Genomic DNA, 57,671 nt, shown 5'->3' on the forward strand with positions numbered 1-57,671 from the left:
GTGGTAATTGCAGACGTCATCCGGTACGGCTAGCGAGCGATAACCGGTACCTCTTTGTAGGTAGTCGTCTGTAACTATGCTATATTCCTTGTCTGGATCCACAAGCTCCCCGTTTAAGAATAGTTCTCCATCACTGATCAACACATTATGGCTGAAAGCTAAAGTTCCTAGCACATGTCCTCTAAAGCCTGGTCCTCGTCCCTCTTGACTAATATGGTTCTGATTCAATGACAAGTTATAAGCTTCAATAATGGCTGAACCCTTCAACTTATAATATGTTGGATTTAGTTTGGAAGGAAAAAGTTCAAGTAGCGATTTACGCGAGACGGGCAAGGTCAACGGCCCTTCCGCAATCCCGTGGTGCATGATGGCTAAATCACCTGGAAAAGCATCTAAAAGACAATCACAAATAAAATTTATCAAGGGACATTCTTGATAAGGGTCAAAGCTTAGATTACTCACGCACTTTAGCGGAAGAGACATCATTTCTTCGGCTTGTTGACGCTTTTTCTCTAAGTCTTCCATAAAATCTTGATCATAATTCTCCTCAAGATTTATGTGATCCATCGCAATAATCTGCCATATACCATCAACCTTATCAATTTGAATTCTACCAAGTCCCTGCCCCATAAATCCCACTTGACTGTATCGGTCTGTGATCACAAAATCATGGCTATGACCACCTAGAATCAAATCAATTTGCGGATATCTCGCTAGAAATTCTTGATCAACCTCAAGTCCACTATGTGATAAAAGAACACATACATCATAATTCCCTTCTTCTTCACGAAATAGATCTTCTAACGCACGAAAAGGATCGCCAGTCATCAAATTTCCCAACTTGAAAAAACCATTATAAGAATCCGCTCGCATTCCCTGACCATAATAAGGTGCCAGCCCGATTACTAGAAGGCGGCAGCCCTGGCGGGTAAGTACCCTCTTATTTGGCAAACCTCTTAAGGTTTGTCCAGAATTATCATGTATGTTGGCACATATCAATGGGAATTGCTGATCTAAAAGAGATTGAATCCCTTCGAATCCGAGGTCAATTTCATTATTTCCTAGTGCTAAAAGATCTAAGCCAAATTGACTAACTAGATCTAAAGTAAGATAACCTCCATCAGCAGAGACTAGAGAGTCTTTTAAATCTAATAAGTCTCCTGCATCAAAATATAAGTCATCTGCTTGACGATGTTTTTTTAAATAAGCAAATACTTTTCCCAAGTATTCAAATTCACTATGCAGATCATTGGTATGATAGAGAGTAAACATGGAAGACACTCCTTCTTTTAGTTTCAAAAAAATACAATTAGTATTTAAAATTTAGACTCAAAAATTTCGGAAAACACCAATTTTAATAATACTTATGGACCCTATAGGTCTCAAACCTATGACCTAGTGATTAAGAACCATTTGCTCTACCAACTGAGCTAACTGTCCCACCTACTCATTAAAAACGAAATTTATATTATCCCTATTCAAAGTTGAATTCAAACCTTTATTTATCACACATTTTATTAAATAATCCTTAGTAACTTCATCAAACAATACCCCCAAGTAGTCTTGAAAAACGCCTCTTAAAATAATTTTAATTATTCAAGTAACTATTTAGGGAGGAACCAATCAAAATACATATAAAGACTTTCTTTATTTGCGTAAAATAACGACTTCTTCTGCTTGATCTACGTCATTTAATTTAACGGCTACTTTTTCTTCACTCGAGGTCGGGATATTTTTACCGACAAAATCAGCGCGAATTGGTAGTTCACGGTGCCCTCTATCAACTAGGATTGCCAATTGAATTTTAGCAGGACGATCGGTAGATAAAATTGCATCCAAGCCTGCACGTATGGTTCGTCCAGTATATAGGACATCGTCTACCATAATCACTACCTTATCACGCATTGAGTGGGTAAAATGAGGAGGTTGAACAACCGGCGCTTCATTTTCAAACTTGTGTGTCAAATCATCACGGTAAAAAGAAATATCCAACTCTTCAACATCTACTTGAATTCCTTCAATTTGCTGAATCTTTTCAGCTAAACGATTGGCCAAATAGATCCCTCTTGTTTTAATACCTACTAATATCAGTTCTTTCACATCTGGATTCCGTTCAACAATTTCATGAGCAATTCTTTTAAGGGTTCTTCCAATGGCTTTTTCATCTAAAATACTATTTTCAGTCATTTATACGCCTCCTTTAATTTGATATCTGTATAATTTTTTCTGCTCTTAATAATATAACAAAAGAACGTCATTCTCAAATGAGAACAACGTTCAAATTAACTTATCTTAAAAGATTATTTTTGAGCCTTAAGACGTTCAACGTCACGTGCAATGGCGATTTCTTCGTTAGTCGGGATATTGATAACAGTTACCGTAGAATCGTCTGTTGAAACGATTGCTTCTTTACGTGTATTATTACGCTCTTCATCAATCTTAACACCCATATAACCGAAGTTTCTCATAGTAATTTCACGTGTTTCTTTAGAGTTCTCGCCAATACCAGCAGTAAAGACAATGACGTCAACACCATTCATAACAGCCACGTATTGTCCAATGTATTTAATAATACGGTTGAAGAAAATATCTAAAGCTAATTGCGCACGTTCGTTCCCTGCTTCGGCAGCTTCTTCAACATCACGCATATCTGATGAAACGCCAGAAATTCCTAATAAACCAGATTTTTTGTTGAAGATATTTACCATCTCTTCAACACTTTCAATACCTTCTTTTTGCATAATAAAAGGAATAGCTGACGCATCAATATCCCCTACACGCGTACCCATTGTTAAACCTGCTAATGGAGTGAATCCCATTGAAGTATCAACAGATTTACCACCATCTACCGCAGTAATTGAAGCACCATTCCCTAAGTGGCAAGTGATAATTTTTAAATCTTCAATTGGTTTGCCTACAATTTCAGCTGCACGGTTAGCAACAAATTGGTGACTAGTACCGTGCGCACCATATTTACGAACTGAATAGTTTTCATAGTATTCGTAAGGAATGCTATATAGGTAGTTTTCAGCTGGCATTGAAGTATGGAAAGAAGTATCAAAAACCGCAGCCATTGTAGCATGTGGTAATTTTTCTTGGAAAACACGAATTACAACTGCTTCAGCGGGGTTATGTAAAGGTGCGAAATCACCTAATTCTTCAATATTTTTGATGACTTGCTCATCAACTAATGTAGACTCCTTGAAGAGTTCTCCACCAGCTACTACACGGTGTCCAACACCTGTAATTTCTTCAAAGCTAGCAATTACCCCTAGGTCTAAAAGATTTGTTAATAATAAATCGACTGCACGACCATGGTCAGCAATATCTTCAACTAATTGGAATTTTTGGTCTTCCCCATTAGCATCTGTGTATTTAATTTCTAATTTGGAATCATTTAGCCCAATACGTTCAACCAAACCTTTTGAAACAACTGTTTCTTCAGGCATTTCGATGATTTGGAATTTCAAACTTGAAGAACCAGCATTAATCGCCATTGTTTTTGTCATTTACAATTTCCCCATTTCTTTGTTAGTTCATATGGGTTCATTATATCATGATTAAGCGAATAAGGTAAACACCGATTCGATATTTTGTGAAATTTTTAATAAAGTAAAATTTTTGATTGTTTTTTATCTACTTTAGGTAACCTTAAGTTTTCTTAGTTTCTGCATCAAAAACTATAGATATTCTAATTCTAATGACAAGTAAGAGGGGTGTCTCTTCACTTCAATTAATAAATTTTATTGATACTAGCTTGCTCTTTAAAGTATTTGAATTTAAAAAGCTCCTAGATAAATTCTAGAAGCTTTGCTATTTAATTAATTATCAGAACGTGCATAAGCATTTTTCATGCCATTAGAAGCGATATGCAGGACTTGTTTTAAAGTACTTTGCGTTTCTTTAATCATCTGGTCAACAATTTCCTGATTGGCTCGCTCACGAATCTCATTCTTTTGCTTGTCATCAGCTGAAATTAATTGCTGATCAAAATTTTTAATAATAGCTAGAGCTTGATGATCCATTTTTGCTTGATAGGATTCAATGATCGCTTGTGTTTGATAGTAATGTGCATCTGCCAAAGCGGCAATCATGCGTGCAGACCAGTAAAGACTATCGGTTGTCACCTCAGCATTGGTTTGGCTAAGATAGGCTGGAAATTGACTAACCTGAGTATAAAGAGGAATCATAGCATTAAAGACATTGGATCCAAAGGCCATCCACTGTAGACTGCGATGACTTTCCGGCATATAAGGGCGGATTTGAGTTAAACCAATAAAGTTGTTGCGATTGATTCCTATGGTTCGATAAGCACCACGCATTTTACTGTCGCCACGAGCTGCATAAGGATCATACGGCGTTCCTTGATAGTGATTGGAAAGGACTTCTTTTATTTCCTGAACAGTAATCTTATGTTCTGGTACAAAAGACCAAGGAATATCAAAAGATTGCGGCGTGTAATCCGCTTCTGCTCCCTCCCATTTATAAGTATTGGGATTAAAAAAACGTCCCATTACCCAAGCTCTAGGTGTATTGTAGACTTGGTCAGCATCTGTTCTTGAACCAAAGGCTAACCGTGGGTCAAATTGATCGTTCATTGATAAATTTAAATGATTCTCTTCAATAAATTCTCTTAAATCTTTTGAACACATGTGTTCTTTTTGAGAACCAAAGGCATCTTCTAAATCAAAGGCGTCGATACCAAACTGATTAGGCATCACCACATAAGAATCATCGGGAACACGTTTGGCGATCCAATGGTGTCCCCCAATCGTCTCTAGCCACCAAATTTCATTCACATCTTGAAAAGCAATTCCATTCATCTCTGAAGTACCATACTCTTCCAAGAGACTAGCTAAACGTTCCACACCTTCTCGTGCCGAATGAATATAAGGTAAAACCAAAGACACCATATCTTCTTCCGAAATACCGCCAGCCATTTCCTCTTGATAGTCAGCAGAGCCTTTATCGCCCTTGCTTTCTTGATAGATTACTAATGGATCAGCCGCTAATACGCGAGCATTTGAAGTAATGGTTTCGGTTGCTGTCATCGCCACATTCGCACTATTGATGCCACAGGCTCCCCAAACACCCTGACCTGCTACAGCATCCGGAGTCAAACTATAAGATAGTGGATTTTCTGGTAAATCGATATCTAAATGGGCTAAAACGGAATGATAAACGTTAGGGTGTCCTTCACTCGCTACAGCTATCAACTTTTTAGCATTATATTGACCTGAAGAAGAGTCTTCGTTTCGTGCTACCATAGTAGACCCATCATATGAAGCTTTCTTACCTACTAAAATTGTTGTACATGCCATCATTATCCCTCACTTTCTTTAATTAATATCTTATGCTTCTTATCAATAAAAAGAAAGTTAATTCATCAAATATTTTGATGAAAAAATAAAAAACCTTCCATAAGGTTAGGTCGCTGGACTAACTTCTAAGAAGGTTTTTTATTATTTATTTTAAAAGCTAAGACTTAATCTTATCGGCATAAATCTTATCAATTACAACAGCAATGGCGTTATCTCCTGAAACGTTAGCTGCTGTACCGAAAGAGTCTTGCGTTAAATAAAGTGAAATCATTAATTGTTGCATAGCATCTCCCACAATACCTACCATTGGTAAGAATGGTACAGCCGACATAATAGCTCCCCCAGGGGCTCCTGGTGCCGCTACCATTGCAATACCCAACATACAGATAAAACCAAAGATTAAACTAAAGCTATGTGGAAGATCGTACATTAATAACAAGGCTGTCGCACAAGAAGTAATAGTAATCATGGAACCTGCTAAGTGAATAGTTGCACATAAAGGTACGACGAAATTACGGATTTCTTCTGATACCCCATTATTTTCTGCACAGTCTAAGTTAACTGGAATCGTTGCAGCAGATGACTGGGTACCAACTGCAGTAAAATATCCTGGAATTTGATTCTTAATGAGTCGTAATGGATTTTTCCCAGCGTAAGTTCCTGCTCCAATGAATAATAAACTAACATAAAGTAAATGCATAATGATTACGATAACGAATACTTTCCAGAAAATGGATAGTACTGCAAAAACAGAGCCTGAATAAGACATATTTGCGAAGTTACCAAGGATATAGACAGGTAACAACGGAATAATTACTGTTTCTAAGACTTTAACAACTACTTCTTCGAACTCACAAGTAAGTTGATAAAGCACTTTGCCAGAGTTTCTTTCAACCCTTAGCCAAGAAATAACAAGTCCCATCATAAAGGCCAAAACAACTGCAGTGGTTACTTCTAAAATAGGTGTTATTGGAACCGTAAAGAATGGCGAAACGCCTTCCCCCGCTTCAGTAATTTTATTCACTAAATCACTGGTAATAAAACTTGGGAAAATATTTGTTGCCACAAAATAGGCAAAGGTTCCTCCAATAAGAGTTGAACCATAAGCTGTTAAAGCAGTAATTCCTAATAATTTCCCTGCTCCTTCTGTCAGATCGGCAATTCCTTTGGTAACTAACCCAATAATCATTAAAGGAATAAAGAAACCTAAAAAGGCTGAGAATAAGCTAGACAATGTTACTAAAACTCTAATGAACCATTCAGGAACAAACGGTAAGCGTCCAATCGCGATACCAATAGCAATCGCAATTAATAAGCGACCGACTAGACCTGTCTTAATCTTTATTTTGTCATTCTTTTCTGACATTATTTTTCCCTCCATTTGGAAATTGTTAGTAAACTCGAGTTATTACTATGTCTATATTATACACAAAAAAAAATTATATGAAAGCGTTTTTCTAGAATGTTTGTTTTTTTGTATTTTATCGTAAATATTATTACTTTTTACCGTCCCTAAAGCTAGCTGTGTTTTCATAAAAATCTAACGAATTAATGAAATTTTTGAAATTTTATTTCTCTTATTTTTTAAACTACGCTAAAAATTAAAAAAATTAACCTTATTGACACGAACGTAAGTTCGTATTAAACTGTTGGTTACAGGAGGAATTTACAGTGACTATTATTGATTATAGCCGTGAGCCTAGATCTGATATTGCTTTTATCGATATAAAATCCTTCTATGCGAGTGTAGAGTGTATTGATCGTGGCTTGCATCCTTTAAGAACAAGCCTTTGTGTCATGAGTCAAACAGACACTTCTCAAGGTCTAATTTTGGCTTCATCTCCTATTTTTAAACAAGTTTTTGGTCGTAACAATGTGGGACGAACCTATGATTTACCCTTCTATGTTCATAATCGACGATTCAATTATCGCAACGCCCGACGTGATGGTTTACGAACCGATCCGGCCTATGTTCATTACATTGAGTCTTGGGCCAAGCGTTCCTTATTTGTTCCACCAAGAATGGAACTCTATATTGAAAAAAATCTTGAAATTCTAAGACTTTTAACTCAATATGCTTCCGAAGAAGATATCCTTCCCTACTCGATTGATGAGGGCTTCATTGATTTAACCCATGTATTGAACTACTTCATTCCTGATCGTCACGTATCACGTCGTGATAAATTAGAAATGATTGCTAGCCGAATTCAACTGGATATCTGGCGTAAAACCGGTGTCGCCTCAACCATTGGCCTTTCCAATGCCAATCCTTTATTAGCTAAGCTTGCCTTGGATAATGAGGCTAAAAAGAATCCTAATATGCGAGCGAATTGGTCCTATGAAGATGTTGCAAGCAAAGTCTGGGCCATTCCAGAATTAACTGATTTTTGGGGGGTCGGTAAGCGGACAGCCAAACGACTGAATCGTTTAGGGATTCAGTCCATTTATGATCTAGCTCATGCTGACCCTGACCAATTAAAAAAGGAGTTTGGTGTAATTGGTTTACAATTATTCTTTCATGCTAATGGCGTTGATGAAAGTAAAATAAGTGAACCCTATCATCCGAAGTCTAAAGGCATTGGCAACTCGCAGATTTTACCACGTGATTACATCCAACAAGCAGACATTGAATTGGTTTTAAGTGAAATGGCAGAACAAGTTGCCATTCGTTTAAGACGAGCGGGAAAAAAAGCACGAGTAGTCTCTATTTATGTCGGTTACTCCAAAGAAGTTGATCAATCACCTCTTCGAGCCCAAGCGCACATTGATCCTAGCCAACAAACAAAAGTCTTAACAGCTACTGTGATTAAACTCTTTCGCTCTAAATATGAAAACGGTCCTGTTCGAAATATTGGTATTCGCTATTCCGGCTTGGTAGAAGAAAATATCCATTACTTTTCACTTTTTGAAGAGCCTAATCGATCATTAAAAGAAGAGAGCCTTGATAAGACTGTAGATGCTATTCGATCACGGTTTGGTTACGTATCTGTTTTAAAAGCTAGTGCCTTATTAGAAGGATCGCGTTCCATTGCCCGCAGCAAATTGATTGGTGGGCATGCAGCGGGTGGAGCAGGCGGATTGGATGGATTAGAATGAGTGTGGATCGGTCATACTTATCTTCTAAAGCTGCTCGTCAATACCAGGACCGCAAAATGGCTAAATGGATGGGATTTTTTCTATCAGAACATACTTCCGCCTTGTCGCACACCACTACTGATTCAGACCCAGCCAGATTGTCCCCTAAGGAGAAATTCCTATTACTCAGTCAAGCCTATGTTCAAAAGCTCTCCATTACACTTGTTTATCAGGCTAATCATCCCAAAAAAGCCCACCAATCAGTTACAGGCATTCTTAAAGAATTAAATCTAGAGCAATGTGCGATCGAAAACACTATTTCTAGAAACTATCAAATCTTGGATTTTGAACAAATTATCGATATTGCACTTGCTGAGGAGGTAGAATAATGAAAATCAATGACTACCACCATAATGAGACACAGTTTGATTATTTCAGCGAAAATTATCAACGATTTCAAGATGATTTCTATCGTTATTCTAAGCTAAAGGTTCCTCTTTCTTTTCTAGAGGATGAGCTATTACGAATGATGTCAGCATCGACCATTAATTATTTTCGTATTCCTAAAAGACACAGCCTTGATCACCGTGATCACACCTTTGTTTTCAAGGTGCGCACCGACAAGGCCAACCATTTAATTCGTATTTATCAATATCATTATCATTATTGTGATTAAAGTTCCACTATCAATCACATCCAATAAAGCTAGGATTGTTTATTAATAGATTTCTCTAAAAAAAACCCACTCATTTGAGTGGGCTTTTTTTAACTTAATCTTGATTAGCAAACTGACTTTGATAGAGTTCTGCATAAAAGCCATTAGCTGCTAAGAGTGAATCATGATTTCCTTTTTCGATAATCGTACCATCCTTCATCACTAAAATGATATCGGCATTACGAATGGTCGATAAGCGGTGGGCAATTACAAAGGATGTTCGTCCTTCCATTACCTTATCCATGGCTTCTTGAATTAATTTTTCAAGCAGTGTATCCACTGAAGAAGTTGCTTCATCCAATACCAAAATATCTGGATTAGAAAGCACAGCCCGAGCAATAGTCATCAATTGCTTTTGACCCAGTGAAATATTATTAGCTTCCTCATTTATTTCCATCTGATAGTCATGCGGTAAGGATTGAATAAAATGATCCACATTGGCTGTTTTGGCTGCTTGAATTACCGCTTCATCTGTAGCAGATAGGTCTCCAAAACGCAGATTTTCCATAATGGTATCAGTATACAGCCAGGCATCTTGTAAAACCATGCCAAAATGCTGTCGCAGTTCATGGCGGGAAATATCTTGAATGTCCACCCCATCGATTAAAATCGATCCTTGATCAACATCATAAAAGCGCATTAATAAGTTGATGAGAGTGGTTTTTCCAGCTCCTGTAGGACCAACAATTGCAACCGTTTCGCCCGGCTTGACAGTAAACGAAATATTTTTCATCAGCGGTTTTTCTGGATCATAGCCAAAGCCAACCTTACGAAATTCTACTTGTCCTTGAACAGGTTCAACTAATTCTTGTAAAGAAGCTCTTTCTTGGTTCTCCTCTTCATAAAGAAGTGAAAAGACCCGATCAGCTGCAGAAAATGCTGATTGAATAATCCCAGAAAGTTGCGAAATCATTTGTATCGGCTGATTAATACGGTTGATATAAGCTACAAAGGCGCTCAAGTTACCCACAGTTAATTGACCGGCAAAGACTTGAAAGAGTCCTGCAATGGTGACAATCAAATAGACCGAGTTGGATACCATCACCATAGTGGGCATCATTAAAGAGGAAATAAAGCCGGCTTTAAAACTATGATCACGTAAATCTAAATTAAGTTGCATAAATTCTTCAATGGACTCTTCTTGCATACCAAAAGCTTTAACTTCTGTAAACCCTGATAATTGCTCTTGAGTAAATCCAAATAAATGACCTAAAGATTTCGCTTGAGCATTAAAGTAAGGTTGGGAGCGTTTCAATATGATACGACCTAAAAGAACTGATAAAGGCATTAAAATAAGAATTAAGCTAGCTAATTTCCAATTGATCCAAAACATCATGGCTAATGAAAAACTAATTCCTAAAATACCGTTAGCAATTTGCACAAAGGATTGTTGCAAGGCATTTGAAATCGATTCGACATCATTTGTTATTTTAGATAGTATATCCCCTGTTTCTTGAGAATCAAAATAAGCGACAGGGAGTTTATTGAGCTTATTAGCTAAGTCAATTCTTAAATCATAAATAGAATGTTGAACGACATTGGTCATAAAAAATTGACTTAAATAACTCGACAAGTAAAAGAAAGTTCCTCGAACGAAATAAAGAATCATAATATTTCGAATATAGACTAAATCTACTTGCGCACCTGGTACCCCTTGTGCAATATCTATAGCATTTTGAGCAAGTTTGGTGATGGCTAAACCAAAAATAAAAGGCTCTATCGCTGAGGCTGCCATCATTAAAATGGTCGCCAGTAGTGATCCGATAAATTGTAACTTGTAAGGTTTTAAATAGGACCAAATATGCTTAGTCAGTTCTATACGACTAAAATTCATGGTTCAGTTCCTCCTCACTTAATTGAGATGCCGCAATATCATAGTATACTTTTGATTGTTTAAGTAAGTCTTTATGTTTACCGATAGCTGAAATTTTTCCCTTATCTAAAACAATGATCTGATCAGCATGCATAATCGTTCCCACTCTTTGAGCTACAATAATAGTCGTAGCCTCTTGAGTGGCCTCTTTCAAAGCAGCTCTTACCTTGGCATCTGTTTTATAATCGAGAGCAGAGAATGAATCATCAAAAATATAAATCTCTCGCTTATTAATAATGGACCTTGCAATCGATAACCTTTGCTTTTGCCCGCCTGACAAGTTCGAGCCCTTTTCAGAAAGCATAGCATCATAACCGCCATCTAAATCATGGATAAAGTCCTGAGCTTGAGCGATGGAAGTTGCCATTTCCATATCACGTGCATCAGCATCGTATTTTCCATAGCGCAAATTGTCAGCAATTCTACCTTTAAAAAGCAAAGCTGATTGTGGCGTATAGCCTATCTTAGACCGCAGATTTTCTAAGTCATAATCTCGCACATCCACCCCATTAACTAACACCTGCCCTTTTGTAACATCAAAAAAGCGAGGAATCAACTTAACAATCGAAGATTTTCCTGAACCAGTCGACCCAATAATGGCAGTTGTTTCGCCAGGTTTAGATTTAAAGGAAATGTTTTCAAGAACCGCTTTATCGGAATCAGGATAAGTAAAACTGACATTATCAAATTCAACCGTTCCTCTGGCGCATTTTTCATGGACAGGATGTTGGGGATTCTCAACCGTTATCGGTGAAAGGTCAACTTCTTCTAGACGTGAAGCAGACACTATCGCCCTTGGATACATCATAAAAATATTAGAAAAAATCATTAAGGAGAAGAGACCGTGGAAAATATATTCAATAAATGCAGTCAAAGTTCCTACTTGTAAAGTACCTTCTTGAATCATTTGAGCACCTAAATAGACCAAGAAAACAATGGCAACGTTTAAAATAAATGAAAAAATAGAAGGCGAAGCAGCCATTAATTTGAATAGGCTTGAAGATGTTTGTCGATAGCCTTTGTTTACTTTGGTGAAACGATTACTTTGAAACTCCTGGCGATTGAAGGCACGGATAACCCGCAAGCCGGTAATAGATTCTCGCAAAATACGGTTTAGCCGGTCCAATAATTTTTGCTGCTTTTCTGATAAGGGACGGGAAAACTTAGCAATAAAATAGACCACTATACCAATAAAGAAAACAGCGGGTAATATTTTAACGCCTAAGCTAGGCGCTGTTCTCAATATCATGGTCCATGAAAAAATTAGCATGAAAGGTCCCATCATCCCTTGCTTTAATAACATTTCGGTAAATTGTAAAATAATAAAGGCATCATTAGTGATTCGATTGGTTAAAGAAGGGACACCAAACTCTTGAAACTCATGATGTGAAAGCTTTAGCATTTTTGTATAAACATCATTACGAATATCCATCGTCATACCTGTCACAATACGACTAACCATATAGCCTCTGAATGCCCTGGATAAAAATCCTAAAATAGTGAATCCAAGCATTCCCCAAGCATAAGGCCATGCTTGATCCATTTTTTGAACTAAAATCGCTTTATCAATCATCGCTGCCAGCATGGTCGGCATTCCTAAAATGGATGCTGAAGTGGCAATGGCTGAAATGACTATGATAAACCACTCTTTAGGATAATGCTTTAAATATCTAAATATATAGCGCATCTCTTATTCTCCTTTAAACTTTTCTATTAATATATACTAGCGAAGACCTGCTTATGTCGCAAGATAAAAACTCGATTAAAGAAAGTTTTCTCCTTCAATCGAGCTAGTTAAATCAGTAAATTATTATTTTTACTGGTATTTATTTTTATGTGGACTTTCATAGGAGAAGAAGGTAAAACCTTCACCAATCACTTGTTGTACGTCTGAAATAGTAACAAATGCTTTGGGGTCGATTTGTGTCACTAATCGTTGTAATTGAACCACCTGATTACGATTCACTATTGCTAATAAGACTTCCCTTTCTTGCTTGGAATAATAGCCATAAGCTCTAAATACAGTAATACCGCGTACCATCTCTTTAATCACTTTATCCGCAATTTCTTCTTTCTTAGAGGAGAATATCATCACGGACTTTCTGCGATTAACCCCATCGGTTACGAAATTGACAGTCTGACTAGCAATAAACATCATCATGATGGTCACAATCGTCATATCCACTCCAATTATAAAACTTGAAGCTAAAATGACTAGCATATCACACATTAACAAGCCGGCAGAAAAACTGATGCCTAGGTATTGTTGCATAATCATTGCTACAATATCAGTCCCTGCAGTTGTTCCATTCCCTCTAAGCACTAAACCAATACCTGCTCCTAAAAGTACCCCCCCAGCTGCAGCTGGAATAATGATATTGGTTGCCACATAAGGTTCTGGTTGAATAACATTTAAACAAAAACTTAAACAAGTTGAAGCATAAATTGTATAAAGTAAGGTTCGCTTACTTAAGTACTTCCAGCCAACTACTAATAGTATGGCATTAACAATAAAATTGGTTGTACCGGTTGGTATTTTCATTAAATAATAGGCTAACATAGAAACCCCCGTCACACCACCGTTACCAAAATGGTTGGGAATTAGGAAATAATTGACCCCATAGGCATAAACAATACAGCCTAGAGTCATAATTAAAACAGAATAAAAAATTCCTTTCGGTGTTATTTCAAAATAGTCCATTACTTTTTTTACCATTACCAACACTCCTTTACTATCGAGGATATTATACCCCCTTTTTTAGAAGAATGTAATCCCTTTCAGATAGGTTTTTAAATTCTTAGTAAATTATCATTAATCGTTAAGCTATTTATTATTCTTCTCTTGCATACAAATAATCTTATATGGTTATAGCCCTATTTGATTGTTTTTAAGTTGAGATAGAAGCATAATTTAGCGCAAGTTAACATAATGAAAAGACGAGTAAAAGCTTACCTTTTACTCGTCTTAATTTAATAAATTTATTGTATTTGTTGGAAAAGTCCGCTGACATCGTTAACATCAATGGTAAAGAGGATACCCTTACCAGGTTGGTCAATGTCCATGGCTTTAGAAACTTTTTCAATAATTTCAGGCACTTTTTGCGTTTCGACAATCATTAAGACAAGTTCCTTCTCAGGTTCAATTTGGACATTAAATATCTTAGGAGCTTTCTTCGAACCTAATCCACGACCGTGAAGAATGGTCGCTCCCCCTGCTCCTTCCGCACGAGCCGTTTCCACTACTTCATCTCCTGAATCACGATCAACAATTGTAGCTACTAATTGATATTTACTCATTTCTTGATCTCCCTCATTAAATTCATGCATTAACTGGTGACTGCCATACACACTGCTTGTATTGATTGAAAAGAGAATGCCCTTTCCTTTTTTAGGCAGTTCACACTTTTCGGTTAAAACTTGGTGAATTTTTTCTTCATTTGAATGATCGACCAACATCAATAAAGCTTCCCGCTTGGAATCATTCAAACCTAATAAATCTAAGAAGGGATTGGCCACGGTTCCCTCTGCTCGAAAAATAGTTCCACCGGTTGCACCAGCCTTGCGTGCTTGTTCAAGAAAATAGGAGGCTGTGCCCTTCTTAACGATTGCAAAAAATAATACTGTCTGCATAAATTCCCTCCTAATCCATTTCTTGTTGTTTTAATTTCCACTTATAGATGATTCCGAGTAATAATATCATGACGATTGGCGCCATTGCAACTGTCGCTATAACACCAAAGCCATCCGTTACCACATCGGCGGTTGGAATCCTATCGGCTGCCCCTTGAGCAAAGGACAGGATAAAAGTTGCAGTCATCGGTCCGGAGGCTACTCCCCCCGCATCAAAAGCAATTCCACCAAATAGATCATCTACAAAGAATGATAAACAGATGGCTAAAAGAAAGCCAGGTAATAAATAATACCAGATTTGAATACTAGGAACTAAAATACGAATCAGTGACCCACTAACAGCTAGACCTACTCCAATGGATAGGAAGACCAGTAATAGCTTGTTCTTAATAAAACCACCGGTTACCGTTTCAACTTGGTCTCCCAATACATGAACGGCTGGCTCAGCTAAAACAATCACCAAGCCCATAATTAAACCGATTACGGGTAACCAAGCCTGATAATCACGCGCTAACATATTGCCTAAAAAACGCCCCATATCCATAAAACCTTGATTGACGCCAATTAAAAAGAAGACCAATCCAATTAAAGTATATATGACACCTTTAATAATCCGTTTGAGTTCACGCTTTTTAAGCTTGAATTGCTTCCAATTCATAAAGGAAAATAAAATAGCCAAGGGAGTTAGAGCCATTAAAGATTCAAGCAAAGTGTGTCCAATGGCTGAAAAGAATGGAGCAACAATTCCCTCTGTATAACGATAAGCTTCCGCTTGCCCTTGGAAACTCACTCCCGTAATAACGGATAATAAAATAACTGCTAAAATCGGTCCGACACTCATGGCACCTACTAAGCCAAATGAATCCTCCTCAGCCATGTGACCACCCTTACGAGCGGAAACAGCAGCTGACAACGCCAAGATAAAAGGTGTGGTTAAGGCACCTGTCGTCGCGCCTGATGCATCAAAAGCAATGGCAATAAAATCATTCGAAACTAATAAAGCCATTAAGGCGATCAAACCATAGGCTATGAAGAAAAAATACTTAATCGAGAAGGAAGATAAAATCCGCACGATACCAAAAGCAATTAGAAATCCGACACCCAGTGAGACCATTGCTACAATGACAGCAGAAGAAAGGGTCCCTCCCATAGCGTCTGATACTTGCTGCCCTAAGATGAGTAAATCGGGTTCAGCTACTGTGACAGAAAAACCAATTACAAAAGCCAGTCCTGTGATTGCCCAAATATTCGGTGCATCCGCCACACTTTTTCCCATCAAATCTCCTATCGGTCCCATACCGACATCAACGCCGAATAAAAAGATGGTTAACCCTAAAATCAATAGTACGGCCCCGATAAGAAAGCGAATCATCATATCAGCCGATACATTGACCATGGTTAAGGAGATGATAACGACCAACACTATAATAGGAAGTACAGAGGCTAATACTTCTTTTAATTTATCTACTAGTAAATCCATAACATTCCCCCTTTATAAATAATATTACTTCTTAATCATACCATAGCTTTGACTCCGTTTTGCTTAAATCCTTGTCGAATTTTAATGGTCCATTCATTTTATTTAAATTTTTCCTCAAAGACTCATTGACTAAAAAGTGTATTGCTCGTATAATACACTTAGACAATCTGTATTACGGTTGTAGTACACATGTTAAATAAGAAATCCCTTTATGGAGGTGAAATGATGAAACTTGAATCCAATTTACCCATCTATACTCAAATTATTGCTTGGGTAAAAGAGCAGATTATCACTGGAAAATATACTCCGGGTTATCAATTGCCCTCAAGGAGACAATTAGCAAAAGAATGGAAAGTTAATCCGAATACTGTTCAAAAAGCATTTAAAGAAATGGAGGACTTCGGCATGATTGTTACCCAACCGCAAAGGCCTAGCACAATAACCACAGACACTCAATTAATTACTCAACTGAAATACGAATCCATTGATCAGGCTATCGAGAATTTAGTCGATGTACTCATTCCAATGGATTTACAATTAGAAGATGTCATCCAACGCATCACCAAAACTTATCAAAACAAGAAGGAGGTTCTTGAACATGATTAAAATCCAAAACTTAAACAAGTCCTATGGTAAACGCCATGTCTTAAAAGATATTAATTTAGAAATCCAACCGGGAGAGATTACCGGCTTAATCGGTATTAATGGTACAGGTAAATCAACTCTCATCAATTGCTTGGCTAGACTATTACCCTTTCAAGGTCAAGTCTCTGTCAATGGCGAGAGCTTAGAAGATAGCAAGGCTAAAGTTTGGCATGTACCAGACCATTTGAATTTACCACCTAATATGACCGTTAAAGCTTGTAAAGAGTTTATGTATAACCTCTACCCTGCTTGGAACCCTGCAAGAGCGCAGGATATCCAAGATTTTTTCCAATTAGAAGATAATATGCGTATCAAAGAACTCTCCAAGGGTAATCAAGCAAAACTTAACTTAATGTTAGGCTTGGCTTTAGATGCCGATTATCTCTTGTTGGATGAACCTTTTGCCGGTATTGATGTGTTCAGCCGGGAACAAATACTTGAACTATTTGGCTCTTTTATTGAAAAAGACTGCGGTGTGTTAGTAACGACGCATGAGCTTTATGATGTCGAGCATTTTATTGACCGAGCCGTCTTGATCAGTGAAGGTCAGATTAAACGGTCGGTCTATCTAGAAGATATGCGGGAAAACGAAGAGCTATCTCTAGTGGAATGGCTAAGAAAGGAGTTAAGATAAATGAAAGAATTACTCGGTTTAACTTATTTTGAAATACAGCGGCAAAAATTATACTGGATGATTGTTGCCTTGATCTATTCTGTCTTATCTTTAATTAGCATTAATAGCCAAATACAAAGCAATCTTCAGCAAAAGATTATCAGCGATTCAGGTGTTTTACTCAATGCCGTAAATATTGCTTTCGTAATTGGCATACTCGCTATGGCTATAGCAGCTTTCTTAATATGGTTAAAAGATTGGTTTAGCCAAAGTAAGATGATATCTCGTTGGTTAGCTGGACCTTTTAAACGGCCGAACCTCTATCATGCTAAATTTTTAAGCCTTATTTTTTACTTTTTATTAAGTATTTTATCGGTTTATTTATGGGTATTTCTTCTAGATTTTATTTTAAATTTGACCTTACAAGAAAACTATTCCAACGAGATACCACTTTATCTGATGTTAAATTTTTCTTATTTTAAATATTTTTTTACTGAGTCGATTATTCTATCGGTAATTAATTTCTTAGCTTGGATGAGTCTGATTCCCATCACTTTTTTATTAGTTATACTAGAGCGCGCTTATACCTGGGCATGGTCTCTCTTATATTTAATTTTCTTTTTCGTATTATTATACGCGACTGGCCAAATACTGGATTGGGGTATACTAACCTATAGTCTTGAATTTGGTAGGTTCATTCCATTTGCTGCAATCTTTGTTGGAGCAATCACCTACTGGATAGGTTGCCAAAGAGTTGCTAAAGATCTACATATTTAAAGGAGGTAAAAAATGAATTATTCTAAACAGATGATTAAGTACTTTTCGGTAATTGCCATCGGGTTACTTGTACTTTTAGTTAGTCATTACGCCTTCAATCAACCAATCGTTGGTAAACTGACGGCTATCGAAGGAAAAGATACACCCGAATTTCTTCCAGATGAATACGTAAACTTAAAGGCTCAAAGTAATATTTTCAGTTTGCCAGAAAAAATGTTCCAAAATAAAAAAGGTGATTATCAACTCAGTCGATCTAAATTTAACATTTCAACCCAAGATTTTAAAGGCAACACTGAATTAGAAGAATTAGCTAAAGATGTCCCTAGTTTCTTTAAAAGAATAGCTTCCATTGATCAGGTCTTTCAAGGCGAAGACCATTACTTCTGGATTGAAAGTGACTATTATAATAATGATTTATCGCCCGTCAAAGTCCATTTTTTAGATAAGAATAACAAAAAAGAAATAATTAAAGAAGTTCCTTTAATTAAGACTTCCACTCAAAATCAAACATCAGCCTCTTTGCTAAATGTTCAGAGCCGTTTGGTTGACGGAAAGTATTATCTGATGTGTGTTTATAATATTGAATCTGGCAACGGTAATGATGCTAACTATATCGTGGAAAATAAACTTGAAATCTTTCAGTTAGATAAGGTAGATAAGGACAGCCAATATCAACTAATTAATGAGGAAAGCTATCAACCCTATGGAGAAGAAAAATTGAGTAAAGATGTATGGTTTAGTGATTCTTCTCAAAGCACTGCGGTTGCAATAGATGCGCCTTTTATTCAAACTACCTATTATATGGATGACGGCCAGGCTGGTCCCTTCTATATATTTGATTTTAAAGAGCAAGCTTGGCAGGAGTTAGAATTTAATTCTCCTGAAAAGAGTAGCTTTCAACTTTTGACCGCCGATTCTAACAAGCTCTATGTATTGGAACTGCAGGAAGATAAAAATTATTTAGGTTATTACTCTTTAAAAGATCAAAGCTATACAGACGAAATCCCATTAGAACATTTTGAATCATTGAACGATTGGATTGACATTCAAGTTATTGATCACAACAAAGAAGGAAAAACACTTTTAGCCTTAAATGACTTCACTAATAAATATTATGGTTATTATGACCTAAACACTGGTCAAACGGACTCCCTCTTTCGTATTGATTTTCCTAAAGCGTATCATAAGTTTTTAGATTTAAGTCATTGAAATTAAAGAATCCTTTTAATCTATTTTGCAATTAAAAGGCGTTTTTACTAAGATATAAGTAAAGACGCCTTTAAGGAGGTTATTTATGCAAAACTCAAAAACCGAACGCTATTTAAAGCTTTTTCGTAAAATTTATATCATTACTTTTATACTAGGCTTTATTCCTTTCTTAACAGTCATTGTTGCTAAAATAGCCTATCCCAATCCTCTTTTTACGCTTTTTTCAAAACTTACGATGATACTATTTGCTATGGGCTTGCTCTTTTTTATGTTAGCACTCGTCCTAGCGGTAATCCAAATAATTAAAAAGAAAGGATTTACTAATGAAATTGAACTTCCTCTCTTAACTGGTTTTATCATTAGAATTCTTTTCGACTATTTTCAGTCCTAGTTTCACCTTTATCTAAATCTAAATTAAAAAACAGACCTAGCTAACTGGCTAGGTCTGTTTTTTAGTTTAAGTAATGAATTCGATTAAGCCTCAACAGCTACTGGGTAAACAGAAACTTTCTTAGCTTTTTTACCTTTACGTTCGAATTTAACGATACCATCGATTTTAGCGAATAATGTATCATCGCCTCCGCGTCCAACATTTTCTCCTGGATGGATTTTTGTTCCACGTTGACGGTAGATAATAGATCCACCTGTTACTTCTTCACCGTCGCCAACTTTAGCGCCTAAACGCTTAGCAATTGAATCACGACCGTTCTGAGTAGAACCTCCACCTTTTTTAGTAGCGAATAGTTGTAAGTCTAATTTCAACATAGAGAGCACCTCCTATAGTATAGTTTGTTTAATCTGGATATATTCGGGATAAGCTTGTTCTGTAACTTCTAAAGCTAAAATTAAATGACGCAGCAAAAGTTGCACATCATGTTTTAACTTTTTTTGTTCAATCGATGGTAGTACGAGTTTTAGATAACCACCTTCAACTTCATTAACAGTGGTATCTACCGGCACTTGCAATAGTTGGTAAAGTGAGTTTTCAACTGAAATAACTTGACTAGATACTGCGGCACAGACAATATCTTGTCCATGTTCACCATAACCAGCATGTCCAGTCATTTCGATTTCTTTAACTTCTTGACCACCTTTTGAAAGGCTGATTTGTACTTGAATCATGATTAAGCCTTAATAGCGTTAACAGTTAATTTAGTGTATGGTTGACGGTGTCCTTGCTTACGGTGAGAATCTTTACGACGTAAATATTTGAAAGTAACTACTTTCTTTTCGCGTCCTTGCTTCTCAACAGTTGCTTCAACAGAAGCTCCAGCAACTAATGGTGAACCTACTTTTGTTTCACCTTCGCCACCTACTAAAACTACTTCATCAAAAGTTACTTTGTCACCTTCAGCAACGTCTAACTTCTCAACGAAGATTGTTTGTCCTTCTTCTACCTTAATTTGCTTGCCGCCTGTTTTAATAATTGCGTACATTCAAGCACCTCCTATTATTAGATTTTCGGTATAAATACCTACACTTAGACTCGCCAACTTGAGTGGCTTGCGCACTTAAACTCAAGGATGAGCGGTTGCAGTTGTGGTGCTACACAAATACAACATTAGTATGATAACAGAATTACTCTTAAGTGTCAATATTTCTTAGGAATTCTAACTAGTAAATGTTTACCAAATCTGAACACGATCTTGAGGGGCCATCCACATACCATCCCCCTCTTTAATCGCAAATGTTTCGTAAAATTCATCGAGGTTCTTAACCGCGACATTCGCACGTAATTCAGCTGGCGAATGGACATCAATTTGCAAGAGCATCATTTCATAGTCTAATCGTGCTTTCTCACACCATACACGTGCCCAGTTAATGAAGAAATCTTTATAATCTTTCTCCCCTTCATTTTTTAAAGCGGTTAAAGCTGCTGTTAAGCCACCACCGTCGGCAATATTTTCTGAAACAGTTAATTTACCATTGACTTTTCCTTCGCGAAACGGCAGGCCATCCCATTGTTGAATCATGGCTTGGGCTTTGGCATCAAAGGCTTCAAAATCTTCATCCGTCCACCAATTATTTAGATTACCATCCTCATCAATTTTAGCCCCATTGTTATCAAAAGCATGAGAAATCTCATGAGCAATCACTGCACCAATCCCTCCATAGTTTGCTGCTCTGGATTGATCCAAGCTATAGAAAGGTGACTGTAGAATGGCGGCAGGGAAACAAATGTTATTAGAGGTTGGATTATAATAGGCATTGACCTGATTGGCAGGCATCAACCATTTATTACGATCGACAGCTTGCCCGAATTGTGAAAATTGTTCCAATTGATGCACTCTCTTTAATGAAAGAAAGTTCTTAAAGTAAGTCTGATCAGCATCCACTTTTAAATCTTTATAATAAGCAGGATAGTCATCAGGGAAACCCACTAAGAAGGCAATTCGATCAAGTTTTCTAATCGCTAAATCAATAGTCTCTTGACTTAACCACTGATTATTAGACAATCTTTCTTGATAGACTTTAATCATTGCCTTAATCATACCTTCAACATCCTGGCGTGCTTTTATACCAAAAAACTTTTTACCATAGTAAACACCAAAAGCCTGTTCAAAAAGATCATTAACTAGATAAAAATTATGCTTATCTTTTTTTATTACTTGAGGTATGCCCGATAAGGCAAGTATGAATGGACTGCCAATAATACGCATTTCTTCACTCAAAACTTCAGAAAAAGTATTAACCGTTTTTACTAAAAGCCAAGCCTTTACTTGATTAAAATTATTGTCGGTCACAAGCTGTGATAGCTTTTCAAAGAATTGAGGCTGAGTCACAATTACCTGGTTGGGAACTGTGTCCAAGCACTCTTGAATAATCCTTTTCAGATCAATATTTTGACTGTAACCTTCGATTGTTTCTATCGAACGAGGGTTGTAATTTTTGGTATAATCAGCCAATTCTTCTTTTGTTTTTTGATACTTAGCCAAGGTTTGATCAAAAGCGAGACAATCCTTGACCCACTGTTGGCTTTCCTCTTCTTGATAGCCCAACTTAACAAGTAGAGCGACACTTTGTTCTTGGTATATTCTTAATAATTCTTGGCCTGTTTCATTATCAGCCTCATAGTATGGTGTGTCTGGTAAAATCATTTGAGGTACATCTAAATATAAAGCATGGTGGTTAGCATCTTTCATATCCGGTTCAACCGTTAATTGAATCAATGAGGGTAAGCTATGTTCCAACATGGCTACGATTTCTTGATTAAGTCCTTGATAGTCTTCTTGATTGAGGATTCGTTCTAATAGGGCTCTAGCTTGATCAAAACCTTCAACTTCTCGCTTTTGATAATCGGTAGCTTGCTGGAACAACTTAATATATTCCAACATTGCTGGATCGGTAACTGATAGTTCACCCGCTGCTAATTTCTTTGTTTCATCTAAGCATAAGTCTTCTACTTGATCTGCTAGCGTTGAAAACCCACCAGTAGAAGGTTGATCATCGGGTATGACTGCTTCTTTTAGCCATTCTCCATTTACCGCTTGGTATAAATCATCTTTTAATAAAGATTGATTGACTGACATAGTAATTCCTCCTTTTTTGTTTTACTATTCTCTTAATTATAGCATTTTATTTCGAACGCATAAAAAGAATCGGGAAGTTATTCCCGATTCTTTTTTAAAAGATAATATGGTCATCATAGCCTAACCACCTTACAAGAATCCGATTAGGGAAATACATAAAGAACGTTAAGGCTGTATTAAAGATTAAAGTCGGTCCTAAGCGCATTAAAACATAATCTTCAAAGATAAGTTTACTTAATCCCACTTGTTGGTAAAAAACATAAACGATGAAATCTATAATAGTTATTGAGACGATAAATAACATCATATGGATAATAGCATTGCGTGGAAAGTGACGCCTGATTGAAAGAATAAAGTATGCGATTAGAAAATAAAGAATGGCGTAAAGGCCTAGAATTGTCGAATTATAAGCATCTGCTAATAGTCCTATGAAAAAGGCATAAATCATTATTGAAGAATTCCTCAAATAAAAGGCAAAGGTCACTATAAAATAGAGTAGCAAATGTGAAACTATGATTTGTTCATTTCCTAGAAAGGCTGTAGGAAATATAGAAGGCAAGGCCGAATCAATTACTAAGGCAAAGAGTAAGACAAGTGGAACAATACCCACAATTTTTCTTTCTCTTTGATAGCCAAATTTAGTCGAAAAATTATTCATCCTGCTGAGCTCCTTCACGTAAGATCACTGTTACAAATCGAATATCAGTCATCTCTCCAGCCGGTTTCACCCTTACCGTTTGGAACAATCCTTGGGCATCCATTTCTGTTTGGGTAACTTCTCCAATAAAGAGTGAAGAAGGTATTACTCCTCCTAAGCCAGAAGTAATCACCATATCTCCCGCTTTTACTTTAGCATCTGGTAAAACTTGAGTCATTAAGAATTCTTTATCCTTGGGATCATAATCACTGATAACACCAATTGCGGACGAACCATCTTTATCTGTTTGTACCCGAGCTGATACCAAACCATCTTTGGATTGGTTGCTGGTTAATAATAGGACCTTAGAAGATGAGGGATAAACCTCAATTATACGTCCAATCAAACCATTTCCTGCCATGACAGCCATATTCTCTTCAACACCATGCTTGGACCCTAAATTGATAATAAGGGTCTCCGTCCATTGGTCAGGATTTCTTGAAATTACGGTTCCATGAATGCTGGTAAATTTGGAGAGTGTTTCCGACAAATCAAGTTCTTGACGTAGTTTCTCGTTTTCAGTCTCCAAATCAGCAATTCGAACCTGCATTTCATAAGATTTATCAATTTTTAATTTAAGTGCTTCATTTTCTTCAAAGGTATTTACTAAATCGTCCACAGAGTTTACAAACTGAACCACCATGCTTACTGGCTCAGAAAAAACTCTACCGGTCCATGAGATTGTTTCATTAACAGCCGTTTTAACCACATTATTCGTACTATTGAAAAGAGAATAGGCGATTAAACTGCTAATTACAATTCCCCCCAGAAGAATTCCAATTAACTTCTTATTATTAAGCATATTTTGCCTTCTTTCTACTAGTAAACAATTATCTTAAACTCCGCTCAATCGCTGACGATTGACGATTCAACTCATTAAACATACGACCTACCCCCATAGCCACACAATCGATTGGTAAATCAGCCCTACGAACTGGAACACCTAACTCTTTCTCAAATCGTTCCGGTAAATGTTTAAGTAAAGAACCGCCACCGGTTAAAACTATACCCGTTTCCATTATGTCTGCGGATAACTCAGGAGGTGTTAATTCTAAAACTTGTTTCATGCCTAAAACAATTTGATGAATTAACACATCTATCGCTTTTGCAACTGTCTGAGTAGATACTTTGGCTTCATTGGGAACACCAGATATGGCATCTCTACCTTTTACAATCAAATGATCATTTTCTTCTTTAGGATCATAAAGGGCTTCCCCTATCACTATTTTCAAAGTTTCTGCTGTATAACTTCCTATAATCAAATTATGTTCTTGGCGGACTTGAGATTGAATTTCTTCATTCATTTTATTGCTAGCTGCGTTAAGAGTTAATGAATCAACAATCTCCCCATAGGATAAAGTAGCGATATCGGTAGTACCCCCACCAATATCTACAATCATTTTTCCTCTTGCTTCTTCAATAGCTAGATTAGCTCCTAGAGCTGCAACAAAAGCTTCTTCAACAATCATCGCTCGGTTAATTCCTAATGATTTGATTGCATCAATCAGTGCCTTTCTTTCTACTTTAGAAATTTGACTGGGCGAACTAATGACAACTTCTGGTTTAGATAAGGAATGGCGCAAGGCTTGAGTAATAAAATGGTCCAACATCATTTTGGTCATTGAGAAGTTTGCGATAACTCCCTTACGAATGGGATAGATCATTTCATAACGTTCAGAAGTTCTACCTACCAATTTGGACGCTTCTTTTCCATAGGCAACTACTTCCCCAGAATCTTTGTCAACTGCTACTATGGAGGGTTGGCGCAAAGCGATACCCTTTCGCGCAATATAAATGATGGTTGTCGAAGTGCCTAAATCAATTCCTATTTGCTGTTTGCCAAAGATTCCCATGCATTCATCCGCCTTTCAAATAATAGCAATAGCTTTGTAAATTATAGCAAAAAAAAAGATTAAAAACTAGCGTACCCCTTCTTTATCAATGAATTTTAAATTTTAGTAAATTATGAAGGGTTCTCTGAATAAAAATCCAGTCGCGAGAACCTCTTTCAAAAATAAAAACACCGAAAGGTATTTTTTACCTTACGGTGTTTTGTGATTAAATTTTATAAATTTATCGAAAAATTAAGCTAATTTTTCAACATTAGCTGCTTGAGGTCCGCGTGCGCCTTCTTCAACTTCAAACTGAACTGCTTGTCCTTCTGCTAAAGTTTTGAAACCTTCACCTTGAATAGCTGAGAAGTGTACAAATACGTCTGAATCACCCTCACGTTCGATAAAGCCAAAACCTTTAGATTCGTTAAACCATTTTACTGTACCTTGTTCCATTTACAATTATCCTCCTCGTGCCTAAGCACCTGTATTAATTATATTCTTGCTCTTGGTACGAAGTGGAATTTCCAAACTATGATACCCCTTACAAAAACACATCTAGATTTTAACATAGTTAGTCAAACTATTTCAATAGTTTTCAGAAATTTTATTATATTTCATTAAGGAAAAAGAGGACTGCTAAATAAAACAATCACTCGCTTCACGTAAACTTAAATAACGATTATTTCCAATAATCAAATGATCTAATAGCTCAATCCCCATCATCTCACCACATGCAATCATTCGCTTGGTAAATTGTAAATCAGCTTGCGAAGGGTCTGGATTACCAGAAGGATGGTTGTGAGCAATAATTAACCTTGCAGTTGGATATTTTACCGCTTCTTTAAAAATTTCTCTTGGACAGGCTACCGAACTGTTGACCGAACCGATAAAAACTGTTTGTTTTTTAATAATTTCGTTCTTACTATTTAAAAAAAGAGCGATGAGATGTTCTTGATGAAGGTCCCCCATCTCTTTAATTAGCCATTGGCCGGCTTGAGAAGTAGAAGTTAGGACGCCCTGTTTTTGAAGCTGAGAATCTTGTACTCTGCTACCAAACTCAATCGCTGCTTTTATCTCAATTGCTTTAGTGGGACCAATCCCTTTAATGGATTGAAGTTCATTAAGTGAGGCAAGTTTTAAGGTATTAAGTGGTTCAAAATGACTAAGAAGACGAATAGCTAAGTTTAGAACATTTTCTTGTTTACTTCCTGTTCTAAGAAGGATAGCTAACAATTCATGATTGGCTAAATTTTTAGCTCCGTATTGAATGAGACGTTCACGCGGCTGGTCTTGTTGAGTCATTTCACGTATACAAGAACTAGTTGATGGCAAAAGAATTCCCCCTTACTGCTCGTATCAATAAATACAAGAAGTGAGAAGGAAAAGTGCTTGAGTTCAATCAAAAAAATAATTGCTTTAGTTAGCCAAGAGGTAAGCTCTAGCTTCTGAGACAAAGTATAAAGAGCCCGTAATTAATAAGAGAGCCTGCTTATTACTTTGATTGTTTAATCGATAATGATTCATCCAACCTTTCCAATCATCCACGTAATGAGCTTTCTGACGAATAGTAATGGTTTCTGCTTGTAATATTTCTTCAAACTCTTTTTCTTTCATCGCTTCAAAATGTTGGAAGGATGTTAAGTAAACTCTTTCAGCATGAAATTTTAATAACAATGGAATTTGCTCTGCTTGATTTTTCTTTTTTAAGCCACCATAGATGATGGTGATCTCAAAATCAGAAAAATTTTCATCAACCACACGCTTCAGTGCGGTCAGACCTTCCATATTATGCGCACCATCTAAAAAGATATAAGGATTTTCGGAAATTTTTTCTAATCGACCTATCCACTTAGTTTTTTGAAGAGCTATTCTTGCTTTAGCCCAATCAATCGTTTTATTTCGATGAGCCATCCATGAAACAAACACTTCTAAAGAAACCGCCGCATTTCTCACTTGGTGATCACCCACCATATTTATTTCAAAATTTGCTTGTGGAATCACTTGACTGTCAGTCCAAAATTGGAATTGAGTCTTAAAAGGGCTTAGCTTATTAATGTTTTTCACCCCGAATGTTTGGTCATAGGAATGGTGGTCAGCCTTGCGAGCATCTGCCCATTTGTCAATGATGCTTAAAGGACTTTTCTGAATAAGACCTGTGACAACTTCTTTTTGTGATTTGATGATGCCCGCTTTTTCAAGCGCAACGGATTCTAAGGTATCTCCTAACATGTCGGCGTGATCCATACCAATCGAAGTAATGACTGCAATCTCGCCGTCCAGAACATTGGTACTGTCTGACATCCCTCCGATTCCTGCTTCAATTAAACAAACATCGGGCTTTTTTTCTTGAAAATATAGGCACATCATGATGGTAAATAACTCAAAATAAATTAAACGACCATAAGGAGAGTTGGCTTCCATATACTCATTCAATTCAACCAATTGATTAGTTAAACGAATGAGCGCTTTATCACTAATTTGTTGGCCATCAAAAGTAATTCGTTCATTAAATCGTTCAATATGCGGCGAAGTAAAAGAACCAACTTTAAACCCCTGACTAGATAGTAAATCTCTTAAATAAGCCACCGTTGATCCTTTGCCATTTGTTCCCGTAATATGGATGATTGGTAGACCTCGGTGAGGATTTCCCACAAATTCCAGAGCTTGATAGATTTTAGTCATATCAGGTCTTGGAATAGGATTGATTTGATTTAATAACCAATGGGTAGCCTCATCAACATTTGTAAATGTCATTTTAATTCCTCATTTTCTAACTATTTAGATTAATGGTTTTAATTCTTCAATTCTTACTTGTACAGCTTTTAACTGTTGTTCATAGTCAGTTAATTTAATGCGTTCTCCTTCAACCACTTGAGCAGGTGCTTTAGCAACGAATCCTTGATTGGAAAGTTTCTTCACAAGACGTTCCACTTCTTTTTCTAACTTAGTCACTTCTTGCTCCAAACGCTTAATCTCATCCTCGATCTTAACTAATCCAGCTAATGGAATGAAAATTTGAGCAAATGAGAGTGTCTGTGTAACCATCTCACCTTCTATTTCGGGATTTGAGGCAATTTCTAAGTGATCTGTGTGACAGAAGCGATTAATGTAAGCCCGGTTGCTTTCTAAACTTTCCTCAATGCTTTGATCTTGAACCTTAATAATCATTGTTAAAGCTTTAGATAATGGTGTATTCATTTCATTTCTAATTTGACGCACTGCTGTAATCACTTCAATCAGTTCCTGCATTTGTTTTTCAGCGATGTCATTTTTGTATTCTTGCTTAACAGTTGGATAAGTTGCTGTAACGATTGATGCTTCTTGCGGGGCGATTTGTTGCCAAATTTCTTCAGTTACAAACGGCATAATTGGATGTAAGAGACGTAAGAATTGGTCCAAGACATAAATTAACACTGATTTAGTGGTTAAATGATCGTGGTCTTGGTCTTGAAGCTGTTCCTTGGTCATTTCGATATACCAGTCACAATAATCGTCCCAAATGAAATGATATAAGACTCTACCAGCTTCGCCAAATTCAAAACGTTCAAATAAACGTGTCACTTCTTCAATCGTTGTTTGTAAACGTGAAAGAATCCACTGATCGGCAAGTGTCAAATCTTCACTTATTTTCAGATTTTCAATCGTCAAGTCGCCAACATTCATCAAAACATAACGCGAAGCATTCCAAATTTTATTAATGAAGTTCCAAGCTGCTCCCATTTTTTCAGTGGAGTAACGAACATCTTGTCCTGGAGTCGATCCTGTGGCTAAGAACCAGCGAAGTGAGTCCACCCCATACTCATCAATAACATCCATCGGGTCAATTCCATTGCCTAGTGATTTTGACATTTTACGTCCTTCACTATCACGAATTAAACCATGAATAAGAACATTTTGGAAAGGACGTTTGCCCGTAAACTCTAAGGATTGGAAGATCATGCGTGATACCCAGAAGAAAATAATATCATAACCAGTTACTAAGGTGCTGGTTGGGAAATAGCGTTGATAATCATGTCCTTCTTCTGGCCAACCCATGGTAGAAAATGGCCACAAAGCAGATGAGAACCAAGTATCTAAAACATCCGGATCTCTTAACCAGTTTTCTTCATCACTTGGTGCTTGCTCACCGACATATATCTCGCCAGTTTCTTTATGGTACCAAGCTGGAATTTGATGTCCCCACCAAAGTTGACGCGAAATAACCCAATCATGCACATTTTCCATCCAACTTTGGAAAGTTTGGTTGAAACGTGGTGGATAAAATTCAACAGCTTGATCTGTTTCCTGATTGGCCAAAGCTTGCTCTGCTAAAGGCTTCATCTTGACAAACCACTGAGTAGATAGGTAAGGCTCTACGACCGCCCCAGAACGCTCAGAATGGCCCACTGAATGCTTATGCTCTTCAATCTTAACTAAATATCCTTGTTCTTTTAGATCTTTAACAATTTGCTTGCGTGCGTCAAAGCGATCCATGCCAGCATACTTTCCACCTAGCTCATTAATGCTTCCATCTTTTTCCATCACATTAATACGTGGTAAGTTATGGCGATTACCCACTTCAAAGTCATTTGGATCATGAGCCGGCGTAATTTTAACTACACCTGTCCCAAATTCTCTGTCTACATATTCATCTGCAACGACAGGGATTTCACGATTCATTAATGGTAATAAGACTTTTTTACCGATCAAATGTTGATAACGCTCATCAGCGGGATGAACCGCAATCGCTGTATCGCCTAAAAGTGTTTCAGGACGTGTTGTAGCGATTTGAACAACTTCATTACTACCAACAATTGGATAATTGACATGATAAAAAGCACCTTGAACATCTTTATGGATTACTTCAATATCAGATAAGGCTGTGCGAGCTTTAGGGTCCCAATTAATAATGTATTCCCCTCGATAAATTAAACCTTTTTCATAAAGTTTAACGAAAACTTTATTGACAGCCTTATTTAACCCTTCATCTAGCGTAAAACGTTCGCGGGAATAGTCTACTGAAACCCCCATTTTACCCCACTGCTGGCGAATAATGGTTGCATATTCTTCTTTCCAAGACCAAGTTTTTTCTAGGAATTTTTCACGACCTAAATCATAACGACTCAAGTTTTCATCTTCTGCTAAACGCGCTTCCACTTTAGCCTGAGTCGCAATTCCAGCGTGGTCCATACCAGGTAACCATAAAGTATCATAGCCTTGCATTCTTTTAGAGCGGATAATCATATCCTGCAAAGTAACATCCCAAGCATGACCTAAATGTAATTTACCCGTTACATTAGGTGGTGGAATAACAATCGAATAAGGTTCTGCCTTAGAATCTTCTGAAGGCTTAAATACACCTTGCTCTATCCATTTTTGATACTTACCTGCTTCAACCTCTTGGGGTTGGTACTTACTTGGCATTTGTTTCGTATTTTCTCCCATAGTTACACCTTCCTTAAATCATTTTCATAAAAAAAATCCTATGCATTGCATAGGACGTCATTCACGTGGTACCACCTAAATTTAATCAAGTAAAGAAGTTACTTAATCACTCATTCTTGTTAACGAAGTATACTCCGTAAGACACTATTTTTTGATTTCTCATGTCTTATGACTCCAAGCTACCTTCATTCATCGAGAAACTTTCAGCGCAAGGTTTCCTCTCTGCATAGTGATGAACTACTCTTCTCTTCTTAGTCAAATTAAAATTTAAGTTGGACTTATTTTATCATTCTTTACAGCTTTGAACAAGGTCTTATGTTTTTAGACATGATTTTCCATGAATTGTTTTACAGCTTTAAAAACATTCTCAATCTTCTCTTGAAAGATTAAAGCATTAGGATCACTTGTAATAATCGGTGTCTTATTGATCACTACTTGAGAATCTCCTCTAAAATAATGAACAAATGAAGCAGCTGGATAAACATTTAAAGAAGTACCTGCGATAATCATGAGGTCTGCTTGACTAATGACTTGGATGGATTGATTAATAATATCTTCATTTAGCATTTCTTGATAAAGAACTACGTCTGGCTTAACAATCGCTTGATCTTTCGAACAGCGCGGAATGCCTTGAGCATCTTTTTCTAATTCATCCAAAGCATAGTAACTACCACATTGAGTACAATAATTGTCTAAGACAGATCCATGAAGTTCTAAGACTCGACTAGAACCAGCCTTTTGGTGGAGGCCATCGATATTTTGGGTGACAACTGTGACTTTCTTTCCTTGATCTTCCAATTCTTTTAGAAAAGTATGAGCAAGGTTGGGCTTTATCTCTGGATAAACTAAGTGATCAAAATAATATTCAAAAAAGATTTGTGGATGTTGTTGATAGAAGGAATGCGAGATAATTTCTTCCGCTGAATATTGATAATTATTTTCTCGCATAAACAAACCATCTGCAGAACGAAAATCTGGAATACCAGATGCGGTTGAAACACCGGCTCCACCAAAAAAGACAATCTTACGACTTTCTTGAATGATTTGAGCAAATTCTTTAATCTGATTTTCGATCATTATTTTCAATCTCCTTTAAATTTTAAAAAGAGAGCTGTCAACGACCGCTTAAATCAGTCGTGAGACAGCTCTTTATAATCAATAATATATTATAGACTAGCAATTACTTCAATTTCTACTAAAACATTCTTAGGTAAGGTCTTAACAGCCACTGCTGAACGAGCTGGTTTGGATGTGAAATATTCAGCATAAATTTCATTAAAGGCTGCGAAATCACCCATATCTGCTAGGAAGCATGTTGTCTTAACTACTTTATCAGCAGCGTATCCTGCTGCTTGTAATAAAGCATCAACGTTTGCAATCACTTGTTTAGTTTGACCTTTGATATCATTGGCCTCTACTTCTCCAGAAGATGGATTAATTGGAATTTGACCTGAACAGAAAAGTAACTCTCCTACTTGTTTAGCTTGAGAATAAGGTCCAATTGCTGCTGGTGCTTTTTCAGTATTGATTGTTTTAATTTCTGTCATAATTACTCCTCTTTCTTAATGAATTCTTGCGACAACAACTTATAATAAATCATTGAAGGCTGTAGCCGATTCGCTTTGATAACTAGCTGCGATTTCACTTGTCTTGATATTTTCCAAGGCTTCTTTCACTAGTTGGTCAATTGGCAAGAGAGCCTCATACTCTTTAACAGTATGAAGTCTGGGCTTAGTCCAAGGTGACTTTGGTGCAAAGACCGTACAGCAATCTTCATAAGGCTCATTGGAAATATCGTAAGTTCCAATGGTTTCAGCCATAGCTATTATATCATTTTTATCGACCGCAATTAAAGGTCTTAAAATTAAAGAACTAGTCACTTCATTAATAACTTGCATCGATTGTAGAGTTTGAGAGGCAACTTGACCCAAAGATTCGCCATTAACAATTGCACGAGCCTTTCGTTCTTTTAATAAAGCATCCATGACTCTCAACATCATCCGACGCATGATGGTCATCGATAAATTATCGGGAACATGTTCACGGATAGCTAATTGTATATGTACAAAAGGAATTTCATGAAAAGTTATATCTGTAGCATACTGTGCTAAAACTGCAGTTAGTCGCTTAGCTTTCTCAAGTGCTTGTATGGAAGTATATGGAGGACTGGCAAAATGAACCATTTCCAACTTCATGCCTCTTTTTATCATTTGATAACCAGCAATAGGTGAATCAAACCCACCCGAAAGCATTAATAAGCCTTTCCCACTTGAACCATAGGGCAAACCTCCCATACCAGGATAATTTTTTAAGCTAAGATAGGCTATATCTTGGTGAATTGATACAACCACTTTGTGTTTAGCTTTTTTCAAATCAACCGTTAATTCCGGATAGGCTTGTAGAATGATACCCCCTATTTCTCTTTGAATTGTTATACTATCATGTTCAAAGCTTTTATCGGATCGCTTAGCAATTACTTTAAAACTATCACCTGGTTGAGCATTTACCTCAGCAAAAAGTTCAAGAGCCTTTTCACCAATTACTTGAAGATCCTTTTCAACTGGAAAAACGGGTTCAAACCTTTGAATTCCTGGAATTATTTTAATTATTTCAATCAGTTCATCGTAAGCTGTTTCATGCCAATAAAGATGCATGAAATCATGATGTGCATGAATTTTAATTTTCTCTAAATGTTTGGTTTTATAGCGTATATGCTCAGCAATTTTATTTTGAAACATTTTACGGTTACGCCCTTTTGTTGAGAGCTCCCCGTAGTGAATTAACATCTCTTTCAATCTTTTAAGCCCCTTTCAAATCTTGCTTAAACTGTGTCGAAATCTCAGTAATTTTTTCAACTAATTGATCTATTTCTGCTTGACTGGTTGTCTGCGAAAAAGAAATTCTTATCGAAGAATGGGCTACACTTTCATCAATTCCCATTGCTTTAAGTGTATGGTGATCATTTTTCTTACGACTAGAGCAAGCAGAAGTTGTCGAAATCATAATATCAGCATTGGAAAAAGCTTGAAGCAACACTTCACCTGGAACATTTGGAAAGGCTGCACATATAATATGCGGACTCACTTGCTCTTTACTACCACCAAATACTTGCCAATTATTTTCCTTAAGTGCTTTAGTTATTAGATTGCGATAATGATATAAACGTTTATTACTTTCTGCTTGAGCTTCCCAAGCTAATCTTAAAGCTTTAGCCGTTGCCACGATAGCTGGTAAGTTTTCAGTAGAAGAACGCATGCCAAATTCTTGGCCACCTCCAAATAATAAAGGTGCTTTAGTGACGCGTTGGCGAATAGCTAAGAGTCCGACTCCTCTTACCGAGTGAAATTTGTGGCTAGAAAGAGTTATTAAATCAATTCTACTTTGATGCATAGCTTTCATCCTACAAATTATTGCTTGAACAGCATCAACGTGCCAGAGAACTTGAGGATAAGCTTCTAATTTTTTTGCTAATTGTTCAATCGGCAATAAAGATCCTACCTCATTATTCACTAACATGGTCGAGATAAATAACACTTGGTCACTCAGTAAATTTTCAAAGCTTTTTATATCCAATTGACCATTCTGATCGACCGGTGCCAACAATACTTCAAAACCTCTCATTCTTAAATGATCAATTTGTGAACGTATAGAAGGATGCTCAATAGCAGATAAAATAACTTGACGCTTATTAGGATGAAGATTAGCATGAGCTGATAGAATACTTTGAAGTGTCCAGTTATTAGACTCGGTTCCCGATGAAGTAAAAAAGACTTCATTACTTTTAAAATGCAATATGTCAGCAATTTGTCGCCTAGCATTATTTAAAAGGCTATTAGCTTCTTGACCTAATTTATGGGCGCTTGAGGGGTTAGCAAAGTATTTTTGAGCGACTTGATTGTAGGTATCTAAAATGGCTGCACTAGCTGGTGTGGTTGCGGCATGATCAAAATATAACATCTGTGATCCTTTCTAACTTCTATTTAATAACGGCGATTGACTCAAGAAAAAACCGAACAGATTCCATAATAATGGAATCTATTCGGACTTTACTTTTAATAAAATCGGATTTGTTTTTCTTGATGATACATCCTTCGAACCTGTGTCGGTGCATCTGAATCTACCCGACGTAAGGCTTTTTCAATTGTAGCTAAAGCTTCACGATAACGAAATTCTTGGTGGAAGTAATATTGAGCTTCTTTAATTGCTTGATCTACCTCTGGGTAATCGTAACGGAAACGATTCGAATGCTGAATCATATATTCAGTGAGCATAGCTGAATCAATGGTTTCCTCAGTCATAGCTTCTAACTCATCTAGACCTTGCTCCAGATCACCCTCCATCTCATCAATTTGACTCATATCCACTCGGACACGGTTTAGTTGTTGAGAGAGATTCTCAATTTGATCGGTTACCTTATAAAACAATTCATAATAACTATTGTGTAAGCCAGGTAAATGATTTTTTTCTAACTTACGTTTCATATTTCGAAGGTCTAATTCATATAAATCAAGATTTGATTTAGCTTCTTTTTCTCGACTGGTTAAGCCAGATATAGATTTTACTAACTGGTTTTGCTCATCGGCAATTTCTTCAATGGAACGCTCAATTTTACGCATTTTGCTTTCTATTTGAGTAAATACTGCATGACTTTGTTCAATATCGACTTCCAAGTCTTTAAATTTTTGATACTCTAAACGAATTCGTTCAGTTAAATCATTAACTTGATCTAATTCATTATTATGTAAGATATAGGATTGAGAAATACGATCGACTTCAATTCCTGCATAGCGATTGTTTTCAGTTACTGCTTCAATTTGTCCCTTCAATTGATGAATATGGCTATTTACATATTCTTTAGCAACAATTTCTGATTCTAACTGATCGTATAAGGAATTGATCTCACGCTCTGCTTTGTCCATCAAAGTTTTTGCGTCAGCCAAATCAGCATTTTTAATCTCGTTTTTGGCTTGATTTAACTGCTCTTGAATTTTATCAATTTCTTCTAAAACATTAATATTATCAAAGTTAAAGCGACTAGCTACCATTTTTTCGTAACCATCACGTATATCTTCAAGAGAATCTTCGTATTCACTTTGAATCTTATCGTACATACTTGGAATTTTTTGTAAGATTTCTTCAAAAGATGATAAATCGGCATCCAAGTTATCTAGCATATCTTGAGCATCTAGATGGTCACCATTAGCTGTTAGTTCATTATATTTAGTAAAGTTCAGCTCTAAATATTGAAGATTCTTTTCAAGCGTTTCAATCGCTGGACCATAGTCAAAAGAATGATTCATGACACTCTTGCGAGCTGTTTGATAACGATCAAGTAACTCTTCATAACGTTCTTGATTTTCATCCTCTGTTGACAATAATTCCGTTAATTCCTGATGTAATTGATGCACTTGAATCTCTGTTTCATCAAGTATTTCTCGCGCTTGATTTAAGGCATTTTTGGCTCGCACTAAATTCATTTGTTCTACAAATTGTTCAGAGCCTACCAAAGCGGCTTCTATTTCAGTAAATTGGAAGTTGGTAATTGTTTGCCAAGTAGCCACTAAACTCTCATATTTTCTTTTTGTCTGACCAGATAGATTCATATTCTTCAAAGTAAAGAGCTGGTCTGCAACAGAAATAGACATCATTTCATCTTTACGTTGTTCTAAATCTTTAATTTCTTTCTTTCTCTGTGTACGGAAATAATAAATTAATCCATAAATTAAGAGTATTGCTACAACGATCAAGAACAGAATGTCCGTGAATTTAATACTCATTCCTTTTCGCTCCTCTACTTATTTCTTATACCCTGCCATATTGGCCTTTTGCATAAATAATCACCATATATTATAACATTTAGAAGCTTTCTTTTAAAGCTATTGTTAAATAAAAGTCAAAAGTTCGTTCAGTCACAATGAAAAAAATAAGATTGGGAAAGGTCCCAATCTTATTTAACAATCTATTTAAGATTTAGCCTAATTTATTGTAGTATTCTACGACTAGGGCTTCATCAATTTCAGCGTTTAATTCGCTACGTAATGGTAAACGAACTAAGCTACCTTCTAATTTATCCGCATCAAAGTTCACAAACTCTAAACGAGTAACTGTTGATTCTAATGCTTCTTTGATGATAGCTAAATTACGTGAACGTTCACGAACACTAATTACTTGTCCTGGTTCAACAATATAAGACGGGATGTCCACACGTTTACCATCAACAGTAATATGACCATGGTTAACTAACTGACGTGCTTGACGACGAGTTGTTGCTAGACCTAAACGATATACCATATTGTCTAAACGACGCTCTAACATTACCATGAAGTTTTCACCGTGCTTACCTTCAGAAATTTTTCCAGCGCGGTTAAATAAAGTACGGAATTGGCGCTCATTTAAACCATACATAAAGCGTAATTTTTGCTTTTCATTTTTTTGCAAAGCATATTCTGATAATTTTTTACGTTGATTACCATGTTGTCCTGGTGGGAATGGGCGTTTTGATAATTCCTTACCAGTTTCTGTTAATGAAATTCCTAAGCGACGAGATTGTTTCCATGATGGTCCTGTATAACGTGACATTAAAATTCCTCCATAAATATGTATTGGAGTAAAATAACTGGTTAGAAAATCGAATGCGTGCAGTTAGTTTTTCACCTTTTGCAGCCGTGGTTACTCATTAACGTTGACGTTACTAACTGTTGACGCGCTTTCTTTTTCTATGCTGCATTATTTTACACTCTTTCTATTATACCGATTCTAAAAAGATAAGCAAGCTCTTTTTAGTCAAATTGTGCCAGTAAATTCATTACCATTTCAGCTGACTTACGTCCAGCTAGGAGGATAAACTCATCAAAACTCATTCCAGCTTCCTCATCTGCCTTATCGGAGATTGAGCGAATAATGATAAAAGGTGTTTTCAGCACATAAGCTGCTTGAGCAATAGCAGCTGATTCCATTTCAACTGCTTTTACGTTAGGAAAAGCTTGAAGAATCGTTTTTACTTGTTGACTGTCGCTGATGAATTGGTCGCCTGAAGCAATCAGTCCCCTAATAGCCATTTGACCGTTCTCATTTGCCAGTCGATAGGCCAACTGACTCGTTTTTTCATCCGGTTGATAAATTGTCGGCATTCCCGCCATTTGACCTTGGTCGTATCCAAAGGCTAAAAGGTTTACATCATGGTGGATTAAACCATCCGCTATGACCAAGTCACCGACTGCTAAGTCTGGTGATAAACCTCCGGCACTGCCCGTATTAATAATTAAATCTACTGCAAAATGATCCACCATTAAAACGGTCGACAGACTCGCATTAACTTTTCCAATACCCGATTGAACTAATACAACCTCTTTACCACTTAAGCTTCCGTGATAAAACTCAAAGCCATAGTAATTATGAATTTTTATATTTGATATTTCATCTTTTAAGAGACGAATTTCTTCTTCCATCGCACCGATAATTCCAATTTTTTTCATTCAATCATCCCCCTAAGCTAAAAATGCGATCAGTAAAACTAATACTAATAAAAAACCCACTATAATAATGCCATTATTTAAAAAACGGTCCATTTTAGCTGAATATTTAGCTCTTTTTCTTATAGGGGTATTACCTTCATCTAATGCTTGATATTGATAATCCTTGATTGAATTCCCTTGGTCTGGGTAATCAAATTGATTATTGAAGGCATTATACGCTCCATCCTCTTCGATACTTAGCTCATTATTAATATCAAATTCATTCTGGCTATCCAATTGTGAAGAAGCTTCCTCAGAATAATTTGGGAAAGCTTGTGAATCATCAATTGCTTCTGCTCGATTAATAAATTCGCGATAGAGAGTTTTATTTTCTTGATAGATTGACTGATCAGAGGAGTTTTCTTGCTCGAATGAAGAAGACTGATGACGTAAACGATTTTTTTCTTCTTGCTCATAATTTAAATAATCTTGATAATCATCGTGTTTTTTCTTTTTGCGTGAGAATAGTCCCATAATTAAGCCTCCAAACTATTTAGCCAAAGGGTTAATGCGTATAAAGTTTTTAGGTCAATGATTTCGCCCTTACTAATCATGTCCTTTATTTGTTGAGCCGTAAATAGGTAATGCGAAACTTCTTCATTTTCATCTTGATCTAATTTCTCTTTGGCCTCTTCCACAGATTGAGCAAAGAAAAGATAAATGGCCTCATCAATATAACCTGGTGAGATATAGAATTTAGAAGTAAATTGCCAATCCTCTGAAGCATAACCTGTTTCTTCATTCAACTCACGTTTAGCAGCTATCAGTGGGTCTTCGAGTTGACCTTCTACTTGATCAATAATACCCGCTGGGACTTCATATATTTCATAAGCAATAGCAGGACGATACTGTTTAACCAAGATAACTTCTTTATCTTTTGTTTCTGCTAAAATACCCACTGCTGGCAAGTGATGGATTAATTCACGTTTAGCCTTTTGACCATTGGGTAGACGAATTTCATTTTGATAGAGTTTTAAAATGGCCCCATCGTAAATTTGGTTAACAGATAGTGTTTCATTATTTTTGTTAAATGAAATTGACTCTATTTTATCTTTCATAATATTCACCTCTTAAAATGATTTACTTAGCGATTAATTCCTACTCAGTTTAGCGACTACTACTCTTTCTTTCAAGTCTTTTCAATGGTTAACTTTAAGAATAGGCCTCAAGTCCGATAAGACTTTTTTCTGGCTATGATATTCTAAAATTAAGAAAAGGGAGGTTTCAATCATGTTAGCTTTAATAACAATTATATATATTTTTTTATTAGCGGGCCCTCTGCTATCAATATTTCGAAGTCTAAACAAATTTTCTAAAAATGGACAACGCCTGTCTGATATTTGGACACCGTCTCTCAAGAGAAATATCACTCTGTGTACTTTTGTCATTGTTTTGGGTGAGCTTTTAGGGTTTAGTTATTACCTTACGACTCAATTCTATTTTTCTTTATCTGTTATTTTTTTGTGGATTTTACTTTCTGTTATATTTTATTATATTCGCCAAATCAACGCATCAAAATGGATCTGGCTTTTTTACCATGTAGGACAATTTCTTTCATTTTTATTAGCTATGCTAATTGCAAATTCTCAAGCTGGACCAAGTGGACCTGTCTCAACAATTTATTCTGTAACAGACTTTTTAGCAAGTATAGTCTTTACAACCCTATACCTAAGTGTAGCTATTATAATCTGTTCAGTCATAATAGGCCTTCTTGCCTATCTATTTAGACCCAAATATTCGAAGAAAAAATGGCATCCTTTCTTCAAACCTTCTAATAAAAAGCCTAGTCGTAATATGCTTGAACATTATCAAGCAGCAGGCTTAAACAAACACGAAATTGAAGCTTTTAGGAGCCAAATGGCTGATTCACGTAAGCAGATTATTAATATTGAAGCTAACTTTCAAGCAACGGCTAAAATGCGCGCCATTGAAATACGGCACAATATCGTCAAGGTTTCAAAGAACTACTTTAAAGATATCGTTGAAGAACCCAATCGCCGACTGGATGCTTCTAATTTCTTAATCAATTATCTGCCACAATTAGAAGATCTATTAGAAAAATATAATGAAATTAATTCACACGTGGCAAAAAATAAGCAAACTTATTTAATTTTAGAAAAAAGTGCCCTAACAATTGATCAGTTGAGCCAAGAAATTGTTGAGGATTATTTGAATTTCCACTCCGATACCTATCAAGAATTAGAAGATGGCTTGAAATTAGCCGATCGAATGTTACATAATGAATCTAATAATCAAACCAATCTATTTAGCCAAGAATCAAAAGATTCTAAGTTGAATGATTTTAATATGGATGACCCTTTTGATGAGTTTAAAGAACTAGATAATGAAGGAGAGTAAAGCGATGAATGAACTAGACCCAAATAATCAAAATTTAACTCAAGCCACTTCCTTTGATGAAATTGACGATCTTCTGACGGACCCCTTTGATCAAGAAGAAAATCAGATTGAACCCATTCAATCTTTGCAAAGTGAATTATCAAAAGCTTCAATTCTTTCACAGAAAAAAGTTACCAATGAAAAAACAATTGACCGCTTGAGTGAAAATCGTCAAGCTCAAGCACGTAAACTGGCCCAGCAGATCGATGAGAAAAACCTCTCTGCTGTTATAACCTACGGAGCTAAAGCGCAAAAACGTTTATCAGAATTCTCCCATTCAATGCTACATAACGTCCAGCTTAAAGATACTGGCGAAGTGGGTGATGTTTTAACTGATTTAATGACTACTTTACAACAGTCGAATCCTAAAGAATTAACGAGTCGTCCTAACTTTTTCCAAAAAGTTTTTGGTCAAATACGTGCCTCGATTTCTGATACGCAAATGAAGTATCAAAAAATAGGTAATCAATTAGACAAAGTAGTTATTCGTTTAGAAAGAGAAAAAAATGAATTACTCAATGACAATATGATGTTAGAAACGCTCTATCAAAAGAACAAAGACTACTTTGAGGCTTTAAATGTCTATATTGCAGCGGGAGAAGTTAAAATTGAAGAGTTACAATCCAAGACCATTCCTCAAGCTATTAAAAAGGCTCAAGAAAGCAATAGCCAAATGGATGTGCAGGAAGTCCACGACCTTAATCAATTTTTAGACCGTTTAGACAAACGCACCCACGATCTAAGACTGACTCGTCAAATGACCATTCAACAAGCCCCTCAAATCCGTATGATTCAAAATACCAACCAAGCCTTGGCTGAAAAAATCCAAGCCTCTGTCCATACATCTATTCCTCTTTGGGAAAACCAAATTACTATTGCCCTTGCCCTCTTAAGACAGCAAGACGCTGCCACTTCTCAAAGAATGGTCTCAGAAACAACCAATGATCTGTTACGCCGTAATTCGGATATGTTAAAACAATCAGCTATTGATACAGCGAGAGAAACTGAGAGAGGTATTATCGATATCGAAACCTTACAAAAAACTCAAGCGGACCTGATTGAAACAATTGAAACTACCCTTCAGATTCAAGCAGAAGGTCGTCAGCAAAGACAGGCTGCTCAATATGAACTGGAATCAATGGAAAGTCAACTGCAAGAAAGACTATTAGCTATTTCAAATGAACAAAAACAACAAGCTATGAATCCTAAAAATACTCAGGATGACTATTTAGATGACTTTTAGTTTTCATCCTAATCATCAACAAAACAAATGAATATTAAAAGCGTTTGACCTTATGGTCAAACGCTTTTTTATAAGTTTATTCTTTATTTTCAAAATATTCAGGATACTCTGTTGTCACAATTTCATGACAGCGATGGCAAAGTTCTTCTGCCCCTTTAATCGTGCCGACTTCTGGTCTTACAGCACGACAGCGGTCACAAATTTGACCCTCTGCAAAATCAACTTTCACAGCATAATCTTCAAACTGATGCGCATCTTCCGGTGCTTGATCAAACGACTGAACAGTTAGTTGTGATACCGTAAATAATTGTGCAGGCTGATCACTTAATAAATCAAATGCTTTTTGATCTTCTGCATTAATGTATAGAGATACAGCAGCCTCAAATGATTTCTTGATTGGTTGCTCTGGGTGATTCTTGGCTTCTTCTAAAGCCTTGTTCACTCCTGTTTGTAATTTAAAGAAGACATCCCATTTAGCAACAAGCTCCTTAGCTTGGTCAAGATTTTCTGCCTTAGGCATTTCAGCTAATTGAATAAAGCCATCGACTGCTGGTAAATCTTTCCATGCTTCTTCAGTTGTATGCACAATTAATGGTGTCATTAAAATTAACATATCGTGAACCATTTGATAAATCACTGTTTGCATTGAGCGACGCGCATGGCTATCTTTAGCTTCAATATAGACAATATCTTTAGCAACATTTAAATAGAATGCTGAAAGGTCTGAAGAAATAAAGTTCATAATGCGCTTATAAAGCTCTGGGAACTCATAGTTGTCATAAGCTTCTAGGATATCTGCTTTAAACAAGTTAAATTTAGCATTCATATATTGATCAAGATTTGTAAGTTGATCAGTAGGAACGGCATTTTCAGCTGGATGATAATCATTGACAAGACCTAACATAAAACGAACAGTGTTACGAATTTTACGATAAGATTCAGAAACTTGCTTAAGGATTTCATCAGAAACACGAACATCCGCTTCATAGTCAACAGATGCTACCCACAAACGAATAATATCTGCTCCTAAATCATTCATCACATCAGCTGGATCAATAACATTCCCTAAAGATTTAGACATTTTTTGCCCCTTACCGTCATTGACAAAGCCTTGTGAAAGAACAGCCTTGTATGGAGGGAAACCATTTACAGCTACTGAGGTGGTGAATGATGAGTTAAACCAACCACGATATTGGTCAGAACCTTCAAGATATAAATCAGCAGGGAAGCTTAAATCTTCTCTAGCTTGTAAAACACCAGCATAAGATGTGCCTGAATCGAACCATACATCCATAATATCCATTTCTTTGGTAAATTGACCATTTGGTGAAGCAGGATGTTGGAAGTCTTCTGGTAAAAGGTCTTTTGCCTCCCACTCGAACCAAATGTTTGTTCCATGCTCTTCTACTAAATCAGCTACATGATTGACAATATCTAATTCAAGGATAGCTTCTCCATTTTCTGCGTAGAAGATTGGTAAAGGCACACCCCAAACACGTTGACGAGAAATCACCCAGTCACCACGGTCACGAATCATATTATAAATACGACGTTTACCAGATGGATGATGCCAAGTCACTGCATTTTCAACATTATTAAGAAGTTCCTCACGGAATTTATCAATAGAAGCAAACCATTGAGGAGTTGCTCGGTAGATAACTGGCTTTTTAGTCCGCCAATCGTGCGGATAAGAGTGAACAAATTCTGAATAGTGTAAGAGGCTACCATTTTCTTTCAAGGTCTCAACAATCTGCTTTTGACCTTTAAGATAGAAGACACCTTCCAAACCAGGCGCTTCATCAGTAAAATGTCCTCTACCATCTACTGGTGATAAAATATCCAAGCCATATTCTAAACCTATCCAGTAGTCATCTTCACCATGCCCAGGAGCCGTATGAACTAATCCAGTACCTGTTTCTAAAGTAACATGGTCTCCAACCATCAGTAAGGATTCACGGTCATAGAAAGGATGTTGAGCGGTTAAACGATCAAAGTCCTTACCTTTATAATGTGCTTCAACTTGGTAGTTTTCCCATTCAAGTGTTAATGCCACCGCTTCTAATAATTCTTCAGCGACAATAAAATGACGGTCACTAACTGCAACTTGCACATAATTAGCCTCTCCTAAAACCGAGATCCCAAGGTTAGCTGGTAATGTCCATGGTGTAGTGGTCCAGATAATGAACTCTGCTTCTTTTGGAACAACGTCACTGCCATCTTTCACTTTGAATGCTACATAAATTGAAGGAGAAGTTACATCTTGATATTCAACTTCAGCTTCAGCTAATGAAGATTCTGATGACCAAGACCAATAAACCGGTTTAGCCCCTTTATAGATATAGCCCTTATCGGCCATTTGACCAAAAATGCGTAATTGCTGCGCTTCATATTTAGGTTGCAAGGTTAGATATGGATTTTCCCAGTCTCCATTGACTCCCAAGCGCATAAAAGTTTCTTTTTGTCCTTCTACTTGTTTTAAGGCATAGGCTTCACAGAGCTTTCGAAAATCAGCTGTTAAGTATTCTTTACGATTTACGCCTTCATTCTTCTGTAAGGCAGACTCAATTGGTAACCCATGAGTATCCCAACCAGGAACATAAGGAGAATAATGGCCTGTCATTGAACGAAAACGTGTAATAAAATCTTTTGAAATTTTATTAAAAGCGTGCCCCATATGTACACGTCCGTTGGCATATGGCGGACCATCGTGTAAAATCCATGGCTCTGAATCAGTGTTTTTTTCTAACATTTTGTGATAAATATCGGCTTCTTGCCATTCTTTTTGTAAATCTACCTCTTTAACAGGCAGATTGGCACGCATATCAAAGGATGTTTTCCCAAGATGCAAAGTGTCTTTTAATTTCATTTGTTTTCTCCTCTCTATAAAAAAAGCCCCTTCCTAAGAAGGGACGTCAAATACGCGGTACCACCCAATTTAATAGTTAAAACTACTCACTCTTCATGATAACGCTTTTTAAGCGGAACTAGCTAATCAATAAGATTCACTAATCAGTTTATAGAATGATAAAGACTAGATACATGGACTCTTGAGCTTACACCATCCTCAAGTCGCTAAAGTTTGTTATCTAACTTCTTGTTTCTATAATATCTTTTACTAATAATTTTCTTTATTATATTAGTCTTCTGTCGGAAGGTCAATACGAATTGTTTCACCATGTAAAGCTTCATCAGAATTTTCAGTTTCATTATATGCTACTTCTGGTGAGTGACTTTTTTCAAAAGCCTCTAGTTCTTCACGACTTAAAGGCATAGTTTCCATAGAATCAGAAGTATCTTCTTGATTTTCCTCCATATGAATTTCCCTTAATTCATTCAAATCAAAAACTTGTGTCATCGATAAATCTTCGTCTGCTTCACTTTCTTTAGATTCAAACTCAGTCTCTTGTGCCAAACGATCTAAACGATTGTTTGATATTGGTCTTTGTTCACGTGTCTGAGCGGGTGTCAAAGCTGTACCATCAAATAAATCCTCAAATGAAGTATTATTAACAATGGATAATTGATTTTCAATTAATTTACGTAATTCTTGACGATATTTTTTCGTTACATTTCTCAATCTCTCTGCTTCTTCAAAAATTTCATTTGATTGAGCATTCGCTTCATCAATTACTCGACTGGCTTCACTTTCAGCTTCATAAAGAATTAATTCAGCTTCTTTACGAGCATTTTGTTTCAGACGTTCTGCCGCTTCTTGAGCAATAATAATTGAAGAATTTAAAGATTCTTGTAACTGAGAAAAATAGTCAATTTTATCTTTTGCTTCTGCCAAATCACGTGTTAAATTATGATTTTCTTCTAGTTTTTTCTCTAATTCTACGCGTACAATATCTAAATAGTCATTAACTTGCTCTGGATCATAGCCACGGAACTTACTATTAAATTCTTTTTCTAAAATGTCATTCGGTGTAATTGTCATAGAGATCCTTCCTTTTTTGTAAAATTTTACTTACTATACTTTTAACAAATCGATTGAAAGCCTAAAATTATCTTTTTTTGTTTTACCATCTACTGACTGAATACGGAAACGACCATAACGCCTTAACGAAACTATGTCAGAAACTCCAACTAAAGTATCGCTCCGATCCACTTCAGTAAAATTAATTTTAACTAGTCCAGCTTGAACAGCATCTTTAGCTCTTTGACGAGATATATTATAGACCTTACCTATCAGACTATCTAATCTTAAAGAAGAAACAATGACTGTTGTTTCTTCCCACTCATCAATTGAATGCAGAAGATTTTCACGCTGTATAGGATTCAAATGAACGCCCACATTCGCTATCTTTTTCACTTCATCCATTAGATAAGTTTGCATTTTCAAATCAACTATTACGTGCCACGCATTACCATCAGTGATAATATCTCCTACTCTTCCCCGCTCAATTCCTGTTGAGAGAATGGTTCCAAGTATTTTACCATGAGACAAATCAGCAAATTTAGTAGGGTAACTAATTTCTAAGAATCCTAATTCTAAATCTGCTAAATCTAGCACATAATAGTTGGGATAGATTAAAGCTCTCTTACGTTCACTGTCTTCATACCCTCCATCTAAATAGTAATTCATCTCGTCGCGCCCATTTACTATATCTTGTAAAATAGTTGCTTCTCTCGGCGTTAAAAAAGATGTTAAAACAGGGGTATAAAGGCGGTCGACTTGGTCAATCCAATCATAAACTTGGTCTACAAAAGATTTTTCTTCCTTACGATAATGCTGATATATTGATTCTTTCATTTATTAGCCTAAAAGCATGATAATCAACCATTTTACGCCTTGCTCAATAAAAGTCAATGTAAAAAGAGCGATGATTACATTGATGGAGATGGGACCAATAGGTGGAATGTAGCGATTAAAAATATCAAGATAAGGACTTGCCAAACGATCAATCATTCGTCCAATCGAACTTTCTCTTGCTCCCGGCAACCAGGAAAGTAAGGCATAGAGAATCAAGACCCATTGATAGACACGAAAAATTGTAGACACAAATTGAATAATTGCTGATAAATTCATAATACCTCCGACTTTATTCCTAATAATTGGTGAAAAGAGGAAACAGTCATGCTTCCTCTAAATAATTTAATGACGATTTCTTTTACGGAAGAAAGGAGGTGTTTCTAATTCGTCTTGCTCTTCTGATTCCGCTTGACGCACCTTGCTTTCAGATTCCGATCTTTCAAAGGTTCTTTCAACCTTGTTTTCTTTAGGCTCAATATCTGCCACATCACGAGTAATTTGCTCACGTTTAATATCCCAATCACTGAATAAATCACGTTCAGCTTCTTTCTGATTGACTTGTCCCAAATTGATTGAGCGGTCAGATGAATTCATCGCTGGTGAACTGGATGAGGATGGGTTACTTTCGTTTGTAGGGAAAGTGTTGTTATGAGAAAAATTTGGTCGGTTTTGACGCATACCTTGTTGTTTATTAATGGTATTCTTTTCTGCATCAATTCCGGTAGCAATAACAGTAACAACTACCTCATCGCCTAAACTTTCGTTAATGGAAGTACCAAAAATAATATTAACATCTTCGCTAGAGGCAGAAGCAATAATATCACTTGCATCTTGTGCTTCAAATAAGCTTAAGTCCGGACCACCTGTTACATTCAGTAAAATTTGTTGCGCTCCATCAATTGAAACCTCTAATAACGGAGAAGAAATAGCTTTCTTAGTCGCTTCTGCTGTACGGTTTTCACCTGCAGCTGTACCAATTCCCATCAGAGCTGTTCCTTGATCCTTCATTACGGTTTTAACATCCGCAAAGTCCAAGTTAATAAAGCCCGGAGCAACGATTAAATCAGAAATACCTTGAACTCCTTGACGCAAAACATTGTCCGCTTCAGAGAATGCTTCCATCATTGGTGTTTTACGATCGACTACTTCTAGCAGACGATTATTTGAGATGACTACTAAGGTATCCACAGCTTCCTTGAGATTTTGTAATCCTTCAGCAGCAAAGCGACCGCGCTTAGGCCCTTCAAATGTGAAAGGACGTGTTACGACTCCGACGGTTAAAGCTCCTAACTCTTTAGCAATACGAGCAACAACAGGCGCAGCACCTGTTCCAGTTCCACCACCCATTCCGGCAGTGACAAAAACAAGGTCTGATCCTTCAAGAACTTGACGTAATTGTTCTTCTGATTCTTCAGCTGCTCTTAAGCCAATTTCTGGAATCGATCCAGCTCCCAAGCCCTTTGTAACTTTTGGGCCTAATTGAATTTTAGTTTCTGCTTGAGAACTTTTTAAAGCTTGCGTATCCGTATTAGCGACGATGAATTCAACACCTTGAACGTCTTCAGAAATCATTCGGTTGACAGCATTGCCACCCGCTCCACCTAAACCAATAACTTTGATAACTGCTCCTTCAGGATTAACTGTTGGATCAAATGATAATTCCATTAATATATTCCTCCTCTTGTGCTGTCTTAATTAATCAAAAAACGTTTGAAAATATGCTCTTAATTTATTTACAAATCCACCCTCGTTAGTTGATGGATTTTTTGTCGACTCATCTGTCCATTCTTCTTCAGAATATTGGCCCTCTGATGGATAACTATTATAAGATTCCGCTTGATTATCGTTGTATGCGTAATACTCTGAGTGACCGGAATTGTCTGAAAAAGCTTGACCATTAGGATGGGGTTGAGATAATGAAGGGCTCTTTGGTTTTTGGCGAGCTTGATCTCGATTACCGAATCCTCCTTGAAGCCCACCTTGTTGTCCTCCGATACCACTTGTTTGATAATATGAGTTATCTGTCTCACCATAAGGACGACCTTGTCCGCCAACATACTGATTCGAAAACGGTGGGTTAGCATCTCTAGCTGCAGCGTGTTGAGCCCTTTGAGCTCGGAAAGTTGCCTGAGCGATTTGATGCACTTCGTCTAATTTTGAAACATATTCAACCATTCCCATACTAGTTGTGTAGACAGGATTGCGCATTCCCATTTGTTCTGGGATATATACACGAACTTGAGGACCGAAGTACTTTTTAGCTAATTCTAATACACCTGGTAAAGAAGAAGCGCCTCCAGTCAAGACAAAGCCTCCTGGTAAATCTAATGCATCTACTGCTTCAAGATCTTCATGAATGGTTTCAAAAATTTGAACTAAGCGAGCTTCGATAATTTCTGATAGATAGCGCTCATCTACTCGAACAGGTTCTTTACGTCCAACTGTTTCGACCGGGAAATACTCTTCCGGTGAAGTTTGACTAGAAATGGCATAACCATATTCACGCTTAATGCGTTCAGCAGAGTCTAAGGAAGTATTCAAGATAACCGAAATATCCTTAGTCACATAGTCTCCACCTTCTTGATCAACAAACGAGTATTTTAATTGATTATCGTAGATTATGGAAGCGGATGTTTGACCGCCTCCCATATCAATAATAACTGTACCAAACTCTCGCTCATCTTGATTTAAAGCAGTAGTGGCAATCGCTTGTGGTTGAATGACGAATTCAGAAATTGAAAGACCTGCTTTTTCCACACAACGTCTAATATTATGAATAATCGTACGTGGACCTGTCATTAAGCGGGCATAAAGCTCTAAACGAACACCTATCATTCCACGAGGGTCACGAATACCATTGAAACCATCTACGATAAACTCTTCAGGTAAAATGGCAATTACTTCTCGCTCAGGTGGAACAGATCGTACTTTTGCTGCCGAAATAACATTGTCAACATCCCGAGAAGTTATTTCACGATTCTCACTTGCTACAGCAATCATGCCGTGACAATCGTCAATTGCCAATTTATTACTAGGCACACCAACGACCACTTCATTGATTTTAACATTAGCCTTACGTTCTGCTTGTTCAATTGCTTTTTGAATCGAAAGAACCGTCTCATCTATATCGACAATAACTCCACGACTTAAACCACGTGATTTTTCATTGCCTACACCAATTATGTTTACATGTCCATTCATATATTCAGCAACAACAACTTTAATCGATGTTGTTCCAATATCTAAACTAACAATTATTTCTTGATTTCTCATCCAGGTGATGAACCCCCTTCATTTTCCCAAAACATGAGTATTTATCACATTATATTACCTTTATATTAACACACACATAAAGCCATTGAAATTAAAAGAAGTCCTTGTTATCAATTCGTAATCATATTTATCTTAATTATTGTTAAGCTTGACTGAATTAGTTTCGTTAGCCTCAGGTGTAAAATAAGCTCCCACTTCGAGATCGATAATTCCTTTACGACCATTGAGTTGGTCTAACATTTTTGGATAATAATTCATTTTTTCCGCTACTGTTGAACTTACTGCTTTTATAAGGTTACCGTCCTTCATTTGTATTTCAATATAGCCTTCTTTTCCTGGTTTGGAGGAAGGTGTGATTTTTTCTACTTTTTCTAAAGTGCTCGTTTCAAACTGGTCTATGGCAATAGCAACTTGTTTTAGTACTGATTCTGAAAAATCCCCTTCAATGATGGGAAGCCTATTCATTTGTTCAGCAACTAATTGTTTTTTTATAACAGCTTCATCCGATGTATACCCCTTACTCATCAGGGCATAGTTTTTACCATTACTAGAGTATATACCAACAATTTTTTGTTCTTCTACAATAATCTCTATTGCTTTCCAACTATCACGCTGAATACGAACATCTTCCAATAACGGATTGTTAGTGAGAATATGGTCTTCAATTTCCTTTCGCCATTTCAAAACATTACTTGCCTTATCCATCGAATGAATCGTGACTCCATTAAGAATCGACTCACTTTGAACGATTTGATTGCCTGACACGATTAACCTATTAACATTATTATAAGGTAATATTTGCCAAGCTGACCCTATCATTAAGCTATAAATGACTAGATAGAGAACAAAAATTTTTCTCTTTCCTTTAGGAAAACCTCTTAACAATGCTTCTTTACTTGGCAGTCTATCTAACCAATATCTAGGGATGGAATAATTAGGATTTATTCTTTGCCCTTTTTGGCTACTTGTATAAACAAATGGACCTTGATAATTAGTGTCCCTACGATAATTTTGCGAAGGTCTCCCTCCATAAAAAGACTCATCCATCGGTCCACTGTAATATTCGGTCTGTTGATTGTTTCGATAATCATTTAGGGAATAAATATTTGATCGATTTAAATTTTCTTGGTCATGAGACTGTTCAAAAGAACTCGGAAGAATAGGTTTGCCTTGAGAATCTAAACGGTAATTACCCATAGGCGCTGTTACCGGTTGATTATTTCTTTCTGAAATAGTTCTTCGATTCTGTAGATTTTTATTTTTATCTGGTAACCGATAATTAGCCATCCTATTCCTCCTTTCTTTTAAAATTATTTATACCAGCTCGTTCATCATTTGAATAATCCGATCACTTGCATCAGTGATTCCCATACCTTTTGCTGCTTGACTCATGGCCTTTAATTCTTTAGAAGCTAACATTAATTGGTTAACTTTTTGAAATAAAGACTGTCCATTAAGCTCTGACTCTTTTATCATCACAGCTGCCTTCTTTTTAACTAAAGACAAGGCATTATGTTCTTGATGGTTATCTGTTACATAAGGGCTAGGTATTAGAATACTAGGTAATCCCAAAGCTGTTAACTCTGTTAAGGTTGTTGCTCCGGCACGACAAACAACTAGATCAATCGCTTGAAAAACACTTGGCATATCATCTATATAAGGAACGATTCGAACATTACTACTTTCATTGATTTTTTCGACTGTTTCTTCATTAAGTTCTTGAAAGTGACTTTGTCCAGTAGCAATAATCACTTGATAATTAGCAGTCAACCATTTATCTAGAGATTCAATTCCCGCTTGATTAATGGCTGGCGCTCCCCGAGAGCCTCCAAAAATTAAAACGGTCGGTTGATCATCTTTTAAACCAAATTGTTCAGACAAACATTGCGGCATTGGCGGTGTAGATATCACTTCTTGCCCTCTAGGGTTTCCTGTTAAAATCACTTTATGTTGATTTTTGCCAAATTGATGTCCCGCCTCTTCAAAACAAACAGCAATTTTATTAACAAAACGAGCTAAAAATTTATTAGTAATTCCTGCTACTGAATTTTGCTCGTGAATAATGGTCGGAACTTTAAGCATACTAGCGGCTAATAAGACGGGTCCACAGACATAACCCCCTGTTCCAAGAACAATATCTGGTTGAAAGTCACGGATCATTTGCTTTGCCTTACGAGTTGAATTAAATAGTTTAAAGATTAACTTTAGATTATCTATGCTAATTGATCTTTTTAAACCCGTTATTTCGACCGCTTTAAAAGGCATTCCTTCTCGAGGAACAATTTGGGACTCCAGTCCTCTTTGCGTACCAATATAAAGCACTTCAACATCTGCTTTTTCTTTTAAAACACGGTATAAAGCTAATGCTGGATAAATGTGTCCCCCGGTTCCACCACCTGAAAGAACAATTCGTTTTACTTTATTCATTTCTTTCTCCTTTATTATGCTTCTCTTCTAAAAGACTCGACCTGCTCTATAAACCGATCGCCTCTAATTTCATAATTCTTAAATTGATCCCAAGAGGCACATGCGGGTGAGAACAAAACAATTTGCCCTTCTTGAGCAAAAGAAATGGCAGCTTGACTCGCCTGGTCTAAATTTTCAAATAATTTAATCGTTTTGACTTTAGCTTTTCTAAAATCTCTTTCCATTTTTTCTTTTGATTCACCGTATAGAAAGGCTGCCTTTACTTTGTTTAAATAAGGAATTAGGTCTTGGAAATCATTTCCACGATCGAGGCCCCCACCAATATAGATGATGTCTTGGTCAAAACTTTTAAGGGCTGTAATAGTTGCAACCGTATTGGTAGCTTTGGAATCATTATAAAATTTAATTCCTTTAATCGTGCCTAAGGGTTGGATACGATGACGAATACCAGCAAAGCTTGCTAATTTCTCTTGAATGGCTGCATTTTTTACCCCTTGAATTTTAGCTATGGCAATAGCGGCTAGGGCATTTTCTAAATTATGCTTGCCTGGTAGATTAAATTGATCAATTAAAGCCACTTCTTGCCCTTGGAAATAAAAAGAATGATCTTTAATATATGCACCTGAATTTACTTGCTTTTGACGAGAAAATGGCACCTTTATCGCTGGAGAATCTTTCAACCATTCTTCAAGTTCAGTTTGATCAGCATTATAAATTAAATAATCCTTCTCAGTCATTTGCTGAATCAGCTTTAATTTGGCTGCAATATAGTCTTGCCGTGTTCCATGGTAGTCTAAATGGGCTGAATAAATATTAGTAAAAACCGCAATCTGTGGATGAAATGATTGGGTACCCATTAACTGAAAAGAAGATAATTCCATTACGATTAAGTCCGCTTCATTTACTTCTTGAGCAACTTCAATTGACGGGACGCCTACATTTCCTGCTAATTCAACTTTACCTTTCCACGAACCTTCTAAAAGATGGTGGGCCAAGCAAGTCGTGGTTGTTTTCCCATTAGAGCCTGTAATTCCAATAATAGGTGCTAGACTTTCACGATAAGCCAACTCAACATCCGTATAAATTGGTATACCACGATGCAAAGCCTCTTGAATAATCTCTAATGAATAAGGTATCCCAGGTGTCTTGACGATGAAGTCAATTCCTTCCAATATCTCAAGTGGGTGTCCCTTATCCACCACTCTTACTCCTGACTTTAATAGCAAATTAACCGACGGGTCCTGAGAAAGGTCCCCTCGGTCATTGAGCGTAATTTTTGCACTTTCTTTTTGTAGATAATTCACAATACTTTTACCTGTTAAGGCATAACCCATAACTAAAATATGTTGACCAGCGTATTTATTTGTCATTTGTTTTCACACTTTCTCGCTTATTATGCCTATTATAAAATGAAATAGAGCAAGCTAGCAAGTATTCCTACTGTCCAAAAAACAATTACTACTAACTCTTCAGACCATCCAATCATCTCAAAATGATGGTGAATGGGTGACATCTTAAAAATTCTCTTCCCTCTTGTTTTAAAAGAAGCAACTTGCAAGATGACAGATAAAGTTTCAATTACAAAAACTAAGCCAATAATCAATAAAGACCACGGATTATTTAAAAGTATTGAAATGATTGCTAAACCTGCCCCTAAAGCTAACGAACCCACATCACCCATGAAGATTTGAGCGGGTTTGCGATTAAATAGTAAGAAACATAAAAGACTTGCTACAACAATTAAACAAGCCATAGCAACTGATGCTTGGTCTAGACGGATAGCCAACATAAAGTAGGCTCCATAGGCAATAATATTTAAACCTGTAGCTAGACCGTCTAATCCATCAGTTAAGTTAACAGCATTAGAAAAACCAGTAATCCAAAAGAAGGCAAATGCTATCACAACTAATAAATAATTAATTTCCAAAGAGAAAATAGGCAATACAAAGGTTTTCCCTAATAGATAACCCGCTAAAACTACGATACCAGAAAATAAAAGCTGCAGTAGAAATTTTTGTTTAGCCGTTAATCCTTCATTTTTACCGGTGAAAATAGATATAAAATCATCGGCAAAACCAATGCCACCAAAAAACAACCAAGTTAGCGCAATCATCAAGAGATTAGCATCTAGTAACTTAAATAACCAGCCAAACAACAAAGTAATCACTATGGATACTGAAATGAAAACCGTTCCTCCCATAGTGGGGGTACCTGTTTTAACTTGATGCCAGGAAGGGCCTTCTTCTCGAATAGCTTGACCCATTTTCTTTTTTATGAATAAACGGATAAAAAGCGGAACTAAAGCCAGTGTTAACAGTCCTGAACTAATGAAAGCCATTAATAACTGCATCATCTTTTCCATTTGTTTTCTAACTCCTCTTCTACAATCGCAATCTCATCATAAGGTAAATAGTCATCACCAATTACTTGATAAGCCTCTCCTCCTTTACCAGCAAAGAGAATTGTATCATTAGCTTCAGCATGATTTACTAAATAATGAATAGCTTCTTTTCGATCTTCAATTAACTCATAAGAAATTTCTTTATGATCTCTTACCATTTCAGAAACAATTTTTTTAACTGGCTCATTTCTAGGGTTATCTGCGGTAAATACAATATGATCCGCCCACTTAAATAAAATATCACCTAAATCTGGTCGAGCAGCTGAATCTCTATTACCACCAGAATGTCCAAACAATACTCTTAGCTTCCCTTTTGTAGTCTCTTTCAATTCGTTTAAAACATTTTCTAAAGCATCCGGTGTGTGAGCAAAATCAATGACAACACGATAATTTTGCCCTTTATCGATAACTTGCATTCTTCCAGGAATACCATTTAGTTTCGGAGTCAAATCAACTATTTGTTCAGCTGAATAGCCATAATACACTACTAAACAAAGAAAAGCTGCCAAATAATTCATAACATTATACGCACCAATCATTGATAAGGCAACTGGATAAGTCTCACCTTGAAAATGAAGCTTGAATTTTTGTGTTGAGCCTTCAGTCGTCAGTTCATCCACATAAACTGTAGCGTTAGGATTCTTCATACTATAAGTAATAACAACTGCTCCGGTTGCTTGGCTCATTACCTCCGCATAGGGATCGTCTTGATTAATGATCGCCAGACGTGGCTTTTGATGATGGAAACTTTGACCCAATTGAGCAAACAGCAAACTCTTAGCATAAGCATAATTATCCATTGTCTTGTGAAAATCCAAATGCTCTCGAGTTAGGTTAGTAAAAATCGCACAATCCACATCTGAATACCAAAGACGGCCTAAGGATAAAGCATGGGAAGATGCCTCAATAATTATATCCGTACATCCTTCTTCGACCATTGATTGATAATATCTTTGTAAACTCACAGCTTCTGGAGTGGTATTAACAGCTGGAAGTTTGCGATCTCCAATTTTGTAATGAAGGGTACCTATCAGACCTGTCTTATGATTTAATAACTCCAAAAATTGAGAAATCAAATGTGTAGTAGTCGTCTTTCCGTTAGTACCCGTTACGGCTACTAGAGGAAGTTGGCTAGATGGTTGACCAAAAAACTGATGAGCTAATATCGATTGCGCTCGATAAGTTGAAGGAACTTTGACTAAAGTTATATTATTATTTAAAGCTTGTTCCACTTGATTAGATGAAAAATCTTCGGCAACTATCAATGAGAGTCTTTCTTTAACTAACTGATCAATCACTGAATGTCCGTCAAACCTTTCACCTTTTATCGCTATAAATGCTCCTCCATCAATTAGTTTACGATTATCATTGGTCAGGTCTTTTATATCTTTGTCTAGATTTAAATCGCCTAAAATTCGGTAGTTGATTAAGACTTCTATTAGATTATTTAAGCGCATTTTATTTCCTTCTCTCTATTGCTTGATTAGTATAGACTCTAGCATTGGATGAAAAACTTCGGACAGCATCTGAGTACCATATATACCATGGTCATTTTGTGGTCTTTTTATAAATAAATATAACATGTATTTTGGCTCTTCAGCAGGAAAAAAACTGATTACTGAATAAAAATAGTCATTACGTCCCGTTAAGTAACCTGTCCCTTCTTCATTGCCAATTTGAGCTGTCCCAGTTTTGGCAGCTACTCTCACTAAATCAGACTTAAAGGGTCTTGAAGTTCCTTCAGGATCCTCAACCGCTTGGGTCATCAAATCAATAATATAGGGTGTTACATTGGGTTGGATAACTTGCCCTAAATCCTGTTTTTGATAAGTTTTGCCATTTTCATTAATATGATCAATATATTGGATTTTTATCATTTTTCCTTGATTACCAATCGAACTATAGGCTTGTAAAAGTTGCATCGGTGTGGCTGAAAATGCTTGCCCAAATCCAGACATTACACGTGATGCAGGATTGGTAAAATCCAGTGATCCTGGATTCTCATTAGCTAATTTGCTATTCGTGCTGACCCCAAAGCCAAATTTCTTTAATTCCTCAGTCCAAACTTGGTCGCCCATTCGATTTACTAACTCGACCATTGCCACGTTAGATGAACGAATAAACCCATCTTCAAAAGAAATTTGTCCCCAACCAAATTGGTTATGGTCTCTTACTTCACGATCATACACCTTTACCTTTCCTGATAAGAAAGTTTCCCCCGGTTCAAAAACACCCATTTCCTTAGCTTTAGCCATGGTTAAGATTTTCACGGTTGATCCAGGTTCATTCGCTGTTTCAACTAATAAATTCTGCCAAAGTTTATCGACCCCTTCTCTAGTGTTTAAATTAAAGGAGGGCCTTTGAGCAGAAGTTAATAATTTACCAGTTTGCAAATCAACTAAGTAAGCGCCCATTGACTCTGGTTGATATTTGTTAAAGTTTTTATCTAAAATTGCTTCAGTTTGATTTTGAATACGACTATCTAAAGTTAAATAAATATCATTGGCTGATTGGTAATCACCAGTTTCTCCGTTTAATGACTCACCTGACAATATATCATCAAATACCGCTTCAATACCCATGGCTCCTACTAAATTTGATTGAGATCCTTGTTGGTTATTTTCATCAGCCTCTGCAAAACCTATTAAATGAGAAGCAAAATAATCATTAAAATAATAACGACTTACCTGACTGGTGAAAAAAATACCCGGTAAGTTCTCGGATTCAATCGCTAATTTTGTCTGTGCTGATAAGTTTTTAGAAGCTGATCCAAACTCAACCTGATTGACATTATCATGATTTAGTTGGGTCCATATTTTCTCTCGAGGCATATTGATAT

The 57,671-nt window shown here is 36.6% G+C and carries 52 protein-coding genes and 1 other annotated feature (2 of these 53 running past the window's edge); of the genes, 10 read left to right on the top strand and 42 right to left on the bottom strand.

Annotated elements, in window-relative coordinates:
- From NW240_RS03755 to NW240_RS03775, 5 genes are all read right to left on the bottom strand, one after another.
- Nucleotides 1-1,272 carry the 5' portion of a bifunctional UDP-sugar hydrolase/5'-nucleotidase gene (locus tag NW240_RS03755; protein ID WP_258436123.1) on the bottom strand. It extends 117 nt beyond the left edge of the window, so only the first 1,272 of its 1,389 coding nucleotides appear in the window; the start codon lies at nt 1,270-1,272; its stop codon lies beyond the left edge, outside the window.
- A gap of 375 nt (nt 1,273-1,647) precedes the next feature.
- Complete coding sequence (pyrR, locus tag NW240_RS03760) at nt 1,648-2,187, bottom strand: bifunctional pyr operon transcriptional regulator/uracil phosphoribosyltransferase PyrR (RefSeq protein WP_258436124.1); 540 nt, start codon at nt 2,185-2,187, stop codon at nt 1,648-1,650.
- 113 nt (nt 2,188-2,300) lie between these two features.
- Nucleotides 2,301-3,509, bottom strand: a complete 1,209-nt coding sequence (locus tag NW240_RS03765; protein ID WP_258436125.1) for an acetate kinase — start codon at nt 3,507-3,509, stop codon at nt 2,301-2,303.
- A 312-nt stretch (nt 3,510-3,821) separates the two neighbouring features.
- Nucleotides 3,822-5,324, bottom strand: a complete 1,503-nt coding sequence (locus NW240_RS03770; RefSeq protein ID WP_258436126.1) for a C69 family dipeptidase — start codon at nt 5,322-5,324, stop codon at nt 3,822-3,824.
- 154 nt (nt 5,325-5,478) lie between these two features.
- Nucleotides 5,479-6,687 carry a dicarboxylate/amino acid:cation symporter gene (locus tag NW240_RS03775; protein WP_258436127.1) on the bottom strand — a complete coding sequence of 403 codons (1,209 nt, stop codon included), beginning with the start codon at nt 6,685-6,687 and terminating at the stop codon, nt 5,479-5,481.
- Nucleotides 6,688-6,992: 305 nt separating this feature from the next.
- Between NW240_RS03775 and NW240_RS03780 the strand changes: the two genes are divergently transcribed.
- The 3 genes from NW240_RS03780 to NW240_RS03790 are packed head-to-tail and all read left to right on the top strand — an operon-like array spanning nt 6,993 to nt 9,072.
- Entirely contained in the window at nt 6,993-8,417 is a 1,425-nt protein-coding gene (locus tag NW240_RS03780) for a Y-family DNA polymerase (RefSeq protein WP_258436128.1), read from the top strand.
- On the top strand, nt 8,414-8,785 hold the full coding sequence (locus tag NW240_RS03785; RefSeq protein ID WP_258436129.1) for a hypothetical protein: 372 nt from the start codon (nt 8,414-8,416) through the stop codon (nt 8,783-8,785). The genes NW240_RS03780 and NW240_RS03785 overlap by 4 nt, the downstream gene beginning before the upstream one ends.
- Nucleotides 8,785-9,072: a DUF5960 family protein gene (locus tag NW240_RS03790; protein WP_258436130.1), complete on the top strand. Its 288-nt coding sequence runs from the start codon at nt 8,785-8,787 to the stop codon at nt 9,070-9,072. Before NW240_RS03785 ends, NW240_RS03790 begins: the two co-directional genes overlap by 1 nt.
- A 94-nt stretch (nt 9,073-9,166) precedes the next feature.
- Here NW240_RS03790 and NW240_RS03795 read toward each other — a convergent pair whose 3' ends face one another.
- The 5 genes from NW240_RS03795 to NW240_RS03815 form a co-directional block, all read right to left on the bottom strand.
- Nucleotides 9,167-10,945: an ABC transporter ATP-binding protein gene (locus tag NW240_RS03795; RefSeq protein ID WP_258436131.1), complete on the bottom strand. Its 1,779-nt coding sequence runs from the start codon at nt 10,943-10,945 to the stop codon at nt 9,167-9,169.
- Nucleotides 10,935-12,671 (bottom strand): ABC transporter ATP-binding protein, encoded by a 1,737-nt coding sequence (locus NW240_RS03800; RefSeq protein ID WP_258436132.1) that lies wholly within the window; start codon nt 12,669-12,671, stop codon nt 10,935-10,937. The genes NW240_RS03795 and NW240_RS03800 overlap by 11 nt, the downstream gene beginning before the upstream one ends.
- 129 nt (nt 12,672-12,800) lie before the next feature.
- Nucleotides 12,801-13,700, bottom strand: coding sequence for a YitT family protein (locus NW240_RS03805; RefSeq protein ID WP_258436133.1), 900 nt, complete (start codon nt 13,698-13,700; stop codon nt 12,801-12,803).
- Between the two features lie 263 nt (nt 13,701-13,963).
- On the bottom strand, nt 13,964-14,614 hold the full coding sequence (locus NW240_RS03810; RefSeq protein WP_258436134.1) for a P-II family nitrogen regulator: 651 nt from the start codon (nt 14,612-14,614) through the stop codon (nt 13,964-13,966).
- Between the two features lie 10 nt (nt 14,615-14,624).
- Nucleotides 14,625-16,094, bottom strand: coding sequence for a DUF1538 domain-containing protein (locus NW240_RS03815; RefSeq protein ID WP_258436135.1), 1,470 nt, complete (start codon nt 16,092-16,094; stop codon nt 14,625-14,627).
- Between the two features lie 225 nt (nt 16,095-16,319).
- On the opposite strand from NW240_RS03815, the gene NW240_RS03820 reads away from it, so the two are divergent.
- From NW240_RS03820 to NW240_RS03840, 5 genes are all read left to right on the top strand, one after another.
- Complete coding sequence (locus NW240_RS03820; RefSeq protein WP_258436136.1) at nt 16,320-16,700, top strand: GntR family transcriptional regulator; 381 nt, start codon at nt 16,320-16,322, stop codon at nt 16,698-16,700.
- Complete coding sequence (locus tag NW240_RS03825; protein WP_258436137.1) at nt 16,693-17,373, top strand: ATP-binding cassette domain-containing protein; 681 nt, start codon at nt 16,693-16,695, stop codon at nt 17,371-17,373. The genes NW240_RS03820 and NW240_RS03825 overlap by 8 nt, the downstream gene beginning before the upstream one ends.
- Nucleotides 17,374-18,129 (top strand): hypothetical protein, encoded by a 756-nt coding sequence (locus tag NW240_RS03830; RefSeq protein WP_258436138.1) that lies wholly within the window; start codon nt 17,374-17,376, stop codon nt 18,127-18,129.
- Between the two features lie 12 nt (nt 18,130-18,141).
- Entirely contained in the window at nt 18,142-19,338 is a 1,197-nt protein-coding gene (locus NW240_RS03835; protein ID WP_258436139.1) for a hypothetical protein, read from the top strand.
- An 85-nt stretch (nt 19,339-19,423) separates the two neighbouring features.
- On the top strand, nt 19,424-19,729 hold the full coding sequence (locus NW240_RS03840; protein ID WP_258436140.1) for a hypothetical protein: 306 nt from the start codon (nt 19,424-19,426) through the stop codon (nt 19,727-19,729).
- 83 nt (nt 19,730-19,812) lie between these two features.
- On the opposite strand, the gene rpmA is transcribed toward NW240_RS03840, so the two are convergent.
- The 20 genes from rpmA to NW240_RS03940 all read right to left on the bottom strand — a co-directional run bounded on the left by rpmA (nt 19,813) and on the right by NW240_RS03940 (nt 39,396).
- Nucleotides 19,813-20,103 (bottom strand): 50S ribosomal protein L27, encoded by a 291-nt coding sequence (rpmA, locus tag NW240_RS03845; protein ID WP_090290150.1) that lies wholly within the window; start codon nt 20,101-20,103, stop codon nt 19,813-19,815.
- Between the two features lie 12 nt (nt 20,104-20,115).
- Nucleotides 20,116-20,460 (bottom strand): ribosomal-processing cysteine protease Prp, encoded by a 345-nt coding sequence (locus tag NW240_RS03850; protein WP_258436142.1) that lies wholly within the window; start codon nt 20,458-20,460, stop codon nt 20,116-20,118.
- A gap of 2 nt (nt 20,461-20,462) precedes the next feature.
- Nucleotides 20,463-20,774: a 50S ribosomal protein L21 gene (rplU, locus tag NW240_RS03855; protein ID WP_258436143.1), complete on the bottom strand. Its 312-nt coding sequence runs from the start codon at nt 20,772-20,774 to the stop codon at nt 20,463-20,465.
- Between the two features lie 36 nt (nt 20,775-20,810).
- Nucleotides 20,811-20,881: a sequence feature (ribosomal protein L21 leader region), on the bottom strand.
- Nucleotides 20,882-20,963: 82 nt separating this feature from the next.
- The gene (locus NW240_RS03860) at nt 20,964-22,868 is read right to left on the bottom strand and encodes a M13 family metallopeptidase (RefSeq protein ID WP_258436144.1); all 1,905 of its coding nucleotides are present in this window, start codon (nt 22,866-22,868) and stop codon (nt 20,964-20,966) included.
- A 94-nt stretch (nt 22,869-22,962) separates the two neighbouring features.
- Nucleotides 22,963-23,526 (bottom strand): rod shape-determining protein MreD, encoded by a 564-nt coding sequence (mreD, locus tag NW240_RS03865; protein WP_258436145.1) that lies wholly within the window; start codon nt 23,524-23,526, stop codon nt 22,963-22,965.
- Nucleotides 23,519-24,367, bottom strand: coding sequence for a rod shape-determining protein MreC (gene mreC / locus NW240_RS03870; RefSeq protein ID WP_258436146.1), 849 nt, complete (start codon nt 24,365-24,367; stop codon nt 23,519-23,521). The genes mreD and mreC overlap by 8 nt, the downstream gene beginning before the upstream one ends.
- 28 nt (nt 24,368-24,395) lie before the next feature.
- The gene (locus NW240_RS03875) at nt 24,396-25,418 is read right to left on the bottom strand and encodes a rod shape-determining protein (RefSeq protein ID WP_258436147.1); all 1,023 of its coding nucleotides are present in this window, start codon (nt 25,416-25,418) and stop codon (nt 24,396-24,398) included.
- A 231-nt stretch (nt 25,419-25,649) separates the two neighbouring features.
- Nucleotides 25,650-25,853 carry a cold-shock protein gene (locus tag NW240_RS03880; RefSeq protein WP_090290143.1) on the bottom strand — a complete coding sequence of 68 codons (204 nt, stop codon included), beginning with the start codon at nt 25,851-25,853 and terminating at the stop codon, nt 25,650-25,652.
- Between the two features lie 183 nt (nt 25,854-26,036).
- On the bottom strand, nt 26,037-26,702 hold the full coding sequence (gene radC / locus NW240_RS03885; protein ID WP_258436271.1) for a DNA repair protein RadC: 666 nt from the start codon (nt 26,700-26,702) through the stop codon (nt 26,037-26,039).
- A 114-nt stretch (nt 26,703-26,816) separates the two neighbouring features.
- On the bottom strand, nt 26,817-28,154 hold the full coding sequence (locus NW240_RS03890; protein WP_258436148.1) for a folylpolyglutamate synthase/dihydrofolate synthase family protein: 1,338 nt from the start codon (nt 28,152-28,154) through the stop codon (nt 26,817-26,819).
- A 24-nt stretch (nt 28,155-28,178) separates the two neighbouring features.
- Entirely contained in the window at nt 28,179-30,824 is a 2,646-nt protein-coding gene (locus NW240_RS03895; protein ID WP_258436149.1) for a valine--tRNA ligase, read from the bottom strand.
- Nucleotides 30,825-31,145: 321 nt separating this feature from the next.
- Nucleotides 31,146-31,901 (bottom strand): NAD-dependent protein deacylase, encoded by a 756-nt coding sequence (locus tag NW240_RS03900; RefSeq protein ID WP_258436150.1) that lies wholly within the window; start codon nt 31,899-31,901, stop codon nt 31,146-31,148.
- A gap of 89 nt (nt 31,902-31,990) precedes the next feature.
- On the bottom strand, nt 31,991-32,371 hold the full coding sequence (locus tag NW240_RS03905) for a RidA family protein (RefSeq protein ID WP_258436152.1): 381 nt from the start codon (nt 32,369-32,371) through the stop codon (nt 31,991-31,993).
- 39 nt (nt 32,372-32,410) lie between these two features.
- A complete protein-coding gene (gene thiI, locus NW240_RS03910; RefSeq protein ID WP_258436272.1) occupies nt 32,411-33,610 on the bottom strand; it encodes a tRNA uracil 4-sulfurtransferase ThiI in 1,200 nt (399 codons plus the stop codon).
- Nucleotides 33,611-33,623: 13 nt separating this feature from the next.
- Nucleotides 33,624-34,781, bottom strand: coding sequence for a cysteine desulfurase family protein (locus tag NW240_RS03915; protein WP_258436153.1), 1,158 nt, complete (start codon nt 34,779-34,781; stop codon nt 33,624-33,626).
- A gap of 95 nt (nt 34,782-34,876) precedes the next feature.
- The gene (locus NW240_RS03920; protein WP_258436154.1) at nt 34,877-36,601 is read right to left on the bottom strand and encodes a septation ring formation regulator EzrA; all 1,725 of its coding nucleotides are present in this window, start codon (nt 36,599-36,601) and stop codon (nt 34,877-34,879) included.
- Nucleotides 36,602-36,794: 193 nt separating this feature from the next.
- Nucleotides 36,795-37,403 (bottom strand): 30S ribosomal protein S4, encoded by a 609-nt coding sequence (gene rpsD, locus NW240_RS03925; RefSeq protein ID WP_258436155.1) that lies wholly within the window; start codon nt 37,401-37,403, stop codon nt 36,795-36,797.
- Nucleotides 37,404-37,603: 200 nt separating this feature from the next.
- The gene (locus NW240_RS03930) at nt 37,604-38,299 is read right to left on the bottom strand and encodes a 5'-methylthioadenosine/adenosylhomocysteine nucleosidase (RefSeq protein WP_258436157.1); all 696 of its coding nucleotides are present in this window, start codon (nt 38,297-38,299) and stop codon (nt 37,604-37,606) included.
- 12 nt (nt 38,300-38,311) lie between these two features.
- On the bottom strand, nt 38,312-38,812 hold the full coding sequence (locus NW240_RS03935; protein WP_258436158.1) for a hypothetical protein: 501 nt from the start codon (nt 38,810-38,812) through the stop codon (nt 38,312-38,314).
- A 2-nt stretch (nt 38,813-38,814) separates the two neighbouring features.
- Nucleotides 38,815-39,396, bottom strand: a complete 582-nt coding sequence (locus NW240_RS03940) for an NUDIX hydrolase (RefSeq protein WP_258436159.1) — start codon at nt 39,394-39,396, stop codon at nt 38,815-38,817.
- A 511-nt stretch (nt 39,397-39,907) separates the two neighbouring features.
- Between NW240_RS03940 and NW240_RS03945 the strand changes: the two genes are divergently transcribed.
- Together NW240_RS03945 and NW240_RS03950 are read left to right on the top strand one after the other, a co-directional pair.
- Nucleotides 39,908-40,696: a 5-bromo-4-chloroindolyl phosphate hydrolysis family protein gene (locus NW240_RS03945; protein ID WP_258436160.1), complete on the top strand. Its 789-nt coding sequence runs from the start codon at nt 39,908-39,910 to the stop codon at nt 40,694-40,696.
- Between the two features lie 4 nt (nt 40,697-40,700).
- Nucleotides 40,701-41,978 (top strand): toxic anion resistance protein, encoded by a 1,278-nt coding sequence (locus NW240_RS03950; protein WP_258436161.1) that lies wholly within the window; start codon nt 40,701-40,703, stop codon nt 41,976-41,978.
- A gap of 76 nt (nt 41,979-42,054) precedes the next feature.
- Here the strand turns inward: NW240_RS03950 and ileS are convergent, their stop codons facing one another.
- From ileS to NW240_RS04010, 12 genes are all read right to left on the bottom strand, one after another.
- On the bottom strand, nt 42,055-44,844 hold the full coding sequence (gene ileS / locus NW240_RS03955) for an isoleucine--tRNA ligase (protein WP_258436162.1): 2,790 nt from the start codon (nt 44,842-44,844) through the stop codon (nt 42,055-42,057).
- A 270-nt stretch (nt 44,845-45,114) separates the two neighbouring features.
- The gene (locus NW240_RS03960; RefSeq protein WP_258436164.1) at nt 45,115-45,915 is read right to left on the bottom strand and encodes a DivIVA domain-containing protein; all 801 of its coding nucleotides are present in this window, start codon (nt 45,913-45,915) and stop codon (nt 45,115-45,117) included.
- A 33-nt stretch (nt 45,916-45,948) separates the two neighbouring features.
- Nucleotides 45,949-46,731: an RNA-binding protein gene (locus NW240_RS03965; RefSeq protein ID WP_258436165.1), complete on the bottom strand. Its 783-nt coding sequence runs from the start codon at nt 46,729-46,731 to the stop codon at nt 45,949-45,951.
- Between the two features lie 3 nt (nt 46,732-46,734).
- On the bottom strand, nt 46,735-47,007 hold the full coding sequence (locus tag NW240_RS03970; RefSeq protein WP_258436166.1) for a YggT family protein: 273 nt from the start codon (nt 47,005-47,007) through the stop codon (nt 46,735-46,737).
- Nucleotides 47,008-47,073: 66 nt separating this feature from the next.
- Nucleotides 47,074-48,396, bottom strand: coding sequence for a cell division protein FtsZ (ftsZ, locus tag NW240_RS03975; protein WP_258436167.1), 1,323 nt, complete (start codon nt 48,394-48,396; stop codon nt 47,074-47,076).
- Between the two features lie 30 nt (nt 48,397-48,426).
- Nucleotides 48,427-50,004: a cell division protein FtsA gene (ftsA, locus tag NW240_RS03980; protein WP_258436168.1), complete on the bottom strand. Its 1,578-nt coding sequence runs from the start codon at nt 50,002-50,004 to the stop codon at nt 48,427-48,429.
- A gap of 132 nt (nt 50,005-50,136) precedes the next feature.
- The gene (locus NW240_RS03985; RefSeq protein WP_258436169.1) at nt 50,137-51,291 is read right to left on the bottom strand and encodes an FtsQ-type POTRA domain-containing protein; all 1,155 of its coding nucleotides are present in this window, start codon (nt 51,289-51,291) and stop codon (nt 50,137-50,139) included.
- A 27-nt stretch (nt 51,292-51,318) separates the two neighbouring features.
- Nucleotides 51,319-52,431, bottom strand: coding sequence for an undecaprenyldiphospho-muramoylpentapeptide beta-N-acetylglucosaminyltransferase (gene murG, locus NW240_RS03990; RefSeq protein WP_258436170.1), 1,113 nt, complete (start codon nt 52,429-52,431; stop codon nt 51,319-51,321).
- A gap of 14 nt (nt 52,432-52,445) precedes the next feature.
- Nucleotides 52,446-53,801 (bottom strand): UDP-N-acetylmuramoyl-L-alanine--D-glutamate ligase, encoded by a 1,356-nt coding sequence (gene murD, locus NW240_RS03995; RefSeq protein WP_258436171.1) that lies wholly within the window; start codon nt 53,799-53,801, stop codon nt 52,446-52,448.
- 32 nt (nt 53,802-53,833) lie between these two features.
- Complete coding sequence (gene mraY / locus NW240_RS04000; RefSeq protein ID WP_258436173.1) at nt 53,834-54,793, bottom strand: phospho-N-acetylmuramoyl-pentapeptide-transferase; 960 nt, start codon at nt 54,791-54,793, stop codon at nt 53,834-53,836.
- Nucleotides 54,781-56,289, bottom strand: a complete 1,509-nt coding sequence (locus NW240_RS04005) for a UDP-N-acetylmuramoyl-L-alanyl-D-glutamate--2,6-diaminopimelate ligase (protein ID WP_258436174.1) — start codon at nt 56,287-56,289, stop codon at nt 54,781-54,783. The genes mraY and NW240_RS04005 overlap by 13 nt, the downstream gene beginning before the upstream one ends.
- A 15-nt stretch (nt 56,290-56,304) precedes the next feature.
- A protein-coding gene (locus tag NW240_RS04010; protein WP_258436175.1) for a penicillin-binding protein 2 crosses the window boundary here: on the bottom strand, nt 56,305-57,671 show its 3' portion. It continues 334 nt past the right edge of the window; only the last 1,367 of its 1,701 coding nucleotides appear in the window; its start codon lies beyond the right edge, outside the window — the gene reads right to left on this strand; the stop codon is at nt 56,305-56,307.

Source organism: Facklamia sp. 7083-14-GEN3 (genome assembly GCF_024742075.1).
In the GTDB taxonomy this organism is placed as follows: domain Bacteria; phylum Bacillota; class Bacilli; order Lactobacillales; family Aerococcaceae; genus Facklamia.

Excerpts from the sequence above, each read along its gene's own strand:
- pyrR (WP_258436124.1), bottom strand. The coding sequence starts at position 2,187 with ATGACTGAAAATAGTATTTTAGATGAAAAAGCCATTGGAAGAACCCTT.
- NW240_RS03765 (WP_258436125.1), bottom strand. The coding sequence starts at position 3,509 with ATGACAAAAACAATGGCGATTAATGCTGGTTCTTCAAGTTTGAAATTC.
- NW240_RS03770 (WP_258436126.1), bottom strand. The coding sequence starts at position 5,324 with ATGATGGCATGTACAACAATTTTAGTAGGTAAGAAAGCTTCATATGAT.
- NW240_RS03775 (WP_258436127.1), bottom strand. The coding sequence starts at position 6,687 with ATGTCAGAAAAGAATGACAAAATAAAGATTAAGACAGGTCTAGTCGGT.
- NW240_RS03785 (WP_258436129.1), top strand. The coding sequence starts at position 8,414 with ATGAGTGTGGATCGGTCATACTTATCTTCTAAAGCTGCTCGTCAATAC.
- NW240_RS03790 (WP_258436130.1), top strand. The coding sequence starts at position 8,785 with ATGAAAATCAATGACTACCACCATAATGAGACACAGTTTGATTATTTC.
- NW240_RS03795 (WP_258436131.1), bottom strand. The coding sequence starts at position 10,945 with ATGAATTTTAGTCGTATAGAACTGACTAAGCATATTTGGTCCTATTTA.
- NW240_RS03800 (WP_258436132.1), bottom strand. The coding sequence starts at position 12,671 with ATGCGCTATATATTTAGATATTTAAAGCATTATCCTAAAGAGTGGTTT.
- NW240_RS03805 (WP_258436133.1), bottom strand. The coding sequence starts at position 13,700 with ATGGTAAAAAAAGTAATGGACTATTTTGAAATAACACCGAAAGGAATT.
- NW240_RS03810 (WP_258436134.1), bottom strand. The coding sequence starts at position 14,614 with ATGCAGACAGTATTATTTTTTGCAATCGTTAAGAAGGGCACAGCCTCC.
- NW240_RS03815 (WP_258436135.1), bottom strand. The coding sequence starts at position 16,094 with ATGGATTTACTAGTAGATAAATTAAAAGAAGTATTAGCCTCTGTACTT.
- NW240_RS03820 (WP_258436136.1), top strand. The coding sequence starts at position 16,320 with ATGAAACTTGAATCCAATTTACCCATCTATACTCAAATTATTGCTTGG.
- NW240_RS03825 (WP_258436137.1), top strand. The coding sequence starts at position 16,693 with ATGATTAAAATCCAAAACTTAAACAAGTCCTATGGTAAACGCCATGTC.
- NW240_RS03830 (WP_258436138.1), top strand. The coding sequence starts at position 17,374 with ATGAAAGAATTACTCGGTTTAACTTATTTTGAAATACAGCGGCAAAAA.
- NW240_RS03835 (WP_258436139.1), top strand. The coding sequence starts at position 18,142 with ATGAATTATTCTAAACAGATGATTAAGTACTTTTCGGTAATTGCCATC.
- NW240_RS03840 (WP_258436140.1), top strand. The coding sequence starts at position 19,424 with ATGCAAAACTCAAAAACCGAACGCTATTTAAAGCTTTTTCGTAAAATT.
- rpmA (WP_090290150.1), bottom strand. The coding sequence starts at position 20,103 with ATGTTGAAATTAGACTTACAACTATTCGCTACTAAAAAAGGTGGAGGT.
- NW240_RS03850 (WP_258436142.1), bottom strand. The coding sequence starts at position 20,460 with ATGATTCAAGTACAAATCAGCCTTTCAAAAGGTGGTCAAGAAGTTAAA.
- rplU (WP_258436143.1), bottom strand. The coding sequence starts at position 20,774 with ATGTACGCAATTATTAAAACAGGCGGCAAGCAAATTAAGGTAGAAGAA.
- NW240_RS03860 (WP_258436144.1), bottom strand. The coding sequence starts at position 22,868 with ATGTCAGTCAATCAATCTTTATTAAAAGATGATTTATACCAAGCGGTA.
- mreD (WP_258436145.1), bottom strand. The coding sequence starts at position 23,526 with ATGAATAATTTTTCGACTAAATTTGGCTATCAAAGAGAAAGAAAAATT.
- mreC (WP_258436146.1), bottom strand. The coding sequence starts at position 24,367 with ATGCTTAATAATAAGAAGTTAATTGGAATTCTTCTGGGGGGAATTGTA.
- NW240_RS03875 (WP_258436147.1), bottom strand. The coding sequence starts at position 25,418 with ATGGGAATCTTTGGCAAACAGCAAATAGGAATTGATTTAGGCACTTCG.
- NW240_RS03880 (WP_090290143.1), bottom strand. The coding sequence starts at position 25,853 with ATGGAACAAGGTACAGTAAAATGGTTTAACGAATCTAAAGGTTTTGGC.
- radC (WP_258436271.1), bottom strand. The coding sequence starts at position 26,702 with ATGACTCAACAAGACCAGCCGCGTGAACGTCTCATTCAATACGGAGCT.
- NW240_RS03890 (WP_258436148.1), bottom strand. The coding sequence starts at position 28,154 with ATGACATTTACAAATGTTGATGAGGCTACCCATTGGTTATTAAATCAA.
- NW240_RS03895 (WP_258436149.1), bottom strand. The coding sequence starts at position 30,824 with ATGGGAGAAAATACGAAACAAATGCCAAGTAAGTACCAACCCCAAGAG.
- NW240_RS03900 (WP_258436150.1), bottom strand. The coding sequence starts at position 31,901 with ATGATCGAAAATCAGATTAAAGAATTTGCTCAAATCATTCAAGAAAGT.
- NW240_RS03905 (WP_258436152.1), bottom strand. The coding sequence starts at position 32,371 with ATGACAGAAATTAAAACAATCAATACTGAAAAAGCACCAGCAGCAATT.
- thiI (WP_258436272.1), bottom strand. The coding sequence starts at position 33,610 with ATGTTAATTCACTACGGGGAGCTCTCAACAAAAGGGCGTAACCGTAAA.
- NW240_RS03915 (WP_258436153.1), bottom strand. The coding sequence starts at position 34,781 with ATGTTATATTTTGATCATGCCGCAACCACACCAGCTAGTGCAGCCATT.
- NW240_RS03920 (WP_258436154.1), bottom strand. The coding sequence starts at position 36,601 with ATGAGTATTAAATTCACGGACATTCTGTTCTTGATCGTTGTAGCAATA.
- rpsD (WP_258436155.1), bottom strand. The coding sequence starts at position 37,403 with ATGTCACGTTATACAGGACCATCATGGAAACAATCTCGTCGCTTAGGA.
- NW240_RS03930 (WP_258436157.1), bottom strand. The coding sequence starts at position 38,299 with ATGAAAAAAATTGGAATTATCGGTGCGATGGAAGAAGAAATTCGTCTC.
- NW240_RS03935 (WP_258436158.1), bottom strand. The coding sequence starts at position 38,812 with ATGGGACTATTCTCACGCAAAAAGAAAAAACACGATGATTATCAAGAT.
- NW240_RS03940 (WP_258436159.1), bottom strand. The coding sequence starts at position 39,396 with ATGAAAGATAAAATAGAGTCAATTTCATTTAACAAAAATAATGAAACA.
- NW240_RS03945 (WP_258436160.1), top strand. The coding sequence starts at position 39,908 with ATGCTAATTGCAAATTCTCAAGCTGGACCAAGTGGACCTGTCTCAACA.
- NW240_RS03950 (WP_258436161.1), top strand. The coding sequence starts at position 40,701 with ATGAATGAACTAGACCCAAATAATCAAAATTTAACTCAAGCCACTTCC.
- ileS (WP_258436162.1), bottom strand. The coding sequence starts at position 44,844 with ATGAAATTAAAAGACACTTTGCATCTTGGGAAAACATCCTTTGATATG.
- NW240_RS03960 (WP_258436164.1), bottom strand. The coding sequence starts at position 45,915 with ATGACAATTACACCGAATGACATTTTAGAAAAAGAATTTAATAGTAAG.
- NW240_RS03965 (WP_258436165.1), bottom strand. The coding sequence starts at position 46,731 with ATGAAAGAATCAATATATCAGCATTATCGTAAGGAAGAAAAATCTTTT.
- NW240_RS03970 (WP_258436166.1), bottom strand. The coding sequence starts at position 47,007 with ATGAATTTATCAGCAATTATTCAATTTGTGTCTACAATTTTTCGTGTC.
- ftsZ (WP_258436167.1), bottom strand. The coding sequence starts at position 48,396 with ATGGAATTATCATTTGATCCAACAGTTAATCCTGAAGGAGCAGTTATC.
- ftsA (WP_258436168.1), bottom strand. The coding sequence starts at position 50,004 with ATGAGAAATCAAGAAATAATTGTTAGTTTAGATATTGGAACAACATCG.
- NW240_RS03985 (WP_258436169.1), bottom strand. The coding sequence starts at position 51,291 with ATGGCTAATTATCGGTTACCAGATAAAAATAAAAATCTACAGAATCGA.
- murG (WP_258436170.1), bottom strand. The coding sequence starts at position 52,431 with ATGAATAAAGTAAAACGAATTGTTCTTTCAGGTGGTGGAACCGGGGGA.
- murD (WP_258436171.1), bottom strand. The coding sequence starts at position 53,801 with ATGACAAATAAATACGCTGGTCAACATATTTTAGTTATGGGTTATGCC.
- mraY (WP_258436173.1), bottom strand. The coding sequence starts at position 54,793 with ATGGAAAAGATGATGCAGTTATTAATGGCTTTCATTAGTTCAGGACTG.
- NW240_RS04005 (WP_258436174.1), bottom strand. The coding sequence starts at position 56,289 with ATGCGCTTAAATAATCTAATAGAAGTCTTAATCAACTACCGAATTTTA.